The 57,430-nt window shown below is 40.9% G+C and carries 61 protein-coding genes and 1 pseudogene (2 of these 62 running past the window's edge); 50 read left to right on the forward strand and 12 right to left on the reverse strand.

All coding sequences use genetic code 11. From position 1 onward, the window contains the following. On the forward strand, positions 1-620 hold the 3' portion of the coding sequence (locus DAHG_RS02705) for a potassium channel family protein (RefSeq protein WP_022936780.1). 58 nt of this gene lie to the left of the window's left edge; the window shows 620 of its 678 coding nt (coding positions 59-678); its start codon lies beyond the left edge, outside the window; its stop codon occupies positions 618-620. Positions 621-674: 54 nt separating this feature from the next. Here DAHG_RS02705 and DAHG_RS02710 read toward each other — a convergent pair whose 3' ends face one another. Continuing rightward, a complete protein-coding gene (locus DAHG_RS02710) occupies positions 675-905 on the reverse strand; it encodes a hypothetical protein (RefSeq protein ID WP_022936781.1) in 231 nt (76 codons plus the stop codon). A 131-nt stretch (positions 906-1,036) separates the two neighbouring features. On the opposite strand from DAHG_RS02710, the gene DAHG_RS02715 reads away from it, so the two are divergent. Next, positions 1,037-2,734 carry a [FeFe] hydrogenase, group A gene (locus tag DAHG_RS02715; RefSeq protein WP_022936782.1) on the forward strand — a complete coding sequence of 566 codons (1,698 nt, stop codon included), beginning with the start codon at positions 1,037-1,039 and terminating at the stop codon, positions 2,732-2,734. Positions 2,735-2,764: 30 nt separating this feature from the next. On the opposite strand, the gene DAHG_RS02720 is transcribed toward DAHG_RS02715, so the two are convergent. From DAHG_RS02720 to DAHG_RS02730, 3 genes are read right to left on the reverse strand one after another with little or no spacing between them, the layout of a single operon-like run. Next, positions 2,765-3,532, reverse strand: coding sequence for a type III pantothenate kinase (locus DAHG_RS02720; RefSeq protein WP_022936783.1), 768 nt, complete (start codon positions 3,530-3,532; stop codon positions 2,765-2,767). A 3-nt stretch (positions 3,533-3,535) separates the two neighbouring features. Beyond that, the gene (coaBC, locus tag DAHG_RS02725; RefSeq protein WP_022936784.1) at positions 3,536-4,726 is read right to left on the reverse strand and encodes a bifunctional phosphopantothenoylcysteine decarboxylase/phosphopantothenate--cysteine ligase CoaBC; all 1,191 of its coding nucleotides are present in this window, start codon (positions 4,724-4,726) and stop codon (positions 3,536-3,538) included. Then, a complete protein-coding gene (locus DAHG_RS02730) occupies positions 4,719-5,348 on the reverse strand; it encodes an ECF transporter S component (RefSeq protein ID WP_022936785.1) in 630 nt (209 codons plus the stop codon). The genes coaBC and DAHG_RS02730 overlap by 8 nt, the downstream gene beginning before the upstream one ends. 118 nt (positions 5,349-5,466) lie before the next feature. Between DAHG_RS02730 and DAHG_RS20400 the strand changes: the two genes are divergently transcribed. The 8 genes and pseudogenes from DAHG_RS20400 to nrdD form a co-directional block, all read left to right on the forward strand. Beyond that, positions 5,467-5,937, forward strand: coding sequence for a VanZ family protein (locus DAHG_RS20400; protein WP_084744312.1), 471 nt, complete (start codon positions 5,467-5,469; stop codon positions 5,935-5,937). Continuing rightward, positions 5,897-7,426, forward strand: a complete 1,530-nt coding sequence (locus DAHG_RS02745) for an NAD(P)H-hydrate dehydratase (protein WP_084744314.1) — start codon at positions 5,897-5,899, stop codon at positions 7,424-7,426. The genes DAHG_RS20400 and DAHG_RS02745 overlap by 41 nt, the downstream gene beginning before the upstream one ends. 137 nt (positions 7,427-7,563) lie before the next feature. Beyond that, positions 7,564-7,830, forward strand: coding sequence for an autorepressor SdpR family transcription factor (locus DAHG_RS02750; RefSeq protein ID WP_022936788.1), 267 nt, complete (start codon positions 7,564-7,566; stop codon positions 7,828-7,830). A gap of 4 nt (positions 7,831-7,834) precedes the next feature. Next, positions 7,835-8,488, forward strand: a complete 654-nt coding sequence (locus tag DAHG_RS02755) for an SdpI family protein (RefSeq protein ID WP_022936789.1) — start codon at positions 7,835-7,837, stop codon at positions 8,486-8,488. After that, complete coding sequence (locus DAHG_RS02760) at positions 8,481-9,191, forward strand: ABC transporter ATP-binding protein (RefSeq protein WP_022936790.1); 711 nt, start codon at positions 8,481-8,483, stop codon at positions 9,189-9,191. Before DAHG_RS02755 ends, DAHG_RS02760 begins: the two co-directional genes overlap by 8 nt. Continuing rightward, on the forward strand, positions 9,184-10,770 hold the full coding sequence (locus tag DAHG_RS02765) for a hypothetical protein (RefSeq protein WP_022936791.1): 1,587 nt from the start codon (positions 9,184-9,186) through the stop codon (positions 10,768-10,770). Before DAHG_RS02760 ends, DAHG_RS02765 begins: the two co-directional genes overlap by 8 nt. 310 nt (positions 10,771-11,080) lie before the next feature. Beyond that, positions 11,081-12,388: a DNA recombination protein RmuC gene (locus DAHG_RS18565; protein WP_205408090.1), complete on the forward strand. Its 1,308-nt coding sequence runs from the start codon at positions 11,081-11,083 to the stop codon at positions 12,386-12,388. A 255-nt stretch (positions 12,389-12,643) separates the two neighbouring features. Next, a pseudogene (nrdD, locus tag DAHG_RS22210) lies at positions 12,644-12,748 on the forward strand (anaerobic ribonucleoside-triphosphate reductase); the annotation flags it as partial. Between the two features lie 63 nt (positions 12,749-12,811). Here nrdD and DAHG_RS18570 read toward each other — a convergent pair. After that, positions 12,812-13,477, reverse strand: a complete 666-nt coding sequence (locus tag DAHG_RS18570) for a gamma-glutamyl-gamma-aminobutyrate hydrolase family protein (protein WP_022936795.1) — start codon at positions 13,475-13,477, stop codon at positions 12,812-12,814. 101 nt (positions 13,478-13,578) lie between these two features. Here DAHG_RS18570 and DAHG_RS02790 point away from each other — a divergent pair, with 101 nt between their 5' ends. From DAHG_RS02790 to DAHG_RS18575, 12 genes are all read left to right on the forward strand, one after another. Next, positions 13,579-14,658, forward strand: a complete 1,080-nt coding sequence (locus tag DAHG_RS02790) for an Rcat domain-containing protein (protein ID WP_022936796.1) — start codon at positions 13,579-13,581, stop codon at positions 14,656-14,658. After that, on the forward strand, positions 14,651-15,835 hold the full coding sequence (locus tag DAHG_RS02795) for an NAD(P)-dependent malic enzyme (protein WP_022936797.1): 1,185 nt from the start codon (positions 14,651-14,653) through the stop codon (positions 15,833-15,835). The genes DAHG_RS02790 and DAHG_RS02795 overlap by 8 nt, the downstream gene beginning before the upstream one ends. 30 nt (positions 15,836-15,865) lie before the next feature. Further along, positions 15,866-16,858, forward strand: a complete 993-nt coding sequence (gene mutY, locus DAHG_RS02800; protein ID WP_022936798.1) for an A/G-specific adenine glycosylase — start codon at positions 15,866-15,868, stop codon at positions 16,856-16,858. Then, positions 16,855-17,910, forward strand: coding sequence for a M24 family metallopeptidase (locus DAHG_RS02805; protein ID WP_022936799.1), 1,056 nt, complete (start codon positions 16,855-16,857; stop codon positions 17,908-17,910). Before mutY ends, DAHG_RS02805 begins: the two co-directional genes overlap by 4 nt. Positions 17,911-18,107: 197 nt before the next feature. Next, entirely contained in the window at positions 18,108-18,830 is a 723-nt protein-coding gene (locus DAHG_RS02810) for a tryptophan synthase subunit alpha (protein ID WP_022936800.1), read from the forward strand. Between the two features lie 134 nt (positions 18,831-18,964). Continuing rightward, positions 18,965-19,723, forward strand: a complete 759-nt coding sequence (locus DAHG_RS02815; RefSeq protein WP_022936801.1) for a DeoR/GlpR family DNA-binding transcription regulator — start codon at positions 18,965-18,967, stop codon at positions 19,721-19,723. 11 nt (positions 19,724-19,734) lie between these two features. Further along, positions 19,735-20,223, forward strand: a complete 489-nt coding sequence (locus DAHG_RS02820) for a PTS system mannose/fructose/N-acetylgalactosamine-transporter subunit IIB (RefSeq protein ID WP_022936802.1) — start codon at positions 19,735-19,737, stop codon at positions 20,221-20,223. Positions 20,224-20,242: 19 nt separating this feature from the next. Continuing rightward, positions 20,243-20,992, forward strand: a complete 750-nt coding sequence (locus tag DAHG_RS02825) for a PTS mannose/fructose/sorbose/N-acetylgalactosamine transporter subunit IIC (RefSeq protein WP_022936803.1) — start codon at positions 20,243-20,245, stop codon at positions 20,990-20,992. 11 nt (positions 20,993-21,003) lie between these two features. After that, complete coding sequence (locus tag DAHG_RS02830; RefSeq protein WP_022936804.1) at positions 21,004-21,819, forward strand: PTS system mannose/fructose/sorbose family transporter subunit IID; 816 nt, start codon at positions 21,004-21,006, stop codon at positions 21,817-21,819. A gap of 51 nt (positions 21,820-21,870) precedes the next feature. Further along, positions 21,871-23,340 carry a serine hydrolase domain-containing protein gene (locus DAHG_RS02835; RefSeq protein WP_022936805.1) on the forward strand — a complete coding sequence of 490 codons (1,470 nt, stop codon included), beginning with the start codon at positions 21,871-21,873 and terminating at the stop codon, positions 23,338-23,340. Beyond that, on the forward strand, positions 23,337-23,744 hold the full coding sequence (locus DAHG_RS02840; RefSeq protein ID WP_022936806.1) for a PTS sugar transporter subunit IIA: 408 nt from the start codon (positions 23,337-23,339) through the stop codon (positions 23,742-23,744). The genes DAHG_RS02835 and DAHG_RS02840 overlap by 4 nt, the downstream gene beginning before the upstream one ends. Further along, complete coding sequence (locus DAHG_RS18575; protein ID WP_022936807.1) at positions 23,745-24,548, forward strand: BtpA/SgcQ family protein; 804 nt, start codon at positions 23,745-23,747, stop codon at positions 24,546-24,548. A 48-nt stretch (positions 24,549-24,596) separates the two neighbouring features. Here the strand turns inward: DAHG_RS18575 and DAHG_RS02850 are convergent, their stop codons facing one another. Beyond that, positions 24,597-25,007, reverse strand: coding sequence for a type II toxin-antitoxin system HicB family antitoxin (locus DAHG_RS02850; RefSeq protein ID WP_022936808.1), 411 nt, complete (start codon positions 25,005-25,007; stop codon positions 24,597-24,599). Positions 25,008-25,350: 343 nt separating this feature from the next. On the opposite strand from DAHG_RS02850, the gene DAHG_RS02855 reads away from it, so the two are divergent. The 3 genes from DAHG_RS02855 to DAHG_RS02865 are packed head-to-tail and all read left to right on the forward strand — an operon-like array spanning position 25,351 to position 27,928. Next, on the forward strand, positions 25,351-26,337 hold the full coding sequence (locus DAHG_RS02855) for an ABC transporter ATP-binding protein (RefSeq protein WP_022936809.1): 987 nt from the start codon (positions 25,351-25,353) through the stop codon (positions 26,335-26,337). A 9-nt stretch (positions 26,338-26,346) separates the two neighbouring features. Continuing rightward, positions 26,347-27,150, forward strand: coding sequence for an ABC transporter permease (locus tag DAHG_RS02860; protein ID WP_022936810.1), 804 nt, complete (start codon positions 26,347-26,349; stop codon positions 27,148-27,150). 1 nt (position 27,151) lies between these two features. Then, positions 27,152-27,928: an ABC transporter permease gene (locus DAHG_RS02865; protein ID WP_022936811.1), complete on the forward strand. Its 777-nt coding sequence runs from the start codon at positions 27,152-27,154 to the stop codon at positions 27,926-27,928. 85 nt (positions 27,929-28,013) lie between these two features. Here the strand turns inward: DAHG_RS02865 and DAHG_RS02870 are convergent, their stop codons facing one another. Beyond that, on the reverse strand, positions 28,014-29,921 hold the full coding sequence (locus DAHG_RS02870; protein WP_022936812.1) for an aconitate hydratase: 1,908 nt from the start codon (positions 29,919-29,921) through the stop codon (positions 28,014-28,016). Between the two features lie 111 nt (positions 29,922-30,032). On the opposite strand from DAHG_RS02870, the gene DAHG_RS02875 reads away from it, so the two are divergent. The 8 genes from DAHG_RS02875 to DAHG_RS02910 all read left to right on the forward strand — a co-directional run bounded on the left by DAHG_RS02875 (position 30,033) and on the right by DAHG_RS02910 (position 37,801). Beyond that, positions 30,033-31,367 carry a citrate synthase gene (locus tag DAHG_RS02875; RefSeq protein WP_022936813.1) on the forward strand — a complete coding sequence of 445 codons (1,335 nt, stop codon included), beginning with the start codon at positions 30,033-30,035 and terminating at the stop codon, positions 31,365-31,367. 1 nt (position 31,368) lies between these two features. After that, positions 31,369-32,373, forward strand: coding sequence for an isocitrate/isopropylmalate dehydrogenase family protein (locus tag DAHG_RS02880; RefSeq protein ID WP_022936814.1), 1,005 nt, complete (start codon positions 31,369-31,371; stop codon positions 32,371-32,373). 147 nt (positions 32,374-32,520) lie between these two features. Beyond that, a complete protein-coding gene (locus tag DAHG_RS02885; protein ID WP_022936815.1) occupies positions 32,521-33,243 on the forward strand; it encodes a GntR family transcriptional regulator in 723 nt (240 codons plus the stop codon). Positions 33,244-33,322: 79 nt separating this feature from the next. After that, entirely contained in the window at positions 33,323-33,766 is a 444-nt protein-coding gene (locus tag DAHG_RS18580; RefSeq protein ID WP_022936816.1) for a PTS sugar transporter subunit IIA, read from the forward strand. 12 nt (positions 33,767-33,778) lie between these two features. Next, complete coding sequence (locus DAHG_RS18585; protein ID WP_022936817.1) at positions 33,779-34,513, forward strand: sugar isomerase domain-containing protein; 735 nt, start codon at positions 33,779-33,781, stop codon at positions 34,511-34,513. Between the two features lie 14 nt (positions 34,514-34,527). Further along, positions 34,528-34,806: a PTS sugar transporter subunit IIB gene (locus DAHG_RS02900; RefSeq protein WP_022936818.1), complete on the forward strand. Its 279-nt coding sequence runs from the start codon at positions 34,528-34,530 to the stop codon at positions 34,804-34,806. A gap of 18 nt (positions 34,807-34,824) precedes the next feature. Next, positions 34,825-36,153, forward strand: coding sequence for a PTS ascorbate transporter subunit IIC (locus DAHG_RS18590; RefSeq protein WP_022936819.1), 1,329 nt, complete (start codon positions 34,825-34,827; stop codon positions 36,151-36,153). A 283-nt stretch (positions 36,154-36,436) separates the two neighbouring features. Then, on the forward strand, positions 36,437-37,801 hold the full coding sequence (locus DAHG_RS02910; protein ID WP_022936820.1) for a dicarboxylate/amino acid:cation symporter: 1,365 nt from the start codon (positions 36,437-36,439) through the stop codon (positions 37,799-37,801). A gap of 24 nt (positions 37,802-37,825) precedes the next feature. Here the strand turns inward: DAHG_RS02910 and DAHG_RS02915 are convergent, their stop codons facing one another. Next, on the reverse strand, positions 37,826-38,029 hold the full coding sequence (locus DAHG_RS02915; protein WP_022936821.1) for a hypothetical protein: 204 nt from the start codon (positions 38,027-38,029) through the stop codon (positions 37,826-37,828). Between the two features lie 193 nt (positions 38,030-38,222). Between DAHG_RS02915 and DAHG_RS02920 the strand changes: the two genes are divergently transcribed. The 13 genes from DAHG_RS02920 (at position 38,223) to DAHG_RS02980 (ending at position 51,103) form a co-directional block, all read left to right on the forward strand. After that, on the forward strand, positions 38,223-39,497 hold the full coding sequence (locus tag DAHG_RS02920; protein WP_022936822.1) for a hypothetical protein: 1,275 nt from the start codon (positions 38,223-38,225) through the stop codon (positions 39,495-39,497). Between the two features lie 95 nt (positions 39,498-39,592). After that, positions 39,593-39,718, forward strand: a complete 126-nt coding sequence (locus DAHG_RS21985) for a hypothetical protein (protein WP_022936823.1) — start codon at positions 39,593-39,595, stop codon at positions 39,716-39,718. A 353-nt stretch (positions 39,719-40,071) separates the two neighbouring features. After that, the gene (locus DAHG_RS02930; protein WP_022936824.1) at positions 40,072-40,974 is read left to right on the forward strand and encodes a peptidase U32 family protein; all 903 of its coding nucleotides are present in this window, start codon (positions 40,072-40,074) and stop codon (positions 40,972-40,974) included. After that, the gene (locus tag DAHG_RS02935; protein WP_022936825.1) at positions 40,971-42,200 is read left to right on the forward strand and encodes a peptidase U32 family protein; all 1,230 of its coding nucleotides are present in this window, start codon (positions 40,971-40,973) and stop codon (positions 42,198-42,200) included. Before DAHG_RS02930 ends, DAHG_RS02935 begins: the two co-directional genes overlap by 4 nt. A 14-nt stretch (positions 42,201-42,214) precedes the next feature. After that, positions 42,215-43,903: a proline--tRNA ligase gene (locus tag DAHG_RS02940; protein ID WP_022936826.1), complete on the forward strand. Its 1,689-nt coding sequence runs from the start codon at positions 42,215-42,217 to the stop codon at positions 43,901-43,903. Between the two features lie 128 nt (positions 43,904-44,031). Next, the gene (locus DAHG_RS02945) at positions 44,032-45,726 is read left to right on the forward strand and encodes a phosphoenolpyruvate carboxykinase (ATP) (protein ID WP_022936827.1); all 1,695 of its coding nucleotides are present in this window, start codon (positions 44,032-44,034) and stop codon (positions 45,724-45,726) included. Positions 45,727-46,024: 298 nt separating this feature from the next. Then, the gene (locus DAHG_RS02950; RefSeq protein ID WP_022936828.1) at positions 46,025-46,879 is read left to right on the forward strand and encodes a KilA-N domain-containing protein; all 855 of its coding nucleotides are present in this window, start codon (positions 46,025-46,027) and stop codon (positions 46,877-46,879) included. A 129-nt stretch (positions 46,880-47,008) separates the two neighbouring features. Further along, entirely contained in the window at positions 47,009-47,827 is an 819-nt protein-coding gene (locus DAHG_RS02955) for a Cof-type HAD-IIB family hydrolase (protein ID WP_022936829.1), read from the forward strand. Continuing rightward, a complete protein-coding gene (locus tag DAHG_RS02960; RefSeq protein ID WP_022936830.1) occupies positions 47,827-48,267 on the forward strand; it encodes a YaiI/YqxD family protein in 441 nt (146 codons plus the stop codon). The genes DAHG_RS02955 and DAHG_RS02960 overlap by 1 nt, the downstream gene beginning before the upstream one ends. Next, positions 48,267-49,118 carry a hypothetical protein gene (locus tag DAHG_RS18595; RefSeq protein ID WP_022936831.1) on the forward strand — a complete coding sequence of 284 codons (852 nt, stop codon included), beginning with the start codon at positions 48,267-48,269 and terminating at the stop codon, positions 49,116-49,118. The genes DAHG_RS02960 and DAHG_RS18595 overlap by 1 nt, the downstream gene beginning before the upstream one ends. Before the next feature lie 94 nt (positions 49,119-49,212). Continuing rightward, positions 49,213-49,956 (forward strand): N-acetylmuramoyl-L-alanine amidase family protein, encoded by a 744-nt coding sequence (locus tag DAHG_RS18600; protein ID WP_161650496.1) that lies wholly within the window; start codon positions 49,213-49,215, stop codon positions 49,954-49,956. Between the two features lie 23 nt (positions 49,957-49,979). After that, a complete protein-coding gene (locus DAHG_RS02975; RefSeq protein WP_022936833.1) occupies positions 49,980-50,675 on the forward strand; it encodes a DinB family protein in 696 nt (231 codons plus the stop codon). Between the two features lie 80 nt (positions 50,676-50,755). Further along, a complete protein-coding gene (locus DAHG_RS02980; RefSeq protein WP_022936834.1) occupies positions 50,756-51,103 on the forward strand; it encodes a hypothetical protein in 348 nt (115 codons plus the stop codon). Between the two features lie 29 nt (positions 51,104-51,132). Here the strand turns inward: DAHG_RS02980 and DAHG_RS02985 are convergent, their stop codons facing one another. Continuing rightward, the gene (locus DAHG_RS02985; protein ID WP_022936835.1) at positions 51,133-51,897 is read right to left on the reverse strand and encodes a DeoR/GlpR family DNA-binding transcription regulator; all 765 of its coding nucleotides are present in this window, start codon (positions 51,895-51,897) and stop codon (positions 51,133-51,135) included. 69 nt (positions 51,898-51,966) lie between these two features. After that, positions 51,967-52,782 (reverse strand): glycosyltransferase family 2 protein, encoded by an 816-nt coding sequence (locus DAHG_RS18605; RefSeq protein ID WP_022936836.1) that lies wholly within the window; start codon positions 52,780-52,782, stop codon positions 51,967-51,969. Between the two features lie 146 nt (positions 52,783-52,928). Between DAHG_RS18605 and DAHG_RS02995 the strand changes: the two genes are divergently transcribed. Further along, a complete protein-coding gene (locus DAHG_RS02995; protein WP_022936837.1) occupies positions 52,929-53,123 on the forward strand; it encodes a hypothetical protein in 195 nt (64 codons plus the stop codon). 32 nt (positions 53,124-53,155) lie between these two features. Here the strand turns inward: DAHG_RS02995 and DAHG_RS03000 are convergent, their stop codons facing one another. Beyond that, a complete protein-coding gene (locus DAHG_RS03000; protein WP_022936838.1) occupies positions 53,156-54,064 on the reverse strand; it encodes a hypothetical protein in 909 nt (302 codons plus the stop codon). Between the two features lie 100 nt (positions 54,065-54,164). Then, positions 54,165-55,022 carry a DUF4438 domain-containing protein gene (locus tag DAHG_RS03005; RefSeq protein ID WP_022936839.1) on the reverse strand — a complete coding sequence of 286 codons (858 nt, stop codon included), beginning with the start codon at positions 55,020-55,022 and terminating at the stop codon, positions 54,165-54,167. Between the two features lie 117 nt (positions 55,023-55,139). On the opposite strand from DAHG_RS03005, the gene DAHG_RS03010 reads away from it, so the two are divergent. The 3 genes from DAHG_RS03010 to DAHG_RS03020 form a co-directional block, all read left to right on the forward strand. Continuing rightward, positions 55,140-56,306: an amidohydrolase gene (locus tag DAHG_RS03010; protein WP_022936840.1), complete on the forward strand. Its 1,167-nt coding sequence runs from the start codon at positions 55,140-55,142 to the stop codon at positions 56,304-56,306. Beyond that, entirely contained in the window at positions 56,299-57,279 is a 981-nt protein-coding gene (locus DAHG_RS18610; protein WP_022936841.1) for a retropepsin-like aspartic protease, read from the forward strand. The genes DAHG_RS03010 and DAHG_RS18610 overlap by 8 nt, the downstream gene beginning before the upstream one ends. Before the next feature lie 103 nt (positions 57,280-57,382). Next, positions 57,383-57,430, forward strand: the start of a protein-coding gene (locus DAHG_RS03020; protein WP_022936842.1) for a peptidylprolyl isomerase. Its footprint extends 384 nt past the window's final position; only the first 48 of its 432 coding nucleotides appear in the window; the start codon lies at positions 57,383-57,385; its stop codon lies beyond the right edge, outside the window.

Genomic DNA, 57,430 nt, shown 5'->3' on the forward strand with positions numbered 1-57,430 from the left:
CGGTAGCTAAAACCTTAAGTGAATATAACTGTGAGGTTATCGCGGTTGATTTGGATATTAAATGCGTTGACCGCATGGCGGATATCTGTACAAGCGCTAATCAGGGAGATATTACTGATTTAGAAACGCTGAGAGCCGCCGGTATCGGTGATTGTGATGTTGCTGTCGTAGCGGTAGGGTCGCATCTTGAAGAAAGCATCATGGCAATCATGAATCTTCATGAGTTAAAGGTGCCATATATTGTTGCGAAAGCAAAAAATAAACGCTATATGGAGATTCTGAAGGCAATTGGCGCGGATAAGGTCATTCGTCCGGAGAAGGAAATGGGTGAGCGGGTTGCCAAGAGTCTGCTGAGTCAAAATATTGTGGATATGATCGATATCGATGATACTTATTCAGTTGTCGAAATGAACGCGCCTAGAAGCTGGGTCGGCAAATCGCTGATTGAACTTGATGCCCGCCGTAAATTTGGTATCAATGTTTTGGGTATCCGTAAAAGCAATGAGTCTCGTTTGAGTATTTCACCGTCTGCGGAATATGTCATTGCTGCTGAAGATCATTTGCTGGTTATTGCTGAAATGCAGACATTTGAGAAGTTTGAATTTATTAATAGTATATAAAAACAAAGCTGAGGTCTTGTGACTTCAGCTTTTAATTATAGGACTTTGCAATACTTAATTACTTTTAACCATTTTAGACATGTCTTTCACAAAGCGGCTCATCAGCGGCAAATAGGTTGCAGCCATTAAGGTTGCGGCACCGACAGCGACAGTCTTGCGATGCTCCTTTTTAACACTTAAACCAATCAAGACACCGATTGAGCCAAGACATAATTTTAACTGTCCCATTTCAGTAATGGTCATCGTCTTGATATATGCATCGGCACAGCTGAATAATTTTTTCATATGCGGTCCTCTCTTTCTGCTTTTAGTATAGCACAGTTATTTAGAGTTGGCGCATCTTTTAGGGCAAGAACGTTGACCTGGAAGGGATTGGAAAACTATAATTATTACATTATAGAGAAAGGGTACAAATTATGATAAGTAAACATGAATTTTCCGCAATTCGGATACCGATAGAAAAGGATAATCCAGCCATTGTGCGAAATGAAGAATTATGTATTAAATGCGGCCAGTGTCGTAAAGTATGCGAAGAGGAGATCGCAGTTGGCCGAATGTATGATTTAGCGGCTACTAATGATACAGCGGTATGCATCCATTGCGGTCAGTGTGCGAATGTCTGTCCGGTTAACTCAATTAGTGAGGTGGATGACACTTATAAGATCAAACAGGCAATGCAGGATCCGTCTATGCGGATCGTTGTTTCAACATCACCTTCAGTAAGAGTCGCCTTAGGTGAGGAATTTGGCATGCCAGCCGGAACATTCGTGGAGGGCTTAATGGTTGCGGCTTTGCGCAGCTTGGGCTTTCATTATGTTTTGGATACAAATTTTTCAGCTGATCTGACAATTATGGAAGAAGCAGCTGAACTTGTGAAGCGAATCAGCACGCATGGTACTTTGCCGCAGTTTACGAGCTGCTGCCCGGCGTGGGTTAAGTTTGTGGAAACCTTCTATCCGGAAATGCGCAATCATTTATCGAGCGCAAAAAGTCCAATCGGCATGCAGGGGCCGACAATTAAAACTTATTTCGCGCAGAAGCAGAAGCTTGCCGCTGATCGTATTTTTAATGTGGCGCTGACGCCATGCACCGCTAAAAAATTTGAAATTGGTCGGCCGGAGATGAATGCAGCAGCTGCTGAGCTGGATGATGTAAATCTGCGTGATATGGATGCGGTCATTACTACCCGTGAGCTAGCCCGCTGGCTGAAGGCGGAGGGCATTGATCTGAACGCACTGAAACCAAGTGAATATGATTCATTTATGGGACCGGCATCGGGAGCTGGTATTATCTTCGGCAACACCGGCGGGGTTATGGAAGCGGCAATCCGGACAGCCTATTGGATGCTTACCGATGAGAATCCTAAGGCGGATCTTGTGAAGCTGACACCGGTTCGCGGCATGGATGGAATTCGTGAAGCCGAACTTGAAATTAATGGGATACCGGTCAGGGCTGCGGTCGTTCATGGAACGGAGAATGCCCGTCAGCTGATGGAAAAGATTAAAGCTAAGGCAGTTAATTATGATTTTGTGGAAGTAATGACATGCCGCGGCGGCTGTATTGGCGGCGGCGGTCAGCCTAAGAGTGCGGTACCGATGAATGATGAAATCCGTCAGGCACGTATTGATTCACTGTATCAAAAGGATGCGGACAGCACGATTCGTTTTTCACATGAAAACCCGCAGATTCAAGCGGTTTATAAAGAATTCTATTCGAAGCCTTTAAGCGAAAAAGCAGAAAGGTTCCTGCATACTGAATATGCGGACCGCAGTGCGATATTGAATGGTGTGCATCCTAAGGTGACGGATATACTGCCAAAAGCTGAACCGGCATCAAAACCAGCGACACGCCGTTTTAAATGTATGATCTGCGGATATGTGGCGGAGATGGATGAATTGCCGGAGGATTATAAGTGTCCGATTTGCTTTCAGGGCAGAGAGATGTTTGAAGAAATCAAACCCCCAAAGCCTGAAGCTGAACCGGCATCAAAACTAGCGACACGCCGTTTTAAATGTATGATCTGCGGATATGTGGCGGAGATGGATGAGCTGCCTGAGGATTATAAGTGTCCGATTTGCTTTCAGGGCAGAGAGATGTTTGAAGAAATAGTGTAAAAAAAACAAGGCGGAAAATTCTGCCTTGTTTTAATGATTGCGGTCGTAGATCGTTTTCAGACCTTTGAATGTCAGATCAGGATCATAGGTATCAATCATAGCTGTGTTGCTGCAGATGATGCGGCCTAAACCGCCGGTCGCAATCACTTTCATATCGCTGATGCCCAGCTCCTTCTTAAACTGTGTGATGATGTACTCGCATTGGCCGATGTAGCCGTAAACTAAGCCTGCCTGCATTGATGTGATGGTATTTTTCGCAAGAATTGTATCCGGCTTCTTAATTTCAATTTCCGGCAGCTTGGCGGCCTGTGTCCATAGGGCTTTGGCACTGATTTCTATGCCGGGAGCGGTTATGCCATATTGGAAGATACCATCTTTGCTGACATAGTCATAGGTTGTGGCGGTGCCGAAATCGATGACCAGCGCGTTGCCGCCATAGTTTGCCATACATCCTGCCAGATCGACAATGCGGTCAGCTCCCACTGAGCGGGGATCGTCAGTGCGGACGGAAATGCCGGTTTTTAAACCAGGACCAATGATGATCGGTTCTTTATGGATGTATTTGCGGATACTGTTGGTAAAGGCATGCATCACCTTAGGGACTACTGAGGAAATGATTACGTCTTCAATCGTATTGGCGTGAATATCAAAGGCATGCATGAAATTAATCAGATTGCTGCCATATTCATCACTGGTACGAATGGTTTTCGTTGTCAGACGGAATGTTGCCTTGATGGTATCCTCATCAAAAAAGGCGATGGTCATATTAGTATTGCCGATGTCTACTGTCATTAACATGATTTATTTCTCCTTTAAATGGGCTGCCGCGGTTTTTAATATAACTGCTGCGCAGTCATCTTTGCTCATCAAATCATAGGTTTTCTCCTCTGTTTCAGAGAGAATGGTAATGCGGTTGGTATCGCCTTGAAAACCGGCGCCGCTTTCACTGATGGAATTTGCTACCAGTAAATCGCAGTTCTTTAGGGCGCGTTTTTTTCGTGCATTCGCCAGTACATTTTCTGTTTCCATGGCAAAGCCAATCAATAACTGATGTGTCTTATGAGCGCCGCACCATGCTAGAATGTCTTCGTTTTTTACCAATTGCAGTGTCAGTGTTTCACTGGCCTTTTTTATTTTTTGCTGCGCAGGCTGTGCACAGCGGTAATCACTGACTGCCGCGGCCTTGATTACAATATCCGCTTCATCAAATTGTGCCTTGATTGCTTCTGCCATGGCGGCGGCGTTGGGCGTGTGAATCGTTTTGATGAACTGCGGCGGCTGAACACTCATTGAGGCGTGTATCAATGTCACATCAGCACCCATGCGCTGTGCCTGACGAGCCAGTGCGCAGCCCATCTTGCCTGAGGAATGATTGGTGATAAAGCGTACCGGATCGATGGCTTCCATTGTAGCACCGGCGGTGATGATTACTTTTTTACCAGCTAATTCATCACTGCTATGCAAACATTGATTAATGGCAGCCTTCAATATCTCAAGATCTGCCAGCTTACCCATGCCCGCATCACCGCATGCCAGATGGCCGCTGATCGGCTCAATGATCTGAATGCCATAATGCTTCGCCAGCTTCAGATTATCCTGGGTGATGGGATTTTGAAACATAGCGGTATTCATTGCCGGTGCAATCAGTTTCGGACACTGGCAGGCGAGAAAGGTTGTCGTCAGCATATCGTCTGCCTGACCATGAACAATTTTCGCAATTACATTGGCGGTAGCCGGTGCGATGATGAAGCAGTCAGCTTTTTTCGCGATGCTGATATGCTGAGTTGATTTTTCAAAACGATGATCAAAAGTATCCACCATAACGGTATGATTCGTCAGCGCTTCAAAGGCCAGCGGCTGAATAAATTCACAGGCATTTTTAGTCATGATTACCTCGACATCAAGATCGAGCTTTACTAAATCACTGACCAGCTGAACAGCTTTAAATGCTGCCACACAGCCGCTGATGCCGACAACTACACATTTACGCATGAGGAACTCCTTTCAAAAGCGGTTTGATCGCTTTATATATCGCAGATACAAGTATCAGTGCCAAGACTGCTTCCAGGATGCCATTGGTTGTAATGGTGCCCCAGATCACTCCCATCAGCGTGTCATAGGCTATGCCTTTTACCGCCGCGTAAGCCGGGCCGAAGAAAATATAAATACCTGCCAGAACTAAAACCGTATTGCATAATGAACCGATGATGGCGGCGGCAGCTACCGCGATGTTTTCATTGACCTTCAGCTTTTTTAAGCCGAGCATGACTAAGCCAGAGCTGACGCCAATCAAAATTCTTGGCACAAGGGCTACAAGCAATGAATTGAAATTGCCATGTAATTCACCGAATGAATAAAAGGGAGTAAATACAAAGCTGACTGGTGTTGGTGTGAGCGTATTCATCACTACACTGGTTAAACCAAAAACAGCGCCTAAAACAGCGCCTTCTTTCCATCCGCAGGCGACGGCGATTAAGATTACTGGGATATGAAGGGTTGTCGCTTTCAGCGGGCCGATGGGAATATAACCCAGCGGCGTAAGCATAAGGACTAGCTCAAAACCAATAAAAATACCTAATAAGGCCATTCTGCGTGTCTGCATTTTATTTTTCATGATGTTCTCCTTACTGTCACTCTTATAAAAGATGCAACGTAATAATGCGCATACATTATAAAACAGACTGATTTAAGTTTCAAGAAATAGTGTATAATTATTGTAAAGGAAGTGTTTTATGCGTAAAAGATACTGTTGGGGAATTGTGACCATTGCCGTGCTTATTTTGATATGGGGGAATTCAATGCTGCCGGGCAGCATTTCAGGAACCATTTCTTCTGAGGCATCACAGGGAATCCTGAGTGTAATTTATAAGCTGATTCCTAATTTGCCTTTTGATTTTGACAGCTTTCATTCCTTTATCCGCAAAGCTGCACATTTTGGTGAATATGCCCTGCTTGGTATTTGTTTCTATCAGTTTGTATGTACTTATCGCATAAAGCATCCGCTGATTTATACTTTAATGTTATGTGCCGGCTGTGCGTGCATCGATGAATTGATTCAGGCATTTACACCGAATCGTTTATCAAAGCTGAGTGATGTGATGCTTGATAGTATTGGTGCGTATTGCGGTATGGGTTTATGTCATAGAGTGAAGAGGAGGATGAATGATGCAAGTAATGGATGGCAAAAGAATGCGGGAAGCTGATGCGATCGCTTTAGAGGAATATCAGATTCCGACGCTGCTTTTAATGGATCGCGCAGCCGATGCGCTGATGAAGGAAGTTTTGCGCTGGCAAGTAAAGCGTGTCTGTATTTTATGCGGTTTGGGCAATAATGGCAGTGATGGGCTGGCGTTAGCGACGCAGCTGCAGCGTTTTACGGATATTAGTGTCAGTGTTGTTATGCTGGGCGAGGGGAATCAGATGCCGGCGGATGGTCAAGTCTATTATCAGATCATGCGCGCCTTGAATATCCGCTCTTTTATTCAGCCGGGTTTAGAGGATCTGCGGCTTTTGCTGCATGAGTCTGAGCTGTTGGTGGACTGCTTGTTTGGCACGGGGCTGAACCGTGGGATTGATGGTTTATTTTATGATGTGATTGAAAGTGTAAATGCCAGCGGCAAGCCGGTGATCAGCTGTGATATTCCCAGCGGAATTCATGCTGATACAGGCCAGGTTTTAGGCACGGCGGTGAAGGCCAAAGTGACGGTTACTTTTCAAAATCCTAAGCTTGGTCTTTATTTAGAGCCAGGCAGCCTGTACTGCGGGGATATTGTGATCGCGGATATCGGTGTGCCGAATGTGGTGATGGAAAGGCTGAAAAGCGGCTTTGAATTATTGGATCAAGAGCTTGCGCACCGGCTCTTGCCGCCAAGAGCGCGCAATGCGAACAAGTATACATGCGGTACAGCGCTGATAATCGGCGGTTCCAAAGGGATGAGCGGCGCTTTGCAGATGTGTGTAAAGGCATGTCTTTACAGCGGCTGCGGACTGACGACTTATGCGGCGCCGGCTTGTATTATGAATGCGCTGACTTCATCGCTGCCGCAGGCCATGAGCATTGCTGTTTCTGATAAGCAGGGGCATTTTGATAATGAATTTTGTGATGAACTGTTTAAGGCGGCACAGAACGTTGATGTGATTGCCTTTGGCTGCGGAGCGGGGCGCAGTGAGGATGTGGAGCGTATACTGGAACGGCTTTTGCTGATTGATAAACCGCTGATCATTGATGCGGATGGTTTATGGGCGTTAAGCCGCCGGCTGCCGCTTTTGAAGAAGCGCCGCAGTGCGACGATACTGACACCGCATATGGGAGAAATGCAGCGGCTTTGCGCTGTCGATAAGAATGCTCTGCAAAGTGATGTTTTGCGCTATGCCTTTGATTTTGTGAACGAGTATCCGGTGACATTGGTGTTAAAGGGTATGCGTACCTTGATTTTAGAGAAGGGCCGGCTGAGAATCAATACGACGGGAAATGAGGGGTTGGCAAAGGGCGGCAGCGGCGATGTGCTCTGCGGTATGATTACCGCTTTGATGGCTCAGCAGAAACAGGCGTTTGATGCCGCTTCTTTAGGTGTTTATCTGCATGGACTTGCCGCTGATCTGCAAAGTCAGCACACAGCGTTTTATGCAATGACAGCAAATGAATTAATTCAAGGAATCTCTGATGCCTTCCTTGCCGCTATGGATGAATAACAATATTGACAGGTTTCCGCAAGGAACCTGTTTTTTCTAATTGATGACAGTTTAGTCATTCATTTAGATAATTATCTAAATGTTGTTGACAGTGACGCAGCTCTTCTCTATACTGAAGATGACATGGAGGTGAGGGCTTGAGTTTTCAGGAAACATTTAAAGCATTATCCGATCCTACCCGCCGCGAGATCTTGGAAATGCTGAAGCAGCATAAAATGAGTGCTGGGGACATTGCTTCTCATTTCAATGTGAGCAATGCAACGATTTCGCATCATTTAACGATCTTAAAAACTGCTGGTTTGATTGATGATGAAAAGGTTGGGAAATATATTTATTATGAGATTAACTTAAGTGTTGTTGAGGAAATACTCGGCTGGCTGGCCGGCTTAAGTGATACGAGGTGATAAGATGAAGATCAAATTTAACTGGCGGCTCATGCTGCTGCCGTTCATTAATTTAGCTGCAATACTTTGTCTGCTGCCATTTTTGCCTGAACAGATACCGATGCATTTTAATTATCAATGGGAAATTGATGGCTATGGGTCAAAACTTTCGTTTATTCTGATGCCGCTTTTGCTGATTGGCTTAGGCTTGCTGTTTCAGCTATTGCCGCATATAGATCCCTTAGGCAAAAACTATGCGCGATTTCAAAAAAGGGTTGATCATTCATTCATCGCTCTGTCATTGTTTATGATTGGTACTGAACTGATTATGATTCTGGCTGCCGCTTCAATTGATTTTATAAAACCAGATATTTTGTTTCAAGGTTTGTTTGGCTTATTATTTATGTTTTTGGGCAATATCTTCCCTAAAATCAAACATAATTATTTTATGGGAATAAAAACACCATGGACCATCAGCAATGAAGATAACTGGACAATGACACATCGCTTTGGCGGTAAGCTATGGTTTCTTGGCGGCTTTCTTGCCATCTTGTTCATTGTGCTGCCCAAAGAACTGCGGACCATTGCTTTAGTGATTGATCTGATTGTTATCACTTTAGCGCCGATGATTTATTCATATATTTATTTCAGAAAGACAAGAGGATATGAAAATGCTTGAAATTAAAAATTTTTCTAAAAGTTATGGTGATAAGAAGGTTGTTGATAATTTGAATCTGAGCGTTGAAAATGGTGAGATATTCGGCTTTATTGGCCATAATGGTGCCGGCAAGACCACAACGATTAAGAGTATTGTGGGCATTCTTGACTTTGAAGCCGGTGATATCTTAATTGACGGCAAATCAATTAAGAATGATGAAATGGCATGTAAGCGGATTATGGCCTATATTCCTGATAATCCGGATATTTATGAATCTTTGACCGGAATTCGTTATCTTAATTTTATCGGTGATATTTATAAGGTGGATGCAAGGCTGCGGGAAACTTTGATTCGGCAGTATGCGGACGCGTTTGAATTGACGGCCAATCTGGGTGATGTGATTGCTTCTTATTCACATGGTATGAAGCAGAAGCTGATGATTATTTCCGCATTGATTCATCAGCCGAAGCTGCTGATTCTCGATGAACCGTTTGTCGGTTTAGATCCTAAGGCTGCGCATATTTTAAAGCAGCTGATGCGTGAGCTGTGTGATCAGGGTGGTTCGATCTTTTTCTCTACCCATGTTTTAGAGGTGGTGGAGAAGCTTTGTGACCATGTCGCAATTATTAAGAATGGGTCTATTATTACTGAGGGAAGTATTGATCAGGTTATGGGTGATCAAAGTCTTGAGGAAGTATTCCTGGAGCTGACGGATCATGAGTAATTTTATAAATCTTGTAAAGCTGCAGACGAGGAATTTATTATTCAGCAGTATCCGGCATACAAGAAGCAAGGGGAAACAAGCAGCGGGGATGGGCTTTTTAGCCTTTATGGTGGTTACCTTATTGGCGGTGTCCAGCTTTTATTCAATAACGCTGCTGAATGCGCTTCAGGGTGAAGAGCGGCAGCTGGCGCTTTATACGATGGCTTTGGCGGCTTTTGTACTGCTGCTGGTTTTTGCGGCATATAACTGCGGCAATCATCTGTTTGGCAGCAAAGACTATGACCTGCTGCGTTCAATGCCGATTTCTAAAACGGCGCTGGTTGCCAGTAAGCTGCTGTCGTTTTTATCTCTGCAGTATTTCTATGCCTTGTTTTTGCTGCTGCCGGCAATCCTGCTTTATGGTTTATTTACAGGTCAATCATTATTTTACTATCTGGGCGGGGTTGGAATGTTTTTAGTCCTGCCGATGCCGGCGGTGGTTTTATCAGCGTTGTTTTCGTTAGTGATTGGTTATGTCTCCAGTCATTTTAAATATAAGAATTTAGTTAGCAATCTTTTAATGATGATCTTTATCGTGTTGGTCTTTTTCGGTTCATTTATGATACAGACACTGGTTGGCAGTGCTGTTGATGTACAAGAAGTTATCCGCAACATGCAGCTTTATCTGCCATTCTTTGGCTTAATGGTAAAAGGCATGATTGAGGGAAGCCTGCTGAGTTATCTGCTTGGTTTATTATGCAATGTCCTGCCTTTTGTATTCTTTGTGGTTTTCTTTGCCAAGCGTTTTACGTCTATTAACAGCCGATTGAGAGGCAGCTATCGCGAGAAAAATTATAAGCTGGCTAAAATTAAACAAAGCTCAAGCTTTAATGCATTGTTTATGAAGGAGGTACGGCGTTATTTTGCCTGCGGTATCTATGTGATGAATACAGCTTTTGGACCGGTTATCATGCTGGGTGCCTCTATCTTTGCTTTATTCAGTAAACAGAGCTTGATGGCGATCATGAATGAACTGCCGCCGGAATTGACTGCTCAGATCAGCGTGATATTGGCGCTTGGATTGATTTTCTTAATTGTCATGAGCTGTACAACGAATTCATCAATTTCTCTTGAGGGCAGGCATCTATGGATCATTAAGTCATTGCCCATCCGCACGGAGGAAATCTTTGCGGCTAAGATCGCGCTGAATCTGATGATTCTGATTCCGGCAGCGATGCTTTCGGTTCTGTTATTGGCACTGTTGTTTTCATTAAATATCGCAGAGCTTTTATTGCTGCTTCTGTTATGTGCAGTTACGGCATTCTTTACAGCAAGTTTTGGCTTGATTGTGAATCTTAACTTTCCGCGGTTTGATTGGGTCAGTGAGACAACGGTCGTGAAGCAGAGTATGGCATGCATGATCAGTATCTTCGGCGGTATGATTTTATCGGGTATCATTGCCTTTATATCGATTCAAGTGATCGGCAGTATGCCGGTGCTTGTTTATCTGTTGATTTTAAACTTATTTTTTATCTTATTGGGTGTAATTTGTCTGATTTATCTGAAAAAGGCCGGCATTGCGCAATTTAAGCAATTATAGCATGCAGTTCATGATGAAGTCAGCAATCAGTGATTCAAGAGATGCAAGCTGGATCACAAAATTCTAAAGCCGAATAATTGAATGATATGGGAGCTGAAACGGCTCCTTTTTGTTTTACTAACCACCCATTATGCATGTTAGAATATGAATTAAAATGCTTTCTTTGATCGTATGAATCAGCAAGTATGTTAAAATAGAAGCACTGGAGGGATTCTATGGAATTATTACTTTATATATGTTTGATTGGGATTGCAGTGCTGGCTGTTTTGCTGTTTGTGCTGCATCTTGGTGATAATAAAAAAATGCGGCGATGATGGCGGAGCTGAAGCTGATGAAGCAGGAGCTGAGCGCATCAACGCAGAATCAGGTAAGCAGCCTGTCAACGGTTTTGTCTGATTCGCAGAAGACCTTTATGGAGCTTCAAAATATGCGGCTTCAGGAGCTGAATCAATCAATGAGTTCTCGTCAGGATGTTTTAGCGGCCAATATTAATACGCTGATTAAGCAGATGGATGAGCGGATGCTGAAGGTCAATGAATTAAATACTGCCAACAATGAGATGGTACGCCGTCAGCTGTTTGAAACGAGCAGCCAGCTTGAGGAAAAGGTGAATGTGCTGACCCGTCAAAATGAAGAAAAGTTGGAACAGATGCGTACAACACTGGAACAGAAAATTACGGAAATGCAGGCGGACAACGGCAAGCGTTTGGAAGAAATGCGGGTTACGGTTGATGAAAAGCTGCAGGATACGCTTGAAAAGCGTATTTCTAAATCATTTCAGCTTGTGTCTGAGCGTTTGGAACAGGTTTATAAGGGACTTGGTGAGATGCAGACGCTGGCTGCCGGTGTCGGTGATTTGAAAAAAGTGCTTGGCAATGTGAAAACCCGTGGTATTTTAGGTGAGATTCAATTGGGAGCCATTTTGAAAGAAATCTTGGCGCCTGAACAATTTGAAGAAAATGTCGCGACCAAAAAGGGCAGCAAGAATGTTGTTGAGTTTGCGATTAAAATGCCTGCTGATAATGATCGCTTTGTTTATCTGCCAATTGATTCAAAGTTTCCAAGTGAACCTTATGTAAAGCTGCTGGATGCCTATGATACCGGCGATAAGGAACAGATTAATGCGGCGGGGAAGCTGTTGGATACAGCGATTAAACAGAATGCTAAGGATATCCGAGATAAGTATATTGATGCCCCGAATACAACAGATTTTGCAATCATGTTCCTGCCATTTGAGGGCTTGTACGCGGAGGTTGTGCGCCGTGGGCTGATTGAAGTGCTGCAGCGTGACTATAAAATCAACATTGCCGGACCTACAACGATGGCGGCCTTATTAAATTCATTGCAGATGGGCTTTAAAACACTGGCTATCCAAAAGCGTTCCAGTGAGGTTTGGGATGTACTGGGAGCCGTTAAGACAGAATTTGAAAAATTTGGCGATGTTCTGTCGAATACTCAAAGCAAGCTTGATCTGGCACAGAAGGAGCTTGATAAATTGGTGGGTGTACGCACGCGTCAAATTCAAAAACGACTCAGTTCAGTGACCTCACTGGATGAATCGGCTTCAGCGCAGATGATTGAGAATACAATGGCTTTTGCCGAGGAAAGTGAAGAATAAAAATGGGCATTGTGAATGCAAGCAATGCTTAGATAGCTTATACTTAAGGTAAGGAAAAAGGAGAAATGCGATATGGTATTTAATAAATTAATTAATGGTGTGCAGATTAGCGCCAATGAGGAAATGAGTGATCAGGATTGCCGCAATTACATTGAATGGGCCAGAAAGAAGAATCCCGGTCATGTCATTGAATCAATGAATCTTGAATTTGATGGTGAGGATGTCGGTATCGAATATAAAATTGCACCCGTGCCTTTTGAAAAGATTCGCCGCATTACCGGTTATTTGGTAGGCACACTGGATCGCTTTAATGATGCCAAGGCAGCAGAGGAGCACGACCGCGTTAAGCATACAATTTAAGGGGAAAGAAAAATGCGCAGATCAGCGATTAGGACTTGATGTGCGCATTTTTATATTCAGTTATTATTTTTGGCATTGCTTAATAAAGCTCTTAAACAGCCTTAGCTGATCAGGCTCATGCGTTAATGCTTCAGGATGCCACTGAACAGCTAGTATGTTATCGGCTTCAATAGCTTCAATGTAGCCCTCGCTGCTGAAAGCAACGGCTTTTAAGCCATCACCCAATCGATCAATCACCTGATGATGCAAAGAATTGACCTGTGTGCTTTCATTTAAGATTGAGGCTAGCTGACTGTCCTTAACAATCTTAACTTCATGAGTTAAAACATGACGGTCTGCTTTTTGGCTGTGGTTGGGAATGTCTTGAATCAGTGTACCGCCAAAAGCTACATTTAATACTTGCAGGCCCCGGCAGATTCCTAATATTGGTTTGTGCTGCTGCATAAACGCTTGAATAAGGTTTAAGTCAAGTGTGTCAATTTCATCAAAATAATCCGTCACTGTAGGATCAGGCAGCTGATGATAGAGCGCGGGGTTTAAATCAGCGCCGCCAGGCAGCAATAAGCCATCACATGTTAAAGCGGCTTGTTTGGCGTCCATTAACGGAAAGATGGGAACGCCAAGGGCATCGATCTTATCCAGCATATATAAATAATCAGTATTCGCGTAATGATAGGTATAATCCTTGTCTTTCATGCAGCGTACCGCCACAGCAATTTTTGTTTTCATTTGTTCACCTCAGATATTTGTATTTTATCATAAATTATAAGAGGATAAAAGCTTTTAACTATGTTATAATAACCTCGAAGAAATTGGAAATGAGGCGTTTTATGAAAGAGATTCAATGCCCAAAATGCAATACGCTGATTCAGCTTGATGAAGCGGGAGGCTGTACCCATTGTCATTATGAGTTAACTGCCAATGATATTGTAAGCAGTTTGTTTGATGATGAGTTTTTCAAGCGGCTGGCACTCGATGAAAAGCATCCGCTGCGTGAGGGATATGCTTATTATTTTGATGGCAATCTGAAGAAAGCAGAGCCGCTTTTCAGTTCTGTTGATAAGCGGGATAAAGCGTTTATTTATGCTTATTTCGGAGAGATGCTATGTATCAGCGATGGGTTTGAAATCAGTTTTGCGCCTTTTGAAGAGCCTTATCAAAAGATGATGCAGACCGTATTGAAGCAGACTAAAAATCAACCGGAAGCGGCATGGCTGAGTTTCATTTTAAATCGCTATCTGATGAAAAATAAAGCCCTATATGATGAACAGCTTGCGAAGATTGCATCACTTAAGCAGCAGCAGGCGGCTGAAATAAATGCGAAGGAAAATGAACTGCGTTCTTTAGAGCTGAAAAAGGCTGCCAAGATACAAAAGAAGCGTGAGCAGCTGCCGGCTCTTAAATGGGGTGTGCTGATAGGCATATGGTTGCTTTCGGCAGTATTGTTTACTTGGGGCTTTGTGGCTGGCAAAGCATCGTACTTCACTTTGATCATTGCGATACTTGTGCCTTATACATATTGTCTTGCGTTAATTCCTTTAATCAGTTATGCCAATAATGAAAAGAAGTTTTATGGCTTTTCTTTGCTTTTGTTAGTGCTGCTTTATCCGACTTATTTTGCGGCAATGCTGATTGGCATGCTGATTATCAATGATTCAACGCTGTTTTCACTGACAATATTTCAGGAGCGTTTATTGATTTATGCGGTTATTTTAGGTATATCATCCTTCATTCAGTTCATTGTTTTTATTCTGAATGAAAATAAGCTGCATAAAAAAATGGTTAAGTATACGCCGGCTAACAGCTTTGATGTCAGTTTAGATCAAAGCGCGCTGACACTTTGCGAGGCTGAGGCGTTAGTTATGGATAAATGGTTAAATTTTGATAAGAAGGAGAACAATTATGAGTAATGTATATGAAGAAGCATTAAAGAAACATGCGCAGTGGCAGGGAAAGATTGAAACTAAGGTTGTCTGTGAAGTCAATAATGCAGAAGATCTGACTTTGGCCTATACCCCGGGAGTTGCCCAGCCATGCCGAGAAATTCATCAGGATTTAAAGAATGTTTATAAATATACCGGTAAGGGTAAGACGGTAGCGGTTATTACAGACGGTACGGCGGTATTAGGCTTGGGAGATATCGGGCCGGAAGCGGCTTTACCGGTAATGGAAGGCAAATGTGTATTATTTAAACGGTTTGCAGATGTCAACGCGGTACCAATCTGTCTCGATACAAAAGACCCTAAAGAGATTATTGCCATCTGTAAGGCATTGGCACCAGCTTTCGGCGGTTTTAATCTTGAGGATATTTCAGCCCCTCGCTGTGTTGAAATTGAGAGAACATTAAAAAAGGAATTAAATATACCGGTTTTTCATGATGATCAGCATGGAACGGCGATCTGCGTGACTGCGGCTTTGATCAATGCTTTAAAGGTTGTTAATAAAAAGGCTGAAGATATTACGGTTGTTGTGAGCGGCACCGGTGCGGCAGGTTCTTCCATCATTCATATGCTGAAAGATTTTGGCGTGAAGGAAATCTATGGTTTTAATATTAATGGCATTGTATTAAAAGCGGATAAGGAGAAATATGATTTCTTAACCCAAGAGCTGTGTGAAATCACAAATTCAGAGAATAAACGGCTGAGTATGGCGGAAGCTTTAAAAGAGGCTGATGTTTTTGTAGGTGTCAGTGCGCCAAAATTGCTGAATAAAGAAATGGTTGCCGGCATGAAACGTGATCCGATCATTTTTGCGATGGCAAATCCTGAACCTGAAATAACAGTTGATGAAGCATTGGCTGGCGGTGCCCGTGTCGTTGGTACAGGCCGCAGTGATTTCCCTAATCAGGTAAATAATGTATTAGCTTTCCCAGGTTTATTTAAGGGAGCTTTATCGGTGCGGGCGACAAAGATTACAGAGGAAATGAAAATGGCGGCGGCCAGAGGAATTGCCTCTTTGATCAGTGATGAAGAGCTGAATGAAAATTATGTTATTCCTTCTGCCTTTGATCCTAGAGTTGCCGATATGGTAGCAGCTAAGGTAGCAGAGGTTGCATTGGCAAGCGGTGTTGCCCAAAAAGCAGAGTAAATCTGCTTTTCTTTTAAGAATGGAGAATTTATGGAAATTAAAGATGAATTGACAGGCTGGTATCGTCAGTATCACCGTAAGCTGATTTTCAGGGAAAGCGGTGATCCATATGCGATTTGGGTTAGTGAAATTATGGCCCAGCAGACGCGGATTGATACGATGCTGGCCTATTATGAACGGTGGATGAAAGACTATCCCACAATTGAGGCATTGGCATCAGCACCGATTGAAAAGGTGTTAAAAAGCTGGGAGGGGCTTGGTTATTACAATCGTGCCCGCAAGCTGCACGAAGGCGCACAAATGGTTGTGCGTGATTATCAGGGTCAGCTGCCTGCAAATCTTGAACAGCTGCGAGCAATACCGGGAATCGGCAATTATACAGCGGGTGCAATCGCTTCAATTGCTTTTAAAATGCGGGCGCCGGCTGTCGACGGCAATGTGTTAAGAGTAATTTCAAGATTGCTGCTGATGGCCGATGATATCAGTTCGCAGAAAACACATAAAAAGGTTTATGATCTTGTGTATGATTTAATGGCTGACAGTGATCCTTCTGATTTTACACAGGGCTTGATGGAGCTTGGTGCATTAATCTGTACGCCGCTGGCATGGAAGTGTGAACAGTGTCCGCTAAAAGCGAAATGCCAAGCGTATGCAGCTGGCAGACAGGCTGAATTTCCAGTTAAGAAAGCCAAAAAGGCACCTGCAGAGGTTGATTTAATCACTATAATCGTACCTAAAGAAAATCAGCTGCTGCTGTGCCGTGATTGGCAGGATGGTTTGATGGAAGGCTTTATGCGGCTGCCGCAGTTTACAGAGTTAAAAACTGAGCATCTTAAACATCTGATGAAGAAAAAACATGTCTTTTCACATCGGATTTGGCATATGGATGTATATCTTGCAGATGCTTCACAAATTGAATTAAAGCCAGGCTGGGAATATGTCAGCTTGGAGCAATTAGACAATCTTTCAATTGTGACCGCGCATCGCAAAATCATTGATCAATACAGGAGGAAATATCTATGAACTTAAATAAGCTTCAGGAAGCAATGCGAAATCTTGGTTTAAATCAACTGATTGTTGCTTCACCCAAACAAATTGATTATTTAATTAACCGCCGCTTTGAATGCGGTGAGCGATTGCTGGCATTGGTTGTTAAGCCTGATCGGGCAGTTTTAGTGCTGAATGAGCTGTTTCCAATCGATCCTATCAATGGTGTTGAACTGGTAAATTATAATGACTGTGATGACGGCGTTAAGGTGGTTGCCGATTTGCTTGATTCAGGTCATGTCGGTGTTGATGGTGAGTGGCCGAGTGCATTCTTACTGCGTTTGATGAAAATCCGCCCTGAGCTTGCAATCAGTGATGAAACAGATATTATTTCAGATTTGCGGGCAATAAAAAATCCGGATGAACAAGAAAAAATGCGTAAGGCATCACAGCTGAATGATCAGGTAATGCATGAAGTCAGAAAACTATTGAGGGTAGGCGTGAGTGAGGCAGAGGTTGCCGCTCAGATTCATGATTTGTTTGTCGAAATCAGCGGCGGTGATGAGAGTTTTGAGACGATTGTCGCATTTAAGGAAAATTGTGCTGATCCGCATTGTATGCCGGGGGATAAGGTATTGCAGGCAGGTGAAAGCATCGTCATCGATATGGGCTGTAAGTATCAGGGATACTGTTCAGATATGACAAGAACTTTCTTCATTAAAGAAAATACGATGAAGGAAGTGTATGACCTTGTACTTCAGGCAAACATGGCTGCGAAGCAAGTGGTGAAACCGGGTGTCAGATTCTGTGATGTCGATGAGGCAGCCCGCCGTGTAATCCGCGATGGCGGTTATGGTGAATATTTTATTCATCGCCTTGGTCATGGTATCGGTATGAGTGTGCATGAACCCTATGATGTGAGCGGCAGCAATGAGCGGATTGTTAAAGCGGGCATGTGTTTCTCAATTGAACCGGGAATCTATCTGCCTGGTGTGGGCGGTGTGCGCATTGAGGATTTGGTGCTGGTCACTGAGGATGGCTGTGAAGTGCTGAATCACTATCCATATGATATTGAAGTGATTGATTAAATGTTCTTTTAATGAATATGATATAAATGAGAATCAAAAAAATTATGGCTTTATGAAATGTTTATTCTATAAGGTCATAATTTTTTTATGCTTAATTTTGGCTAATTTAAAACCAATTAATAACGTTCGTTGACTTAATAAATGTATAAAGCTATAATAAAAGAAAGAAAAAGAAAATATAAGAAAGGATGAGATGTATGAAATTTATTGGATATATACCTTTTGGCTACCCAAATATTGAAAAAAGTATAGAAATTGTAGAAACTTATGTTGCAGCTGGCTGCAAAGCCTTAGAGATTAGTTTCCCGACGTATGATCCTGTTGATGAAAGTGAGATGATAACTGAATACATGAGGAAAGCATTGTCAAATTGTAATGATTATGAAAAATATATGACAGGTATTCAATGTGTTAGGGATAAGCATCCTAATCTTGAAATAAATTTGTTAATGTTTGTGGACATCATTGATCAAATTGGTCTGGAAAAGTTATGCAGTTTTTATACTAAAAACAGAATTGCTTGTATTATATGTCCTGATATTGACACAAATAAAGAGTTAAAGGCATATTTGGTAGGAAATGGTATTAAATTTTCATCTCCAGTTCATTACGATTTTACTGAAGCTGAAATAAAAAATTGCTTAAATAATGATGGATTTGTTTATGTGCAAGCTTTTCCTACTAAGGGTCAAAAGGTTATTGAAGGTTATGATACACCGGATAAGATAATCTCTTATTTGAAAAGAGTGGGGGTAAAGCAGCCTATTTATGCAGGTGTTGGTATAAAAACTGTGGAGGATGTTCAATTAATTAAAGCTGCTGGTGCTGATGGATTTTTTGTTGGCGGTACGCTAATGCGAATTATGGAAGATGATAGTCTTCAGTTAGCAATTAAACAATTTATTGATGCAGGTAAATAAAAAAGGAAAAATAAGGAAAAACAATAAAAAGAAAGTTAAAGGATTGACATTAACCTAATATTTTGTTAATATTTGTATGTAAAAGAAAGAAAACGAAAACAAAAGCAAGGGGATGTCATAGGTGAGGAAAGCAAATGTTTCAAGAAGAAAGATTAAAATTTATCGTAGATTATGTCACTAAAAATAAAAAGGCATCGACAAAAGAATTGAGTGAGCTGTTAAGTACATCGGTCGTGACAATTAGAGCAGATCTTAAAATTCTGCAGGAAAAAGATTTATTAGTTAAAACCCATGGTGGAGTAATGATTAATTCTTATAAAATTAACGATGTGATTCCATCCAATGTTAAATTTCAAAAGTTTAAGCGTGAAAAAGCTAAGATAGCAGAATTGGCAAATCGTTATATTTCTGATGGCGATATTCTTATCATAGACTCTGGATCAACAACCCTTGAATTAGCAAAATGTATAACTGCAGAAAATTTAACAGCTTTTACAAATGATTTGCAGATAGCTATTGAATTATCAAAGAAAAGAAACATTGATCTAACAGTTTCTGGCGGAACGCTTATTCCTGATGTTTATACATTAACCAGTTATGAAACAGTTAACTTTTACAAGCATTTACATGTAGAAAAACTGTTCCTTAGCTGTGATGCCATAGATGCTGAATTTGGTATTTCTAATCGTGATAAACGCGAGGTGGAAATAAAAAAAGCTATGTTAAAGGCAGCTAATGAAGTTATTCTAATGGCTGATCACAGTAAAATGAATAACAGTGTTTTATTGCAGGTAGCCGATTTTGAAGATATTGATAAACTAATTGCTGATGATATACCGGCCGATTTAAGAGCCGTTATTCAAAGCAAAGGAGTTGAAATAATTACTGAATAGGAGGGAAAAATATGTCAGTAACATTAGCAAGAATTGATGATCGTTTAATTCACGGACAGATTGTGCATGCATGGATTGAATACTCTAAGGCAAAACACCTTTTGATTGCAGATGATTTTGCGTCAACTGATAAAACATCTCAGCTAATGTTAAGGTTGGCAGCTCCCAAGACAATTAAATTAGTAATCCTCTCTTTAGAGGAAACGATTAATTATATAAAAGAAAATGAAAATGAACCAATCTTTCTGATTGTACGTAATCCAGAGAGTATGCTTAAATTGTTGAATCTGGGTTTAGTCCTTTCTGAAATCAACTTAGGGAATATTAGTATGACTAAGTCACAAACTGGCAGAAAAATGCTTTTAAAAAATATTCATGTTGAACAGAATGATGTTGATTGTTTGAAGGCAATAGCCGAAAAAGGCGTTTATATATATATTAAATTGGTACCAGATGAACGTCCAATTGATGCTATTGACCTGATAAATAAGAAATATTAAAGAAAGGAAAGGGGTCATTATGTCATTATTAACTCAGGCACTTATCGCTTCATTGGTAATGTTCATCGTGTGGCTGGATTATGAATGGGTTCATGTCTGGACATATCGTCCAATTGTTTTAGGTCCTTTGATGGGCATTTGCCTAGGAAATTTGCAGATTGGACTTGAAGTAGGTGCAACCGTAGAATTAATGTTTTTAGCCACTGTATGGGTAGGCTCAGCTGTACCGCCAAATGAAATATTATCGGCTGGTATTGCTACTGCTTTAGCAGTTACAACAGGGGATGCAACGGTAGCTATCGCTACAGCGCTGCCAATTGCAATATTGGGCAGTGCATTACTTACATTTAGGAATACGTTTATGAATACCTTTGCAATGCAGCATTTTGAAAAGGCTGCAGGTAAAGCAGATATAAAAGGAATGAAATTTTGGGGTATTATCATTCCTGTAGGTCTTTATCATTTAGTATTATTTGTTATACCAACATTCATTGCAGTATATTTTGGAGCAGATGTCTGCGTAAAAGTATTAGAAATGATACCTCCGGAAGTACTGGCAGCAATTAACTGCGGAGGCCGTATGATTGGTGCTGTCGGACTTGCATTATTATTAAAATCAATTAACTTTAATAGAGCTTGGCCATTCTTCTTTTTGGGCTTCATATTCTCTGCTTATCTTGGTGTAGGTAACTTAGGTATTACGATGCTGGCGGTTGTCGTTGTAGGAATCATCTACATGTATAAAGAAAAGACAGCCAGTAATAAGTAGGAGGAAAAATCATGGCTAAATTAGAAAAAAGTGATTTATGGAGGCTGTTTTGGTCAAGTCAATGGTTCACGGTTGGGTGTAATAATGAAAAGTTTGAATCTATGGGTTTTACACTATCATTAATACCAATTATTGAGAAACTTTATAGTAACGAGGAAGATCGCAAAGCTGCTTATTTACGGCATCAGGAAATATTTCTGACTGAGGCTCAATGTGCTAAGACTGTTATTGGCATAACTGCAGCAATGGAGGAACGTTATGCCAATGAAGGTGACATTCCCGTTGAGTCAATTGGAGCAATTAAAGCAGCAATGATGGGACCTTTAGCAGGTATTGGTGATACGCTGTATCATGGTACTTTACGTCCAATCTTTGCGGGCATCGCAGTTAGTTTGGTAGCAGCAAGTGGATATACTAGTCCGCTAGGCTCAATTCTCTTCTTCTTGATCATGGGCGGAATTGGTCAATTAATTAATTGGTTTGGCATCTTTAAGGGATATGAAAAAGGTGTTGAGCTAGTTGCAAATATTGAAGAAGCGGGTCTTATAGACAAAATAAGAGATTATGCTTCCGTCTTAGGCTGCATTATCATGGGTGGATTCTCAGCTGTATTTGTTACGATAAATCTAGGTATAGAATATAATGCCGGAGAATCGGTAGTGAATCTGCAAAATACTTTAGATAGTATGATTCCGCATTTGCTGCCAATGACATATACATTATTCTTGTATTATCTAATTACCAAAAAGAAGGCTAACCCTATTGTATTAATGGTAATAACCATGGTTGTAGGAGCAATTGGTTATATGCTTGGAATCTTTGCGTAAATGATAACCTGATAAGCGTATCTGGCACTGTAAGGATGTCTGGGAGGATCTATGAATAATTTAGAAAAAAGTAATTGTTTAAAGGAGCATTTAGCTCCGGATAGTGTATTAACATTTATAAAAAATATTGAAGAGATAATTGAACCGCATGGCATTGTAATGATTAAAAATGGCAAGATTATCTTAGATGCTAAGTGGGAACCTTATTCTACTGCCAGGCCTCATGCAGTTAATTCAGTAACTAAGACTTTTATAGGTATTGCTATTGGATTATTATATGATAAAGGTTTGATTCGTTTAGAGGATAAAGTTATTAGTTTCTTCCCTGAGGTTAAAATAGATTTACATAATACACAAGTCAGAGAAATGACAATCAAAAATGTGTTAACAATGTCGATGGGACAAATAACTACACCTATATTAGATGCTGATCGCAGTTGGGTAAGTGCTCTATTGAATAATCCAGTTACTTATACACCTGGAAGTATGTTTCATTATGATTCATTAGCCTCTTATTTATTGTCAGCTATTTATACAAAAGTTAAAGGTGAAAGTGTTGCCGCAGGACTTCAGCGAGAATTATTTATGCCCCTTGGTATCGAGAATGCGTATTTTTTTGATAATAAAGAGGGAATTACGATTGGCGGCTTAGGTTTATTTATTCCTACTATTGGCTTAGCTAAAACTGGATATATGTTAATGAATCATGGCGTTTATGCTGGACATAGGATTCTGTCTGAAGAATGGTGTCAGATGCAATTAGCTAAACAAATTGATAATGCTGCTGCGTTTGCACCAAGTAAGCATGAGAGTCGCCAGGGCTATGGCTTTCAATGCTGGCATTGTGTGAATGGTGGCGTTAGAATGTCAGGGTTATGGGGACAAATGTGCCTAATGATGCCAGAATATAATTTTGTGATGGCAATTAACGCGAGGGGCTCAAGTTCTCAGCCAGTTCTAGATATATTTAATAAGACGATTTTACCAGCATTACAAGATGGAGATATTGAAGGTAGTCAATGCGAACTTGATAATTATCTCAGTACTCGTAAAGTAACGATTAATAATAATGATTTCACTTCTTATATGAAAGATATAATCAATAATAAAGAAGTGACAGTCAGTGCTGATGATATTTATGATGTATCTAGATTTAAACTGACATTTGAAAATGATTTGCTTTTGTTTGAAGTTGAGAGAAAGAATAAAACATATAGTTGTATCTATCAGCAAAATTGTTTGAGAAAGGGTAAATCTAATATTGTAGATTTGTTTCCTCCTTATTATGATTCTCTGGCTAAGTCTAAAAATGAATTATTGAACTATCATGAACCAGTATGCTTTGCTCAATATATTTGGGAAGACGAAGGCACACTCTTACTGACTGCTTTATTTGATAATGAAGCCACACACTTTATAATTCGTATTCATTTTGATTATGAATATGCGGCTTTTGAATGGCAGCCTCTATCATGTTTTACCAAATATGAACAAGTAATTGTTCACGGGAGATATGTATGATTGGTATTTTATTGATAAGTCATGGTAATTTCTCGGTTGGAATTAAAAATTCAGCCGAAATGTTTTTCAGTAATTCAATTGATGCATTTGATGCAATTGTATATAACGAGAATATAAGTTTGGAACAATTTGATGAACTGCTCAAAAATAAAATTCAAGAGCTGAATGATGGTTCAGGAATTGTCATTCTTGGTGATCTCGCTGGTGGAACACCAATAAATCGTTCAATTTCTTTATTGAATGATGACGTTTATCTAATTGCTGGCTTTAATTTTAATTTATTAATTGATTTATTAATTAAGCGTAAGGTTCTCTCTCATATCAGTGAATTAAATTTACACGATATGATTGAAGAGGCAAAATCAGGGATGATTTTCATTAATGAATTACTGGAGGTGTTATAATTGAAATTTATTGATTTATTTAATAAAAAGCCCATAATTGGGATGGTTCACTTGCTGCCTTTACCTTCAAGTCCTTTATTTGATGGTGATTTAGATAAAATCGAAGCACGAGCCATAGCTGATACTGAGGCATTAATTCAAGGTGGTGTTGATGCCTTTATTATCGAAAATTTTGGGGATGTGCCTTATGATAATACAATTTCCCTAGAAGCTTATTCAGTGATGCTGTCAATAACAAATAAAATCAGACAAATGACTGAAATTCCATTTGGATTAAATATCCAATTTAATTGTATCGAACATGAATGGTCGATGGCGTATGCAGCCAAGGCGGATTTTATCAGAGTTGAATCTTTTGTGGAAAATCGAATTGGAACTCACGGCATTAGTTTTGCCAGTGCTCCCAAACTAATGAGGATGAAAAACTCATATCCTGCAAAAAGCATGATTTTCTCCGATATTAATGTTAAGCATACATATCCGATGACCGAAATAACAATGGAAGATGCCGCCCATGAAGCAATTGAATCGGGTAGTGATGCAGTAATTGTTACTGGTAAGATAACAGGTCAGAATCCTAAGCTAGAAGATGTACAGGATTTAAAGGACAAAATTAGAAATATACCAATTTTAATAGGCAGCGGTGTAAATTCAGAAAATGTTAACGAGTTTCTACAAGTGGCAGATGGTATAATTGTCGGCAGCTCTTTAAAATATAACGGTGATGTATATCAAGGAATTGATCCACTACGAGTAAAGAATTTTATGAATATTGTCAAGGGACATCAAGCATTTGCTGATTGATTAAATAAAAATAAACAGCAGAAGGTATTTAAACCATCTGCTGTTTTATTATTGATGACGTTTTGACAGTCCCATTTTTTGAAGCAGCGCTTCCTGCAAAAGCGATGAAAAGTTTATATTCTCCTTTTCGGCTAATTGATTCAGCCATGCGGGAAGCGTTACATTTTTTCTGATAGATTTTGTGCTGTAAGTCTTTGTCCATTCATCCATATCGATGCTGATAAGTGCGGTATATGTATTCTCACTGGTTTTATATTTTAAAATATCTGAGGCAGCTGGCGGCATAATACCACGTTCAAGATAGTCAGCGATACCGATTCCTAATGCTTCCTCCGCTTTCTCAAAAGCCTCCTGTAAATTCATGCCTTGAGTCACAATGAAATCAAAATCGGGATAGGTAACGGTAATACCATCATCAGCGATTGTAAAAACAGCCGGATAATAAAATTTTCCTAACATAACGTTTTTCCTTTCTCTTATACTGGCTCAATAAATGAATTATTAGTATATCATAATTATAATGCGCATTATACGCATTATAAAGAGCTAGTCAGTGTTTTTATTTTTGTTTATAGAAAAGCATTAAACAATGATTACGCTAATTTTTTTCATATTTTTAATTATCATTGACATCGGACTTGTTTAGCAGTATAGTGAAATTCCATAATAAGCAACTTATTATCATTCATGTCTGGTAATATGAATGCAAAGTATCAAGACATGGCTGTGCCGATAATCATTGCACACAGATTTATCTGACATGTCCGCTGATGGTCTAACTGTACTTAAGGAGGTAAGTATCATGATACAGGTGGAGCATCTTAGTAAATCATTTAAAGTAGTGAAGAAGCAATCGGGGATGATGGCTTCTTTTAAGTCGTTGTTTCATCATGAAACGATGACTATCAAAGCGCTGGATGATATTTCATTCAACATTAAGAAAGGGGAAATCGTAGCGTATATCGGCCCTAACGGTGCCGGTAAATCTACAACCATCAAGATTATGAGCGGTATTCTGACACCGGATGAGGGAACGGTTTCAATTAATGGCAAGGTGCCATGGCTTGATCGAGTGGATTATGTTAAGGATATCGGTGTTGTATTTGGTCAGCGAAGTCAGCTGTGGTGGGATGTTTCAATTATTGACTCTTTTAACTTATTGAAAGACATCTATTCAATTGATGAGCAAGCTTATAAACAGCGTCTTGATGAGTTAAGCGAGCAGTTAAAGCTTAAGGAGCTGCTTCACATACCTGCCCGTCAGCTTTCATTGGGGCAGCGAATGCGCTGTGAACTGGCAGCCTCTTTGCTGCATGCGCCGACTATTCTGTTTCTTGATGAGCCGACGATTGGTCTTGACGCTGTTTCTAAGCTGGCTGTGAGAGAGTTTATCCTAAAACTGAATCAGCAAAATGAAACCACGATCATTCTAACAACCCATGATATGCAGGATATTGAAGCGCTTTGTCAGCGGGTGCTTTTAATTGGTAAGGGGAGACTGCTGTATGATGGCACACTTGAAGAATTAAAGCGGCAATATGCATATGAGAAACAAATTACTATTCTCTATCAGGGTGAGCTGACAGTGCCCAAGCATTGCCGCTTAATCGAAACAAAGGACATGCTGCCGCTGATGTCAGCCGTATTAGAAATCGATACCCGGCTTACAAGCAGCGCGGCGGTAATGAAGGAGCTTACTGCGGTGATGGATATTAAAGAGTTTTCAATTGCCGAGAAAAGTATTGATGAAATTGTCGCTATGCTTTACCGGCAGTTTGAGATTCTTTAGAGGTGAGCTATGAAACAATATATTGCTTTCTTCAGAATCCGCTTTATTAATTTTCTGCAATATAAAACAGCCGCTTGGGCAGCTGTTGGTACACAGTTTATTTGGGGTACGCTTGAATTAATTGTTTTCAGTGTTTTCTATGATGAAGGAATCGGAATCTTTCCGATGGATTTTCAGGCTTTGGTTGATTATATTTGGCTTAAACAGGCATTTCTTTCCTTTTTTGCTTTATGGGTATTAGACAGTGATATTTTAGAATCAATCCGTGACGGCAGCGTTGCCTATGAACTATGCCGGCCAATTAACCTATATGAAATGTGGTTTTCTAAATGCAGTGCTTCACGGCTTTCTAAATGCAGCCTGCGCGCTATTCCAATCTTATTAGTTGCCATGCTGATACCCGGGCGATTCCGAATGAGCCTGCCTGCTGACTGGCAGCTATTTGGCTTATTTATCATTTCGATGGCAGCCGCTTTAATCATTATCAGTGCCTGCTGTATGCTGATTTATGCCATTACCTTCTACCTCTTGGCTCCCAATGGCATCACGTTAGTGATATCTTCAGTGGCAGATTTCTTATCGGGTGCGGTTATACCGCTGATGTTCTTTCCTGAACCGCTGCGCAGGATTGCGGAGCTTTTGCCCTTTGCTTCGATGCAGGATTTGCCCTTGCGCATCTATGGCGGTGAATTAGCCTATATGGAAGCTATCCATGTCATTTTGCTTCAGCTTTTCTGGGCGATTGCATTGATAGCTTTAGGGAAATGGCTGCTTAAACAGGTGCTTAAGCGGGTTGTTGTGCAGGGTGGCTAGTATGAAACTATTTTTTCGATATTTTCTGATGGAATTAAAATCAGCGATGGAATACAAGCTTTCCTTTTTATTAGTGGCACTGGGTCAGTTTATAGTATCTTTCAGTGCTTTCTTAGGCGCGGCATTTTTGCTTCAGCGCTTTACGAGCATTAAAGGATACAGTATGGAAATGATCATGCTTTGTACAGCAAGTGTTCTTTTACAGTACACTCTGGCAGAATGTCTGGGCCGTGGTTTTGATAACTTTCCCTCGTTAGTAAAAAGCGGGAAATTTGACCGCATTCTATTGAGACCGCAAAATACAATGCTTCAGGTGATGGGCAGCCGTTTTGAATTTACCAGAATCGGCCGTCTGATTCAAGCGGTTATCCTAATGGCTGTAGGCTTAAGCGGTGCGAATGTGGCATGGAGTATCGGCAGGATCATGACGCTGATTTTTATGATGATTGGCGGTATCTGTTTGTTTATTGGTATCTTCATCATTACCGCGGCTTTTTGCTTCTTTACGATTGAGGGATTGGAAATCTTTAATGTGTTTACTAACGGGGCAGTCGAATTTGGGAAATATCCTATTGCTGTTTTTGGCAAGCGCATTCTTCAATTCTGCACCTATATCATCCCTTATGCGCTGATTCAATATTATCCGCTGTTATATCTAATGGGCGAGAGCAATCAAACATTTTTGATTGGGGTGCCGTTATTGGCCTGCCTGTTTTTGATTCCGGCGGTGCTGATTTGGCAATTTGGTGTTAAGCATTATAAATCATGCGGTTCCTAAAAGATGGAAAGGGTTGAAGCTGACGGCTTCAGCCCTTTTCTATGAAATAAAAAAACTGCCGCGTTTTCGGCAGTTAATTAGCATTTTAATCTTTTAATGTATTCAGCAAGCCGCCTTTTAGAAGGAATTCAGCCTGCTGGGCGGTACATGGCAGGTAAACCATAAAGCTGCGGCCTTTGGTTTTGTTCATGACCACAAGTGTTGTGTCACCTTGAATCGTATGCAGATTTTTAAATTCTAATTCATCCATTTCATCGATCATGTCATAGTCAGCTTCATTTTTAAACAGACATGGCAGAATACCAAAATTATATAGATTGGCCTGATGAATACGGGCAAAGCTTTTCGCAATCACTGCCTTGATACCAAGATACATCGGCGCTAATGCGGCATGTTCACGGCTGGAGCCTTGTCCATAGTTACTGCCGGCAATGATAAAGCCGCCATGCTCTTTAATACAGTCATCATGGAAGGCTGCTTTTTGATTCATGAAGCAGAATTCAGAGATTTTTTCAATGTTGCTGCGGTAAGGAAGCACTTTAGCGCCGGCCGGCATGATGTCATCCGTAGTAATGTTGTCACCCACTTTTATCATAACTTTTTTACTGATATGATCGGGCAGTGCTTCATTTTTCGGCAGGGCTTTGATATTTGGACCGCGGATGATTTCCGCATTTGGATCACACTGCGGCTGAATCAGTGAGCGGTCATCAATTGTGTAATAAGGTAAATCTAAAGCAGGCTCATAATCCATGGTGCGCGGATCGGTAATAACACCCGTGATTGCACTGGCAATGGCGGTTTCACATGATACCAAAGCGACACTGGCGCTCAAAGTACCACTGCGGCCATAGAAATTGCGGTTAAACGTTCTCAGTGACCAAGCATTGCTTGCCGGTGATTGACCCATGCCGATACATGGTCCGCATGTGCTTTCTAATAGACGGATACCGCTTTTAATAATATCGGTCAGCTTATTGTTTTCCGCCAGCATGCTTAATACCTGCTTTGAACCTGGTGAGAGGGAACAGCTGACATTTGGCGCGATGGTTTTATTGCGTACAATATTGGCTACAGTGCATAAATCAAGATAAGAGGAATTAGTACAAGAGCCGATTGCGACCTGCTGGATCGGCCGGCCTGCTACCGAAGCGACGGTAACCACATTATCCGGTGAGTGCGGCAAGGCGATCATCGGTTCTAATTCATCAAGATTAAGCTCAATAATTTGATCATAGCTGGCATCCTGATCAGCTTTGATTTCTTCAAATTCATCTTCACGCTGCTGTTTCTTCAAAAATTCCAAGGTACGCTCATCACTTGGAAAAATGGAGGTTGTAGCGCCTAATTCAGCACCCATATTCGTTATAGTAGCCCGCTGCGGTACGCTTAAGGTAAGCACGCCGTCACCAAAGTATTCAATGATTTTGCCGACACCGCCCTTAACGCTTAATAGCTGCAGGACTTTTAAGATGATGTCTTTGGCAGCCACGCCGTGCTGAAGCTTACCGCTGAGGCGGATGCCGATAATTTCAGGCATAGTTAAAGCAAAGGGTCTGCCGGCCATCGCTGCCGCTACATCTAAACCGCCCGCACCAATGGCTAAGGCACCCATACCGCCGGCTGTCGGTGTATGAGAATCCGAACCCAGCAGCGTCTTGCCTGGTCTGGCAAAACGTTCAAGATGCACCTGATGGCAGATACCGTTGCCAGGTCTTGAAAATATGATGCCGTAACGATTTGCGACACTTTGCAGATACTGATGATCATCGGCGTTTTCAAAACCGCTCTGTAATGTATTATGATCAACATAGCTGACTGAAAGCTCCGTTTTAACCCGATCAATACCGATGCTTTCCAGCTGCAGATAAGCCATTGTACCAGTAGCATCCTGAGTCAGTGTCTGATCGATGCGAATCGTGATTGGGGCACCTTTTTTCATTTCTCCGGATACCAGATGTCTGGCTATGATTTTTTCACTTACTGTATTCATCTTCTCATTTCTCCTCTTTTTCAAAACTCATTATAGCATGATTGGTATTGAATTGAAACTCTAAATGTAATATAATGAAAGAAATGTGAAAACTTAGAAAGTGGTGTGGAAATGAATCGTGAACTAGCAGAAATATTTAAACAGTCAGTCAATGACAATGCCATTGAAAATGGCTTATACAAAACCTATGAAGTAAAAAAAGGGCTGCGCAATGAGGATAGTACCGGTGTATTGGTCGGTTTGACAAAGATTGCTGATGTTGTGGGCTATAAACGGGTTAACGGTGAGAAGGTCGATGATATCGGCCGTTTATATTACCGGGGTTATGAGATTAAGGATCTGATTGACGGCTTGGATTTCAGTGAGCATCATGCTTTTGAAGAAGTCGCTTTTCTGATTCTTTTTGGCAAACTGCCCAATGCTTCAGAATTAGCGCTTTTCATGAGCTATCTGCAAAGTCATTACGCACTGCCGAAGGACTTTTTAGAACTGAATATCTTACGGATGCCGGGCAAGAATCTGATGAATAAGGTTCAGCAGGCGATTTTAATGCTGTATGGTTATGATGAAAACAGTGATGATACAACGGCGATGAATACGCTGTTCCAGGGCTTAAATATTATAGCCAAAATGCCGGCTATCATTTCTTATTCCTATCAGGCAAAACGGCATAATTTTGATGATGAAAGTCTGATCATCCATCAAATTGATCCGCATTGTACGATTTCAGAAAGCATTCTGCGGCTGATCCGCAGTGATATGCAGTATACGGATACCGAGGTGCGGGTGCTTGACTGCATGCTGATCCTGCATACCGATCATGGCGGCGGCAATAACTCAACCTTTACCAATGTCGTTATCTCATCAACCGGCACAGATATCTATTCAGCAATCAGCGGCAGTATTGGTTCATTAAAGGGGCCGCGTCACGGCGGTGCCAGTTTGGCGGTCTGCCAGATGATGAGTGCGGTCATTGATGAGATTGGCTATCAAGCAGATGATGCCGCAATCAGAGGTATTGTTGAGCGGCTGCTGGATAAAGATTTCTTTGATCACAGCGGCTTGATCTACGGTATCGGTCATGCTGTTTATACATTGAGTGATCCGCGTTCTGAAATCTTGAAAGAAAAGGCTTATATGCTTGCTGAAGAAAAACAGATGATTGAACAGTTTGATTTCTATAAGCGGTTTGAAGAAATTGCGAAACAGTGTATTAAAGAGCGCAAGGGCAAGAGTGTTTCCAGCAATATTGATTTTTACAGCGGCTTTGTTTACAGTATGCTGAATATTCCCCAGGAGCTTGTCAGTCTGCTGTTTGTGACCGCCCGGATCGTCGGCTGGCTGGCACATAATATTGAGGATAAATGTTATTGTGATAAGATTGTCCGGCCGGCAACGAAATATGTTGGGGATACAAAAAAATTTGTTAAAATTGAGGAGCGATAGAATGAAAAAAGTAACATTGTTTAAGGGTGACGGCATCGGTCCGGAAATCTGTGATCAGGTAGTAAGGATTATTAACACATTAAATCTGCCGCTTGAATTTGAACCTTTTGAGGTTGGTGCAGCAGAATATGAGCGTCATGGCGCATTGATACCGGCGGCCGCTTTTGAATCCATTGAACGCAACAAGGTGATTTTAAAGGCACCGATAACAACCCCGATCGGCAAGGGGTTTCGAAGCTGTAATGTGCAGCTGCGTGAGAAATATGATCTTTATGCCAATATTCGTCCGGCAAAAAGTCTGCCTAATGTTAAGACGCCGTTTGCTAATGTAGACATGGTTATTTTCAGAGAGAATACGGAAGATTTATATGTCGGTGTAGAAAAGCAAATTGATGAAAACACCGTTCACGCAACTAAAATCATCACTCGCCGCTGCAGTGAGCGAATTATCCGCTCGGCTTTTGAGTATGCCAAAGAGCATCACCGCCAGCGCGTCAGCTGTGTGCATAAGGCTAATATTTTAAAGCTAAGCGACGGTTTGTTCCTAAAGGTGTTTAATGAAATCAAAGAAGAATTTCCGGATGTAGAGGCAAACAGCTACATCGTTGATAATGTCTGCATGCAGATGGTCATGCATCCTGAGAAGTTTGATGTATTGGTTATGCCGAATCTTTATGGAGATATCACTTCAGATTTAGCAAGCGGTTTAATCGGCGGGCTGGGCCTCTTGCCAAGCGCAAATTTAGGTGATGAATACGCGATGTTTGAAGCTGTTCACGGATCAGCACCGGACATTGCCGGTAAGAATCTGGCCAATCCAACCGCACTCTTATTATCCGCCTGCATGATGTTGGATTATTTGGGCTATCATGATGAGGGGGAAAAGGTACGCGCAGCCATCAACCGCGTATTGATTCAGGGTGATGTTTTAACTCAGGATCTTGGCGGCAGCGCGTCAACAAGTGAATTCACAGATGCTATCCTTCAGGCACTTCAAAACGCATAAGAGAGTCAATGGCTCTCTTTTTCTATACAATTTATTGATAATGCGTAGGGCATGAGAATCATTCATCATTAAATTAATGGAATCGTTTACAAAAAAGTTGTTGACAAACTGGTCATAACCAGTTAAACTGAATTTAGGAGGAAAGTCATGAACAGCAACTATAACAAAATCCCCTTGTACTGTCAGTTGGCTGAAAGTATTGAGGAACAGATTAATGACGGTACTTTAAAAAAAGGACAGCCGATTCCTTCTGAAAGAGATTTATGTAAGCAGTACAACGTTTCAAGAATAACGGTCCGTTCAGCAATTGATGAATTGGTAAGACAGGGTAAATTAGAAAAAATTCAAGGCAAAGGTACGTTTATTCTCGGTAAGAGTATCGTACAGAATTTAGGAAATGTTTACAGCTTTTCAAAAGAAATGGAAAAGCAGGGTAAAATATCCTCAACCAAGATCGTAACCCGGGAAAAAATCAAAGCTGAACCGAAGATTGCCTATCATCTTGGTATTAATGAAAATGATGATGTAATTTATATCGAGCGTCTGCGCTGTGCCGAGAATGTCGCAATCATGGTTGAAAAAGCCTATTTTCCTTATCAGGGATTTGAATTCCTGCTTGATTTGGATTTTGCGAAGCGAGGGTTATATAAAACCTTAGAAGAGGACTATCATATTGTATTTAATAAAGCAATAGAAACCTTTAAGGCATGTGAGTTAAATACGCGTGAATGCAAACTGCTGAGCTGTCCGAAGAAGCAGTATGGTCTGCTGGTTAAGCGTACCAGCTATTCCAATGATAAAATAGCCTGTTATTCTACGATTGTTTCAAAGGGAGATTCGTTTGAATTTACAATTAAATTAGTATCTTAATTTCTGAGATGTCTGATTGATATCTCAGAAAAAAAATAATGTAACTGGTAATGATGTCATAACCAATAGGAGGACACTTATGATAAAAGATATACTTACTGAAGATTTAATTTTGACAGATGCGGATGCAAAGGATTGGCGGGATGCAGTGCGGCTCTGCGGTGAATTGCTGGCCAATCAGGGCAAGGTGAATGAAGCATTTATACAGACGATGATTGATGTTATTGAGACATATGGTCCCTATATGATTCTGGTGGAAGGAGTTGCTTTCTTTCATGGCAAGCCAGGTTCAGATGTAAAGGAGGCATGTCTGTCACTGGTAACATTCAAGCATAAAATCGTATTTGATGATTTTGAGAATCAAGAGATAGATTGTGCGTTCGGTTTTGGGGCTGTTGACTCAGATTCACATATGGCAATGATTATGAGTCTTGCTTCACTGCTTCAGGATACGGAATTTATCAATTTGATCAGAAATCATGGATTGAAAGCAGAAATTGCGGCAATGTTGAAAAAATACTAGGAGGAAACAAAAATGAAGCATGAGGAATTCTATGACATTGTAATGGATCAGATGAAGCATCAATTTTATGATGAAAGGGAACAGATTGAACAGGCAGCCCGTTATGGCGCGGCTTCAGTGATGAAAAAACGTCTGATTCATGTATTTGGCTGCGGTCATTCCCAAATGTTTGCCATGGAGGTATTTTATCGGGCTGGCGGACTTGTTCCGGTAAATGCCTTGCTGATACCGCATCTCGCATTATTTCCCAAAGCGAAGCTAAGTACGATTCAGGAGCGGGTCGAGGGCTTCGCGGGCGAGTATTTGAAGCTGGAAAATGTCAGCGGTGACGATACGATGATTATCGTTTCCATCTCTGGCCGCAATGCCGGTGTCATTGATATGGCGCTTACCGCTAAGGAAATCGGCATGAAGGTTATCGCGCTGACATCAAAGGCATTTTCTGATCAGGTCAGTTCCCGTCATTCATCAGGCAAGAATCTGAAGGATATCGCGGATGTGGTAATTGATTTGAAATGTGAGCTTGGCGACGCGTGTCTTTCCATGCCGAACGTGCCTGATAAATTCACGGGTACGTCAACGATACTTGGTATGCTGGTGATGGATTGTATAACGGCGCGGGTCATTGAATTATGTGCTGAACAAGGGTATGTACCGCCAACCTATGTCAGCTCGAATCTGGATCGGGGTGATGCTATCAATGCTGAGCATATTAAGCATTATCATGATTTAATTGATTGCTTATAGAAGGGAGCAAGAAAATGTTAAAAATTATTACCGTATGCGGTTTAGGTGTAGGTTCAAGCTTGATTTTGAAAATGACTGCAGATACTGCTATGAATCAGCTTGGCGTTAAGTGTAAGATTGAACATTGGGATATGGGAACCGTAAAGGGTAAGCCCTGTGATTTAATCATAACCACGGAAAGCTTCCGTAAGCATTTTGCGGATCAAGATAATGTTGTGTATGTCAATAACATTATGGATGTTGAAGAGGTTAAGGGGAAGCTTAAAGCATATCTTGACAGTCATGAACATTAAAGAAAGGGGTTTTGACTTATGTTAGATTTTATTCTCAATATTTTTCAGACACCGGCAATAATCCTTGGATTAGTTGCGCTGATTGGTTTGCTGCTGCAGAAGAAAAGCGCTGGTGAAGTATTCTCCGGTTCAGTAAAAACAGCCATCGGTATGCTGGTTTTATCCGCTGGCTCAAGTTTGATTGTTACGGAAATTCTGCCGTTTGTTGATTTATTCTCGGCCGTATTCAATCTTCAGGGCTTCGCAACTTCATCAGAAGCCGTAGTGGGTGCGATGCAAAGCGCAGTTCCGATTATTGCGACTACAAGCGCCTTGATTATGGGCATCGGCTTTGTGGTCAATGTCTTAATTGCCCGTTTCAGCCCGTTAAAATATATCTTCCTGACTGGCCATATGATGTGGATCTTATCTGTGGCAGTCGCTGGCAGTCTGTATATCGGTGGTTTCAATGAGACGATGATTGTTGTGATAGGCAGTATTCTGCAGGGAATGCTGATGGTTATCTTCCCGGCAATCGGACAGCCGATGGTGCGTAAGGTTACCGGTAATGATAATTTTGCGATTGCCCATCTGACAACGCTTGGTACTGTGCCAGCTGGTTATATCGGCGGTCTGCTGGGTGATAAATCAAAAAATGCTGAAGATATTAAATTACCTGAATCACTGGAATTCTTTAAAGATACTTCTATGTCGGTATCCATCGTTATGGGTGTATTCTATCTGTTAGTCGTTATTATGGCCGGCCCGGAAGCGGTTGCTCCTTATGCTGGTGAAACAAATTATATTATTTATGGCATTTTGAAAGCTCTCGGGTTCACTGCCGGCATCATGGTTCTGCTGCAAGGTGTGCGGATGTTCTTAGGTGAGCTGGTACCTGCCTTTAAGGGTATTTCTGATAAAATTGTACCAGGTGCTATACCAGCACTTGATGTTCCCGCATTGTTCGCATTTGCGCCAAACAGCTTAATGATTGGCTTTGTCACAGCGGTTATCGGCATGATACTCGGTATGGTTGTAAGTTCTGCCCTCTTTGGCGTAGTACCTTTGGTATCTATTATCGGCGCGTTCTTTACCGGTGGAGTTGCTGGTATTTATGGCAACGCACAAGGCGGCAGCCGCGGAGCTGTCATTGCAGGTTTGATTTATGGCTTCTTGTTAATCGTCGGCTCTGCCTTCCTGTTTACGATTTTTGACTACGCGGCTTATGGCGCGGCAGGAGTTGGCCATGATTGCCTAGATGTCATGGTATTGATGACTATTCTGAAACAGCCGTATATCGGTATAGCAATCATTGCGGCAGGCTTTGCTGCCTTATGCATCTTCCACAAAAAACAGCAAAATCATTAAGTAATATGAGGAGTGAAGCAATTCACCCCTCTTTATCTATTATTTAAGTATTATTTATAAATTTATGGTTATTTAGAAACTGTAATAGCTTACATAAAAGAAATCGTGAATAATCGTTGACAGCACCTGCTTTCATGATTTATACTAAATCAGGTTTAAAAAGAACCTTTAAAATAATCCAGAGAGGTTATGAAGGGGATTGAAATTCATTGTTTTTTTCGTATGAGGCTCAAGATCCTGCTAACTTTAATGGTAGGATCTTTTTTATACGAGGAGGACACATATGACAAAGAATCAAGGATCAAAATTAGCCATGAAGATGGCCATTGCATTAGCGATTGGACTGCTTTGCGGCGCTGGCTGCATCTTCCTGCGTGAATCATTAATAAGCTCCGGACAGGCATCTACCTGGACATTCATTAATAATCTGCTGTTTCAGGATATCACAGCGGAAGGCGCAACAAATGCAATTGGTATTTTCTATATCTTAGGGCAGATTTTCATCAATGCTTTGCAGCTGATCATTATCCCGATGGTATTTACTTCCATCACGCTGGCAATCTGCGATATGTCAGACGCGAAGAAATTAGGCAGAATCTCATTTAAAACAATCAAATGGTTCTTGATTACTTCATTCATCGCGCTGCTGTTCGCAGGAGCGGTAGGCTTTGCTGTTTATCATTTAGGCGGCTTCAGTGTAGGTGAAGTTGGCGAATTAACGGCGGCTGCCGGTAAGGCGGGAAGCAATCCGCTGCTGATTTTCATTCAGGCAGTTCCTAATAATATCTTCGATGTATTCTCAAATAACGGCCGTGTCTTATCAATTGTTGTTCTGGCAGTTGTGTTTGGTCTGGCAATCCTTAAGCTAGGTGACAAGGTTACCGTGTTTAAAAAGCTGTGTCAGGAAATCAATGACATCGTTGTAGTATTCCTGAGTTATGTTGTTAATAATTTTGGACCGGCAGCAATCTTCGTGCTGATTACCAGAACCTTTGCGATTTACGGCATCGATCACTTAAAACCGGCTTTAACTTACGTCGTAACAACGATTATTTGTCTCCTACTGTTCTTGTTTGTAGCTTATGGTATTATTGTAAGACTGACAACTGGTTTAAGTGCTAAAAAATTTATCGGCAAGATTTCAAAAGTAGCGCTGTTTGGTTTCTCAACCTCATCAAGTGCAGCAACTCTGCCATTAAATACTAAGACGACAACTGAAGAATTAGGTGTTAATGAAGAAATTGCATCATTTGTACTGCCATTAGGCATGACTGTTAATATGAACGGTACTGCCATCATGCAGGTAATTGCTGCTATCTTCATTGCCGCAAGCGCTGGTTATCAAGTAACTTTCGGCAATATTGCTTTAATCGCTGTACTGGCTTTAATTGCATCTGTGGGCACACCGGCTGCACCGGGAGCAGGTGCTGTAATCCTATTCACGATCCTGACTGCCATGGGCTATACAAACGATCCGGCATTATTGGCTTATAGTTTAATACTGGCAATTAACCGACCGATTGAAATGTTGGTTACCTCATTAAATGTTGTTGGTGATTCAGCAACCAGTGTGATTGTCGCCAAGAGCGAAAATATGCTAGATACAGATAAATATAACACAAAGGATAACCACTATAATAAAAAGTAAAGCAGAGGCTAAACAGCTTCTGCTTTATTGCTTTCTGGCAATCAGATAATCAAGTTCATCCGCATAACGGCCATCAAATTCAAAGGTATGACCACAAGCTGAACAGGTAAAAACATAATCAAGATCAGCAACCCGAACTAATGCCTTGCGCCCGCAATGAGGACAAACCTCGTTCATCGATATTCCTTCACATTCCTTTAAAAAATTATTATACCAATCATCTTGCACGACGTATTCCTCCTTTTTTTGTATTATATATCAGAAACGCATTGGGAAGCAAACCCCATCATTCAACAAGACGTTGTATATGAAGCTATACTAGCAGAATAGTATTGATTATTGATATAATTATTGTGTGATTAAATGTTTACAAATCTGATTTTAATGGTTGATTTAAACCCCTGAAGAAAGGTGATGTCGAATGGCTGAGGAAATAGTTATCAGTAACAAGAATAAGATCAGAGTAGGAAGATTGATCAGAATCTATCAAAAGGAAATGGGGATTACTTTATTTGATCTGATCGAAAATGTTTGTTCAAGGCAGGTAGCGACTAATTTTAATAAGGATATTCCCGCTAAGAATGATGAATTTTATTTAGGTGCGTTGGCTAAATTAGGTTTTAATTATAATTACCGGCATGATATGGATGACTATATTTTAAACCAATGCAGGCTGTTAAGAGATGCAGTTGAATGGTATGATACGAAAATGATGGAGAAAATCTGTTATGAGACGATTAAAAGGTTAGAGCCATATCGGAAATATATCATTGAGTATGAGTACATCAGAGCGTTTGAAATGATTTATAGGTATCACTTTATAAGTATCAATGTCGAGAAAGAAATCGATCATTTTGTTAATACGATGAAATATTTGAGTCAAGATATAGTTGATGTTTTGACAGATATCATTTTTAAGTATTGCTTCAAATTTTATGGCTTTTTTGAAGGTTCAAAATACTTCGATAAATCAAATGAAATTTTTAAACTTTTGGATTTATCACATTCTAATTATAGTGTAAATCAGTTGAACTATGCCGTATATTTATTATGCTTAAAGTATCATTTTGATTGCTTAGAAATATTGAGTAAAATTGAACACGAATATTCCAGTAAACATAATTATAACGGACTTCTTAATGTTTACATCAGAATATTTTGGCTAATAGGGAATATACAAGAAAAATCAATTGTAAAATATGAAGAAAAATTTAATCGCCTTGTTGAAACATGTGAAGGACCAATTAACTCTAATTTGGTCATGAAATGTATGTTTAATTTAGCAATAAGATATTTTGAAGGTGGGGATTATATAACATCTAAAAAGTATTTTCTAAAAACTTTACATGATGAAAATTTTTATGTTCAAAGTGCAATATGTTTAAAATATATAATTTTCAATGAAAATGATTTTAGTTTTGATTTTAAACTTAAACCTTTAGATGAATGTGCTGTCATCACTGATAGAGAAAAAGTGTTTTATAGTTATTATAATCTAAAGAGTAGTGTAGTTAATATAAAAGAATTGGTCAATTATATTGATTCATTTGTTTTTCCTGCTTTAGGTTCACATGATTCCTTTTATTACATTGTTTTTATAAATGAAATCAAAAGTTTGATGGAGAAAGTAGAGAAAAACAACAAAAGTTGCAGAAGAAAGTTAATGAGAGTTTTAGATAAATTTAGGAATATGTAATAAAAAGAACTTGAAATGTACAAATTCGGACTAATATTCCTAAAATTCACAAAAATTTTTAAGTTGTGTTATTCTATTCCACGAGAGGTGATAGAATGAAATTATTAAAGGTACTTTTAGTTGCAGGTATTATGTTCTCTGGAATCGTTACTCCGCCAACTCCAGGTGATGATGACCCTATTCCATATTGTTATGGTAGTGATTGCGTTAGTCTAAATTAATAATGTGTTTTTAATAGGGAATGAGTTTTATTAAATATTAACAGCTGAATGTCTATATCAGTAAACCCCCAATGACTATTATATTCTATTCAGCATCTATCTAAAAATCAAAAGAATGAGGGCAATCGCCCTTTTCTTTTACGCGCATGTCATAATTATCTAAGCATGCACGCATTTCACGCTTAAGAGCACTAAATCATTTCATCATTCCCCGCAATTCTCTATTTTATCATCAATTTCACCTAATACAGCCGCAAAATCCCATCTTTAATCCACTTTTATTCATTTGTTTTGCTATACAGAAAGCCGTAAAAACAGTATAATAATACAGGTAGTTGATAGGAGAGTGGCAAATGTTCGAGTTAAGTGCTGCTAGTTATGAATTGGCAGATATTAAAAAGTACCATGATGCAGGAATTAATACGGTTCTCTTCGCGTTGCCGTTTTTTAGTGCGCGACCCGCTGGGGTATTCACTAATCAACAAATCGAAGAAGGAACAAAACTGCTCCATGAATTAAATATGAAAAGCGCCGTTCAGCTGACACGTTTTTTTACTGAAAGTGAATGTGAAGCGTGCCGTGATGAACTGCAATTATTAAAAGCTATGAATGTAGACCAGATTTATTTCACTGACTGCGCGGTTTTACAGTTAGCCGATGAATTAGCAATGAAAGATAAATTGATTTACAATCCGGATACACTGATTACCAATGCGGCTGACGCACAGTTTTATCTTGATCAGGGTATCAATGGTGTTACATTATCAAAGGAAATCACCAAGGAAGAAATGATTGGCATTGCCGCTCAGGTCAAGGGTAATTTAGAAGTGCTGATTCATGGCCGGTTGAATATGATGCATTCCAAGCGTCGTTTATTAACCAGCTATTATGAATTTCTGGGCCGTGAATTTGATCTTGAAAACAATCATGATTTATATTTAATGGAAGAAAATCGTGATGAGCATATGCCGATTATCGAAGATGAGCTTGGTACGCATGTGTTTACCGGCTTTACTTTATGTTCATTTAATGAAGTGAATGACTTAGTCAAGGCAGGGATACAGTCTTTGCGTATTGAAAGTCTGTTTATGAGCAGTGATGAGGTTGCTCAGACTGCCCGTGATTATCGTGATGTGCTTGAAGGCAGAAAGTCCGGGTTAGAAATGTTTGAAGCATATCAGAAGCAATATCCAAATCAGAATATCAGTACCGGTTTTATGTATAAGAAAACAAGTACAGTGAAGGTGAATGTATGAGACAGAGAATTGAATTATTATCACCAGCCGGTGATCTTGAACGTTTGAAAATAGCAATCTTGTATGGTGCTGATGCTGTTTATATCGGCGGCAAAAAATTCTCTCTGCGTTCCCGGGCAAGCAATTTTGATATTGAGGATATCCAAGAGGCAGTTAAGTTTGCTGATGCTCATGGTGCGCGTATTCATGTGACCGTGAATATGCTGCCGCATGAAGAAGATATGCATGATTTAAAGGAATATTTAAAACAGTTGGAGGATGCCGGGGTAACGGCTGTTATTTGTGCCAGCGCAACAATCGCGATGACTGCCAAAGCGGTAGCACCTAAGCTTGAGGTGCATTTGAGTACCCAGCATTCCACATGCAATTCATTGGCCGCTAAATTTTGGCAAAGCAAGGGTGTTGATCGGGTGGTTTTGGCTCGGGAATGCACGCTTGAAGATATTAAGGCAACAACGGCTGCTTCGCCGCTGCCCATCGAAGCCTTTATTCATGGCGGTATGTGTATTTCCTATTCCGGCCGCTGTACGTTATCTAACAATATGACCAATCGTGATGCGAACCGCGGTGGCTGTGCACAAAGCTGCCGTTGGAAATACCGGCTGTATAAGGGCGATGAAAAGCTGAATGATGATCAGGAGCTGTTCTCAATGAGCAGCAAGGATCTGATGGCAGCCCGTTATATTCCGGATCTGATTCATGCCGGTGTTGCTTCATTAAAAATTGAAGGCCGGATGAAATCGACGTATTACATAGCCACGGTTGTGAAAGCATACCGTATGCTGATCGATGAGGTATATGAAAAGGGTGAAATCAGCGAAGCGCGGATGGCGTTCTTCCTGTCTGAATTAAGCAAAGCGGAAAACCGTCCGGCTGATGTTGGTTTCTACGCCGGCCTGCCGAAATTCAGCGCTCATCTGTATGGTGTTAATGGCGCCGGTGTTACACAGGAATTTATTGCCAGTGTGCTGTCGTATGATGCATCGACCCAAATGGCAACGATTCTGGTGAGAAATAATTTCAAACCGGGCTGTCAGGCTGAGGTATTTGGCCCGCATATAACCAATGAACCATTGATTATCGGTGACTGCTTTGATGAAATGAATGAGAAAATTGAAGTAGCGAATAAGCCGATGCAGATACTAACCACCAGGATACCATTTCCGGTGGAGAAAAATGATATGATCCGTAAAGTGATGATTAAGGATCGCAGTACAATTTATTAAGGGAGAAAAGAAAAATGAAATTGAGTGAGAGCTTCTTTTATACATTAAGAGAAAATGCTAAGGATGAAGAATCAACAAGCGGCAACCTGCTAGTCAGAAGCGGAATGATCAAGAAAACCAGCAATGGCGTATATATGATTATGCCGATGGGACATCGGGTATTAAAAAAGGTAGAAAATATTGTTCGTGAGGAAATGGATCGTACCGGTGCTCAGGAATTATTGATGCCAGCCCTGATTCTTGAAGAGGTTTATGAAAAGTCTGGCCGCCGTGAAGCGTTTGGCAGCAATATGTTTGCGTTAAAGGACCGTTATCAGAAAAATTATGTATTAGGACCAACCCATGAAGAATTATTTGCGGTAGCTGCCAGTATGAATGGTGCTTCTTATAAGAGCTTTCCGTATAATCTTTATCAGATTCAAACAAAATACCGTGATGAAACGCGTCCTCGTTATGGCTTGATCCGTGTCCGTGAGTTTATTATGAAGGATGCTTATTCTTTTGATACTGATCTTGAGGGCCTGCATACATCTTATATGAAAATGTTTAACGCTTATAAGGCTTGCTTTGACCGCATGGGTTTAAATTATAAGATCGTTAAGGCGGATACCGGTGCTATGGGCGGCTTGCTTTCTGAGGAATTCCAGGCAATCTGTGAAATTGGTGAGGATACAGTCGTTCAATGTGAGGGCTGTGACTTCTCAAGTAATTTAGAAATTACTGAGGTTATCGATACAAGTGAGGTCAGCGATGAGGCTGAATTAGCGATGAATGAAGTGGAAACACCACATGCGAAAACCATCGATGAGGTAGCTGCTTTCTTTAATAAAACGGCTGATTCTTTTGTAAAGACATTAATCTATAAGGTAGATGGTGAATTTGTAGCCTTCCTGCTTAAGGGAAATCGTGAATTAAATGAAACTAAGGCATTGAAATTGCTGCAGGCAAATGAGATTGAATTAGCGGCTTTTGATGATGTAGAACGGATTACAAAAGCGGCTGTCGGTTTTGCCGGTCCAGTCGGTTTAGGGATTAAGATTGTCATGGACCGTGAGGTTGCTAAGATGAAAAACTTCATTGTTGGTGCCAACAAGACGAATTATCATATTGAAAATGTTAACTTAAAGGATTTTAAAGCGGATCTTGTTGCTGATGTGGCCTGTGTTCAAGCGGGTGATGTTTGTCCATGCTGCGGCAAAAAGCTAGTATTTACAAAGGGTATTGAGGTTGGCAATACGTTTAAGCTGGGTACTAAGTATGCTCAGACTATGGGACTGAATTATCTTGATGCCAATAATAAGCTGAATCCAGTTGTGATGGGCAGTTACGGTATTGGTCTGGAACGCTGCATGGCGGCGATTGCGGAACAGCATAATGATGAACACGGTTTGATCTGGCCTAAATCAGTTGCGCCGTTCCAAGTGGCTTTAGTGATTGTTTCAATGAAGGATGAAGCTCAGAAAAAGGCAGCGGCAGAATTATATGAACAGCTGAGCGCGGCAGGCTTTGAGGTACTGCTTGATGATCGTGATGAACGTCCGGGTGTTAAATTCAAGGATATGGATTTAGTAGGTATTCCATGCCGTATCACTTTGGGCCGTAAACTTGGTGAAGGTCTTGTTGAGTTTAAGATGCGTGATGAAGCTGAAGGCTTTGATGTTGAATTATCAAAGGTTATTGATGAAGTAAAGAATCGTTTTTAAAAGATGTAAGAGTTTTCATTAAAGAATGAAAAAGAACTAACTTTACACTGAAAATTTTTGTGTGTATAATTAGAAAGGCTAAGCGTACGATAGAATGTAGGCTTATAGAAAGATACGAGGGATAAAAGATGAAAGAAACATTGTATATGAATGAACAGATGGCAATACTGAATTTCAGCGCATCGTATGCACGTACACCGGCAGAGCTGTTGAATTCACCAACGTTTAAAAATCTTGTGGAATCTTTTATTGATGATTTGGAAACTACAGACCCTGAATTATATGCATGGGCTGTTAATGGTAAATCAACCCGTCAGGCTAAGGTTGAAATTACAAAGCTTTTCAGAGAACTGACAATTTTAGAATGTGATGAAGTAGAGAGCTATTATCTGAATGATAAGACTTTGCTGCTTGATTTCATTGAAGAACTGTATAATTTCTGGAAACGTCATCAGCGTTTTTCAGTAACTAATATCGGATCGGGGAATGCCCTTCAGGAATCTAGCTATGTAACGGCGGATTCTAATTTTAACCGTTTGATTCGTGATATTTATCGTAATCTTGAACAAAAGGTTCAGGGCAGAAAGAATAAGGTATACCGTCAGCTGCAGGCAGGAACAAATGCGGCAGCAGCAGTGCGGATTAATAAGAGTAAATTATCCGCAAGATATGACCGGCTTAAAGAAATCCCAATGTTTGATTCAGTCATGCTGCGTACACCTTTACTGCTGACAACACGTTCTAATAAACGTACAGGGATGTTTGTGGAAAGAGCGGATAATCCGGTTGATACGTTCAGCGGCAATGCGGATGAATGGTTCTGTTTCCCGGCTAAGATCGGCAGTATGTTAGCGTTCATTTATTTCCATCGTGATTTTATGTGTTCAGGTATTTCACTGGCAAACTTATTTGAAATTGCAACAGCTGATGAATGTGCGAAAAAACCGGATCTGATCTGTCTTTTTGGTAATCAGGACGGTAAGAATGAAACAACTTTCTATCATGATACCGAAGAAGATATTTGGGTTGGTTCTGTATCTTATGGTCAGCAGATTGAGTATTTTGGCTATATTAAGAAAATGTCTCTGACTTTGCATAATCTGGCAATGATGCAGAAGGGCTGGCTGCCAATTCACGGCGCGTTTGTAAATATTACATTGAAGGATGGTAAGCGCAAGGGAATCATGCTGATGGGTGATTCCGGAGCCGGTAAGTCTGAATCAATTGAAGCGCTGCGTGCCTTAGGCAATGAAGTGATTTCGGATATTGAAGTTGTCTTTGATGATATGGGTACGATTCATATCGAAGACGGCATCCCTTATGGTCAGGGTACAGAAATCGGTGCCTTTATCCGTTTGGATGACCTTGATAAGGGTACGCCATATCGTGATATGGACCGTTCAGTATTCTTAAATCCAGACAGTGCGAATGCACGTGTTATTACACCGGCAGCGCCTTATGATGTAGTAGCAACAAATCATCGCATTGATCTGTTCGCCTATGCCAATAACTATGGTGAAGCTATCGGTTTAAGAAGAATTGACGATAAGGAAGAAGTAAAGAATATTTGTATTCAGGGTCAGCGTATGGCATTGGGTACAACGCAGGAAGTTGGTTTATCAAAGACTTATTTTGCGAATCCTTTCGGACCGATGCAGAAGCAAGATGTCTGCGCGCCGCTGATTGATAAGGTATTTGATTGTCTGTATGCCAATAATGTCTTTGTTGGTGAAATCTTTACGCATTTGGGCTTTAGTAAAGAAGACCGCACAGGCTTAAATGAGGCCGCTCAGCAGTTGCTTGATTTTATTCAAAATGCATAGAAAATAGCGAAATTTCGCTGTCTTGTCAAATGTTATATTTTATTGAAAATCTACTTGTGAAATGCTGCACTCTAGCAAAAACATAGTGTTTATGCGGAAGTGCAGCATTTCTTTTTTTCTCCTGTTCAAACTGTGTAAAATAAGCCAATGATGCCAAAATGGTGCCCATGTTCTGCGCGGAGTTAGAATACAATTAAAAGTAGTATCATATAATGTCGAAGTTTTCCAAACTGATGGGTTAAAAGGAAGACATTTAGTATAGGATTTGATATAATGAAAAAAATGGTGGAGGTTAGAAATGAAGGAAGAAAAGGTCTTAAAAGCAAAATTAAGTGCTAAGGGGATGCAAATTTCTGTTGTGTCGGATGGAAGTTATGATGACTATATTTCTTTAACTGATATTGCGAAATATAAAAGTGAAGATCCGGCTGCAACAATCCAAAATTGGATGCGTAGCCGTGATGTTATTGAATTTTTGGGGTTATGGGAGACTTTACATAATTCGGATTTTAAACCCCTCGAATTCGAGGGGTTTAAGGCACGGGCTGGTTCTAATGCATTTACTTTATCCCCGAAACGCTGGTTGGAAGCAACAGCCGCAATTGGTATGTATTCTAAAGCTGGACGTAATGGAGGGACTTTTGCACATCGGGATATTGCATTTGAATTTGCTTCGTGGATTTCGCCGGAATTCAAACTATACATTATCACGGATTATCAACGGTTAAAGGCGGATGAAAACAGCAGGCTTTCTCTTAATTGGAATATGAACCGTGAGATTTCAAAAATCAATTACCGAATTCATACGGACGCTATCAAAGAACACCTGATTGTACCGGAACTGCCAAAACAATATCAGAGCTTTACATATGCAACAGAAGCCGATGTCTTAAATGTAGCAATGTTTGGTAAAACGGCAAAACAATGGCGAGATGCAAATCCGAGATTAGATGGGAATATTCGTGATCATGCAACCTTGCAGCAACTTATTATACTTTCTAATATGGAAAGTTTTAATGCCGAGTTGATTAAACGCGGTTTGGATCGCGAGGATCGATTGATAGAATTGAATCGGATGGCAAGGGAACAAATGCAGTCTTTGATTGATTCGGCAGGGATTAAACGGCTAACGGATATAAGTAAAGAAAAATGAAGCGGGCCATTGTTATGGTGCAGTGTGGTTTATAAAGAACCTAAATTTTTGCGGGTTCTTTTTCTTTGGCTTGATAGACAGCAAGAGCTTTATCTTTTATAATAGTAGGGGAAAGAATGAGGAATAGCTATGGAACAGAAAATCATATTCATTGATGTGGATGGCACGTTAGTCGGCAATGACGTCGTTTTGGCAAAGAGTACACTATGGGCATGTGAACAATTGAAGAAGAAGGGCCATAAGCTTTATCTATCCACCGGCCGCAGCAAGGCAGAATTACACGCAAATATTATGGCTATCGGGTTTGACGGCTTTATCTGTGCGGGTGGCAGTTATCTTGAGGATCATGGCGAGGTGTTGATGCATTTAGTGATGGAACAAGCGGACATCAGAGCAATTGTAGATGCATTAGACAGCTATCAGATGGATTACTTTGTGGAGTGCAGCGGTGGTCTATATGCCAGTGAAAACTGTATTCCTCATTTGATGAAGCTGATGCAGATTGAAAAGGTGAAGGATCACCCTTTTACTGCCTGTCTCATAAATAGTCGTGATTATTATGATAAAGATGTCAGTAAGATATGTTTCCTTGAAGGCAGTCAGCCGTATCACAGGATCGCGGATCAATTCAAGGACCGTTTTGAAATCATTCCATGTACGGTGCCGGTTTTTGGCAAGGAAAGCGGCGAAATTGCCATCAAGGGTGTATCTAAGTCAAAAACAATCTTGAAGCTGCTTGAGCATCTGAATGCTGATCTTAGTCAAACGATTGCGATTGGTGATGGCGGCAATGATATTGATATGATAAAGCTATGCAATCTGGGAATTGCCATGGGAAATGCGAAGGAAAGCCTGAAACAAGTCGCTGATTTTGTTACGGATGATTTAGAGCATGATGGCTTTGCGAAGGCATTTATTAAAGCTGGTCTGCTGAGTGGTGAGGAATAATGCGTCTGTTTATTGATGGTGATGGCTGTCCGGTCATTGATGAATGCTTATGGATCACTCAGCAAAGGGATATACCGGTTACTCTGGTATGTGATACGGCTCATCAGTATGCGATTGACGGCATAGAAATCATTATTGTTGATCAGGGCCATGATCATGCTGATTTTGAGATTTTAAAACGTATCAGAAAGGGAGATTTGCTGGTTACTCAGGATACCGGTCTGGCTGCTCTCGCCTTGGGTAAAGGGGCAGTCTGTCTGCATCCCTCAGGCATGGAATTTGATGATGGAAGCATTCTTCAGCTTTTAAATCAACGCAGTGACGGGATTAAAATCCGCAAACAGACCAAGCGCTGCGGGCATATAAAAAAACGAAGTGAGGCTGATGATGAGCGATTTATTAAGGCATTAATCAGCTGTATAGAAAGAGAGCGTAAATAATGATGATTGATGAAAAGCAATTAGCTGAAAAAATGGATAAAATGTATGCTGATCTTGAAACAATGGATCAGTCATTGATGATGGAAAATCTAAAGGCAATGGGCTGCACATGGAGCTATGAACAGATCGTTGATGAATTGACAAAGAATTGGAATGATTTAAAGGTTTCAGATAAAATTTTTGAAACATGTACGATTGATGATACATGCAGCATTTATCCGCGTGATTTCATTGATGAGGCAATATATCTCATTCTCAGCAAGTTTCATCAGTTTAAATTTGAACATTACGGCTTAATTTCTAAACGGCTTGATGACTTACGTGAGGCTGAGCTTGATGATTGCGAAAAAATTGCGCAGCTGGAGAGTTGTTTTCAGCGTTTCTTTAAGATGTGTAAATGTTTTGATTTAGATAATTTTGACCGCATCACTTATGAGGTCAATGACGGCATTGATCTGCACAGCATCATCGTTGATTATCTGGATGAATGCATGGAACAGGGGAGAATGAATGATCCGCGCTATTACCAAAAAATCATTGATTTTGTGCTCCGCTTCAATAAGCAGTTCAGCTATGTGAATGATTTTCTGGCTTATGCGCTTGAAGTTGAATTGGCAACTGCCTATGTGGCTTTGAAGAATCCCAAAGGTGAAAAGATGCTGCTGGCAGCCATTGATAAGCGTAATGATAAAACAGAAGCGATTCTTTATTATGGATTAGCTTATCTTGATGAGTATCCGCAGAAAACGTTAAAGATTTTTGATCGCTATAAAGCTCTGTTAAATAAAGAAAGTGATTCCTATGAGATCATTATGGAAATCATTAATGACATGAAGCAGGAGCAGGCTTAACGCGGCTTTTAATTATGGGAAATTGTCGGATTATTCATAATTAGTAGCAATCAGGCAGCAAATAAGGTTTAATAATAGCTGGATGGTGATAAATATGAAACGCCGCAGACGTTTAAATATAAAGCATTGTATTATTTTCGCAGGTGGATGTTTAACGATAATCGTTCTCTTGGTGATGAGTATTCAATTTTTGATTGGTCTGTTTACGCATGAGGATGTAAACGCGAATATAGAACCGCCGATTGTGGAACAGCAGGCAAAACCGACTGTTGTTATTGACCCGGGACATGGCGGTTATGATAATGGAGCGGTGTCTTATAACGGTATCTTGGAGAAGGATATTGATTTGACCGTAGCCAAGAAGATTAAAAGCGCGCTTGAGTATTATGGGGTGAATGTCATTATGACCCGTGAGGATGATAATGTACCTTGGCCTGATGATAATGTGGCAGATCTGCGCGGACGCAGTGCGATTGCCAATGCATCTAATGCCAGTTATTTTGTATCCCTGCATTGTAATTCAACCGATCTGGCCGGTGAGGTTAAGGGCAGTGAGATTTATGTGTATTTTGATGATGCGAAGGCCATGGCGCTGAGTGATGCTGTCAATGCGCAGTTACAGAAGATTGACGGCTTGCCTAACCGGGAACCCAAGGATGCGTCAGTGAATCTTCTGCAGCTGCTGATGGAGAATGAAATACCGAGCATCATTGTGGAAATGGGCTTTTTAACTGACAATGAAGAGGCTGATTTTCTGATGAGTGATGATGGCCAGAATCAGCTAAGTATGGCAATTGTCAAGGGGCTGCTTCATGAGTTAGGCATCGCTATGGAATAATGCAGGGACATGGAGGATAATTCATGAAGTATTTTGGTGAAGGCTTAAGTGAACAGCATAAAGCATTACAAAAGATAATTCGTAAGCCAGACCAGCTTGAAATCGCCAAAGAATTATTTTTAGCCATTCATGCGTCACTGCATCCTTCAGACAATATGATGACAGCTTTGAATGCGGTTGATGCGCTTTTAAATGATCTGACAGTTCAGGAATATACCGCTATGGCTGCCGGCAGCGATGAGACGATAGCATGGGTGCTGTGGCATACGGCTCGCATTGAAGATTTAACGATGAATTATCTTGTCGCCAGACAGGAACAGCTTTTTGATTCTATGTGGCAGCAGGCTATGGGGATTGAGTTTACTGATACTGGCAATGCTTGGTCAGATGATGAAATTCTTCGATTCAGTCATCAGGTGGATATCAATGCTTTGTTGAATTATTGCAGGCAAGTATCACTGCGTACCCGAACCATTGTGAGCGAGCTTCAGGCGGGGGATATGCGGCGTCAGGTACAGGCAGAAGATTTAGATAAAATACGGGCTGTCAAGGGTGTAAGTGAGCATGAAGATTCAATCTGGCTGCTTGATTATTGGGGCAAAAAGGATGTTGCGGGTTTATTGCTGATGCCGCCCACCCGTCATGTTATGCTGCACTTGAATGACTGCTGCAAATGGAAGCTGCATTTTCGTACCCATAAACGCATCTATCGTGAATAGCCTGGAAGCTGTCCATTTAATTCTTGCCTGATTTTATGTGTTGAATTAAGCTTGTAATTTAGAGCCGCGGAGGAACTATAATGTTTAATGAAATATGTATTTATGAAGCTAAAATTGATAAGCAGGATGAAATTGAGGCGTTAATGAAAGAGGTTGCGGAATTTTATCTTTCACAACCTGGTGTTATAGATGTAAAATACATCAAGCGCACTCATCGGCAAGAAGATTTCAATGCTGTAAAAGAAGGCAAGGCGCCGCTTCGTTTAACCAGATATATCGGAAAAGTAACATATATTTTGCATTGGACAGTTGAAAATGAAGAGGTTCATGCGCAGGTATCTAAGCGAGGCTTGGAAAAGTTTTATAAACGCTGGAACCGCTGTCTGATAACGATGCCTAAGATCTTGCTGGGTGAGAATATCGTATAGTTTTTAATAGAAAAAAAAGCCATTGCGGCTTAATCTTTAGCCAGAATCAATGGCAGTTTTAATGCTTCAGCTTCAGCTCGCAAAGCAGCGTCAAGCTGGTTGTCAGTAATAATAACATCAAATTCACTGGCAGCTGCGTGCCGGCATAAATAATGAGTGTTGAATTTCTCATGGTCAATCATGAGAAATTTTTTACGTCCGCTTTTAATCAGCGCCCGCTTAACCTGACAATCCTCCATGTCCGGTACTGTGGCACCCTCTTTTAAATCAAAGCCCTGACTGCCGACAAATACCTTGTCAGCTTGAAACTGATGGAAAAAATCAATCGTCATGGCAGAGATTACGCCATTGCTGGTGCTTGAATAAATGCCGGGCGCCAGAATCAGCTTAATCTTGGGGTTCGCCTGCAGATAGCTGACCGCCGGCCACGAATTTGTAATAACCGTTATCCGCTTGTCCTGAATGAAACGGCAAAGCTGCAGGGTGGTTGTACCGCAGTCGATAAGAATACTGTCGCCATCCTGTACAAAACGGGCCGCTTCCTTAGCAATCGCACTCTTACAATTCATTTGGGTTTTCTGTTTTAAGGTGAAGCTTGGTTCAATCGCAGCCCCCTGATTCAGCTGCGCGCCGCCATAATTCTTTGTTACTAAGCCCTGCTTTTCAAGCATTTCTAAATCACGCCGAATCGTCATTGTCGATACATTAAACAAACGGGCCAGCTCGCTGACTTCCACCGCCTTATTCTTTTGTAGTAGATTAAATATATCCATTCTTCTTGATGAAGTACCCATACTCATTCCTCATTTCGTCAGTTTCAATTTAGCATAATCAGCGGATGAAGTAAAGAAAAAAAGCCAGTGTTAAACCGGCTTAATCATCATCAGCTTATCACGGGCAGCAGTATAAAGAATTAGAAAATTGGCTTTAAATAGATTCATATCGGTACAGCTGATCAGCTCAGGATAAAACTTCGCAATCTCATGACGCTGTTCCTGATAGGCTTTTTTCATTTCAGCGGCATTCATCGCAGGCAGTGAATAGGTAATGCTTCCCTGACGCATCCGGTAATAATAAAGCGGCTCATTCAGCAGCGAAAAGCGGGATGCCTGAAGAAATACTTTATAGACTGAACGCACATCCTCATAGATCTGATCGACAGGGAATTGCAGTGCGGGCAGCAGACTTCGGCGGATCATTTTTCCCCATGCATAATTCTTAATGACCTTATCCTGAAGAATCATTTTCACAGCCTGCTTCTGATCAAGAACCCATGACTTGCGGCTTCTGACCTTCAATTTATAATGACTGCCGGCAATCCAGTGTCCGCAGATCGCGATATCGCTTTGATCAGTTTCCAAGGCATTTACCAGCTTTTCAATCAGGGTCAGCTCTGCCCAGTCATCACTGTCCATAAACGTTATGTATTCACCATGACACATCGACAAGCCCAAATTACGAGCTGCTGACGGGCCGCTGTTTGCTTGTGAGATTACACGCAGACGCTGATCCATTGCCGCGTAAGCATTTAAAATAGCCAATGAGTTATCGGTTGAACCATCATCCACAGCAATTACCTCAAGATCTTCATAAGTCTGATTCAGCAGCGAATCAAGACAGAAAGTGAGGTAATCCTCAACATTATATACGGGAATAATAATACTTACTAATTTTTTCATCGTATCACCTAATCTTATTATTACATGGCGATGTGAAGAAAAAGTGAAAACTTTGTTAAGATTTAGCAAAGATTATAAAAATCAAGTCTTGTATGTGATTTTTATTCAGGTAAAATAATACATGCTAGTTAAAGGGATGAGAAATAATGACAAAAAGAGAATGTGAAATGCTTGAGATGGAGAAGAAACTGGAATCCTTAATGGATGAGGTTTGGAAAGATTATTATTCAGAAATTGGCAATGCTCAGCTTGAAGAGACAAACAATATGTTTGATCATTTATGCAAAGAAGAGGAATGGCAGAGCAATAACCGACGGCTGAAAACAGCAGTCAGCTATTAAGCATATGAAAACGGCACAATCATGCCGTTTTTTTAAATCATGGATTTTAAAAATTTTATGTTTTTGATGATAATATCGCTCTTCCACCAATTTTCACTGATTGACCATTCTCTTGGATATTCACCCCAATCCCATGTTACATTCCATGTACCATCATCATTTTGAGTCTGTTTGATGAATTTACATTCATAGGCGCACAGCTCTGCCAATTCAGGATAGAAATCACTCTTCTTATTCTTGATGAATAAAGAGGGCTTGCAGCTGTAAGTGGTATCCCATAATGAAGTTTCAAAAGTTAGCAGTGCTTTCATTGACTGCATACATAAAGCTTTAAATTCGTTTAAATCGATGATGTTAAGAGGCTCAGCTGTTAAATAATCATACAGTTCGACAAAGCATGCCGTTTCATGCATTGAAGCAAGCGGTGTATTCGCTTTTAAATAATCATAAGCTTCAATCAGCAGGCGGGTGCCTAAGTTGTAAATCGATGATGTTTTGTCTGCGTATTTCAGGATAAAGCCGATTAAGCTTGAGGTTGGATTATAGCCTGAGCCAGCTTCAGCATCGTAAGACCACCAAGGTGCATGCGGATATTCGTTATTTGAGGAAACGTTATTTAAGCCATGCCAGCAATGACCATCAAAGGCAGTGGTTGTTTCCAGATAATTTAAAAGGTTGGTGATGAGTGGATGCTGCTTATCGTTTAATTCAATTTCATCAATGATTCTGGTGGCTACCCATGTCTGAATTGGCAATGAATTAGGATTCCAGCAATCAGGCTCTAGGGCATTCGCAAACCCGCCGTCTGGATTTTGATAGCTGCTTAAGGCGTCTATCACCGGTTGTTTGCTGCCATTTTCAAACAGGTAATGCCAGCGTGCTAGATCAAGCGGCCGGGCATTGCGATATATAAATTTTCTTGATGCTTCAATGATTTCCATAAGGCTCCTTTATTGTGTGGTATCACTTTTTATTGTAAAACGACAGTTATTAAATCTAAAAATGTCCGCATTGCCGAAACCGCTTTGCGCAGCTAAATAACTATTTTAAAAGATAATTGGCAAGATTGGCATCTTTGCAGATTTTTGGTTTCAATGTATCCTTTTTACATGTCAGCATGACACAGACACCAGGACCATGACCTGAAGTAAAGGAATCTGAATGGACAATGACACCGACACTGCCGCTGCCTTTCAGATAATGCGCGCCATTATGACCATCATTATCTTGGATATAAACGATATCGCCAAAGCGCAGCGTATCTAATCCCAGCTCTTTAACGGCTTCTTTATCTTGGGTTGTAATATCATAATCACCGCTCATTAAGGTTGCCGAACCAAGACCGCTGCCCATCAGATAAGCAGGTATGATGTGGGTTACCGGGACGATCAGCTTGCCGTCTTTTTCCTCAATTCCCAGCTTATCAAAGAGTTCAGGATCAGTATTCATAACCATGACCTCTTCATAATCCAGCAGCTTCATGCCTTGACCATGCGCCTTAATCAGCACCTTGTCATCTACAGCCATTTTTTCAAGTGTTTCACTCGGGAAGTAAATCATGACATGATCAATGCCGCCATGCTTGCCGGTCACAAAGCCCAGCTCACCCTTGGCATCACCAGTTAATACTTTTGCGGTATTGCCGACACAGGCAAAAGCATTCATTGCGTCATTTTCACTGGCATCCGCGTTCTTTAAGCTGACCCCCGGTTCAATATGATCACCGGCAATTCCCATGCAGCAATCACCAATCGCGTAATTATAGGTAATACCGCCGGTAGCCATTAGGATTCGTCCCCAGCCGTCAAAGCCGACCCGATATCCAGCCCCGCGCATGGTCGGATGATGGACGCGTCCTTGTACAGATTGTATTACTAAATGTTCTTTATTTGTTTTCATTGCAGAATCCTCCTGAAACTATTATACATGTTTGCAGTCTGACGCTCAATGATCGAGATCGAAATAGTGTAATTTTTAGTTTTGGTGTATAATACTGATAAGCGAGGAGGTTGATTTATGCTTCTAATTAAAAATGGAATGATTTATACTATGGGTAAAGCGGGTATTCTGCAAGGTGATATCCTGATTGATAACGGCAAGATTAAAGCAGTCGGCAAGGATTTGGCAGTTGATGCGAAACAGGTAATTGATGCTTCTGGATTTAACATTTATCCAGGTCTTATTGAGGCTCACTGCCATCTAGGTCTTCATGAATCAAGTATTCAGTTTGAAGGCAATGATGTCAATGAGAGCACTGATCCTATCACCCCGCAGCTGCGCGCCATTGACGGTATCAACCCAATGGATGAAACGGTGCGTCTGGCATGCAGTCATGGTGTTACAAGCGTCTGCGCGGGGCCGGGCAGCGCAAATGTAATCGGCGGTACCTTTACTACTTATAAAACAAACGGTACTTGTATCGATAAAATGATTATAAAAGATAATGTCGCAATGAAGGTTGCCTTTGGTGAAAATCCGAAACGCGTTTATCAAAACAGCAAGATTAAGACACGCATGCAGACTGCGGCTTATCTGCGTGAAACGCTATTGAAAACTAAGGAATATCTGGCTAAAAAAGAAGCGGCCGGTGATGATATCAGCAAACGTCCGGCTTTAGATATGAAACTGGAAGCGATGATTCCGGTAATTCAAAAAAAGATGCCGCTGAAAATTCATGCTCATCGCGCTGATGATATCTTAACCGCCCTGCGGATCGTGAAGGAGTTTGATCTGAACTGTACTCTCGATCACTGTACGGAAGGCCATCTGATTTTAGATGAAGTAAAAGCCAGTGGCTTTCCGGCTTTGGTAGGACCAAGCTTGGGAAATAAATCTAAATTTGAGTTAAAGGAAAAAAGCTTTAATACACCGGGCATTTTAAATAAAGCAGGTGTTAAAATTGCTATTATCACGGATTCTCCGGTTATTCCTCAAGAATACCTGAGTCTGTGCGCGGCCTTGGCGGTAAAGCATGGTCTTGATGAAATGGAAGCGTTAAAGGCTATTACAATCAATCCTGCGGAAATCCTGGGCATTGCTGATCGGGTCGGCAGCCTTGAGAGCGGCAAGGATGCGGATCTCGTATTTGTGAAAGGCAATTTATTATCTTATGAAGCAGAGGTAATGAAAACGATGATCAATGGTGAGATCGTTTATGAAAGTGAGGAAACAAGCAATGTTTAATTCACATAAATGCTATGTTGTTGATACAAAACCGGCAATGATACAGAATACACCCCAATATCAGCGCTTATTGAATCGGGTTATGGCTTCTTCGATGCATCATGCTAAGCTGGAAGAGGTTTATCAGAATCTCGCGAACGGCGGCCCGGCTCAGGAAAAACGGCTGTATCTGCCGGAATTCAGTGTGCCGCTGCGTAAAAATCTGTTTGGTTTATATCTGATCAATGTTTCAGTTAATGACATTGAAAAAAGCTTTTTGCTTGATACCGGGGCTCAGGTTTCCGCAATCACAGAGAAATGCGCTAAAGAATGCGGCTGTGAAAGCAATCAGGGTGTCATGCAGATTGAAAGCTTTGCCGGCAGTGCTAAGGAATTATCCGCAGCAGTTGTGAAAAAGCTTCGCGTTGGTGCCTTGGAATTAGTCAATCAGCCGATGGTGCTTTCCTCTTTGCAGGATATCAGTCCAACCTTGTTTGGTATCTCATTGACGGGAATTGAAGGGATCTTAGGCTGGGATATTCTCAGTCAGCTGGATTTTGAAATTGATGACGCCAACCGCACATTTAATGTCATTCAATATCAGGGCGAAGTCAGCAGCTGCAATATGATCAGCGGTATGTTTCCGACGCTGGTTGTCCTTAACGGCAAAAAGGAATACGCATTGGCAGGTTTTGACAGCGGTGCGAAAACTAGCTGGATCTCAGAGCATATTATCGATGATGATAAAATTAAAAAGGTGGATGATGGTGAGGCCATCGTGCTTGGTGTGCATGGTTTAGAGACAACCCATCTATCGCTTGTTAATGAAGTGCGCTTCAAATTTCATCAGTCTAATTTAGTATTTGAAAATATTATAACCGGCCGTACTAATATTTTTAAGGATCTTGAATTTGACGCTGTCTTTGGCAATGAAATCATCCGTAAGCGTAAGATTCGCTTTATCAATTCACAAAATTTTGCGCAAATCATATAATCACTGCCGTACCTCATGGAAAGGTACGGTTTTCTTTTGATTGATACTTTAAAAAGCCGCTGAAAAATGATATATTTATATACAGGATTTAAGGAGGAAACAAATGTTAACTGGTAAAATTACAATGGCAAACGGGGCAGTGATCCCATTT

This window comes from Dielma fastidiosa (assembly GCF_000313565.1).
Lineage (GTDB): Bacteria > Bacillota_I > Bacilli_A > Erysipelotrichales > Erysipelotrichaceae > Dielma > Dielma fastidiosa.

Bases quoted from the DNA above. Each gene is read 5' to 3' on its own strand.
- DAHG_RS18610 (WP_022936841.1), top strand. From the start codon at position 56,299: ATGTTTAATTCACATAAATGCTATGTTGTTGATACAAAACCGGCAATG.
- DAHG_RS02765 (WP_022936791.1), top strand. From the start codon at position 9,184: ATGAGTAATTTTATAAATCTTGTAAAGCTGCAGACGAGGAATTTATTA.
- DAHG_RS18605 (WP_022936836.1), bottom strand. From the start codon at position 52,782: ATGAAAAAATTAGTAAGTATTATTATTCCCGTATATAATGTTGAGGAT.
- DAHG_RS02755 (WP_022936789.1), top strand. From the start codon at position 7,835: ATGAAGATCAAATTTAACTGGCGGCTCATGCTGCTGCCGTTCATTAAT.
- DAHG_RS02850 (WP_022936808.1), bottom strand. From the start codon at position 25,007: ATGTTAGGAAAATTTTATTATCCGGCTGTTTTTACAATCGCTGATGAT.
- DAHG_RS02855 (WP_022936809.1), top strand. From the start codon at position 25,351: ATGATACAGGTGGAGCATCTTAGTAAATCATTTAAAGTAGTGAAGAAG.
- DAHG_RS02840 (WP_022936806.1), top strand. From the start codon at position 23,337: ATGATTGGTATTTTATTGATAAGTCATGGTAATTTCTCGGTTGGAATT.
- DAHG_RS02945 (WP_022936827.1), top strand. From the start codon at position 44,032: ATGAAAGAAACATTGTATATGAATGAACAGATGGCAATACTGAATTTC.
- DAHG_RS02760 (WP_022936790.1), top strand. From the start codon at position 8,481: ATGCTTGAAATTAAAAATTTTTCTAAAAGTTATGGTGATAAGAAGGTT.
- DAHG_RS02810 (WP_022936800.1), top strand. From the start codon at position 18,108: ATGAAATTTATTGGATATATACCTTTTGGCTACCCAAATATTGAAAAA.
- DAHG_RS02955 (WP_022936829.1), top strand. From the start codon at position 47,009: ATGGAACAGAAAATCATATTCATTGATGTGGATGGCACGTTAGTCGGC.
- DAHG_RS18580 (WP_022936816.1), top strand. From the start codon at position 33,323: ATGATAAAAGATATACTTACTGAAGATTTAATTTTGACAGATGCGGAT.
- DAHG_RS02930 (WP_022936824.1), top strand. From the start codon at position 40,072: ATGTTCGAGTTAAGTGCTGCTAGTTATGAATTGGCAGATATTAAAAAG.
- DAHG_RS02790 (WP_022936796.1), top strand. From the start codon at position 13,579: ATGAAAGAGATTCAATGCCCAAAATGCAATACGCTGATTCAGCTTGAT.
- DAHG_RS02820 (WP_022936802.1), top strand. From the start codon at position 19,735: ATGTCAGTAACATTAGCAAGAATTGATGATCGTTTAATTCACGGACAG.
- coaBC (WP_022936784.1), bottom strand. From the start codon at position 4,726: ATGCGTAAATGTGTAGTTGTCGGCATCAGCGGCTGTGTGGCAGCATTT.
- DAHG_RS02830 (WP_022936804.1), top strand. From the start codon at position 21,004: ATGGCTAAATTAGAAAAAAGTGATTTATGGAGGCTGTTTTGGTCAAGT.
- DAHG_RS02960 (WP_022936830.1), top strand. From the start codon at position 47,827: ATGCGTCTGTTTATTGATGGTGATGGCTGTCCGGTCATTGATGAATGC.
- DAHG_RS02860 (WP_022936810.1), top strand. From the start codon at position 26,347: ATGAAACAATATATTGCTTTCTTCAGAATCCGCTTTATTAATTTTCTG.
- DAHG_RS02920 (WP_022936822.1), top strand. From the start codon at position 38,223: ATGGCTGAGGAAATAGTTATCAGTAACAAGAATAAGATCAGAGTAGGA.
- DAHG_RS02950 (WP_022936828.1), top strand. From the start codon at position 46,025: ATGAAGGAAGAAAAGGTCTTAAAAGCAAAATTAAGTGCTAAGGGGATG.
- DAHG_RS21985 (WP_022936823.1), top strand. From the start codon at position 39,593: ATGAAATTATTAAAGGTACTTTTAGTTGCAGGTATTATGTTCTCTGGA.
- DAHG_RS18595 (WP_022936831.1), top strand. From the start codon at position 48,267: ATGATGATTGATGAAAAGCAATTAGCTGAAAAAATGGATAAAATGTAT.
- DAHG_RS18565 (WP_205408090.1), top strand. From the start codon at position 11,081: ATGATGGCGGAGCTGAAGCTGATGAAGCAGGAGCTGAGCGCATCAACG.
- DAHG_RS18590 (WP_022936819.1), top strand. From the start codon at position 34,825: ATGTTAGATTTTATTCTCAATATTTTTCAGACACCGGCAATAATCCTT.
- DAHG_RS02865 (WP_022936811.1), top strand. From the start codon at position 27,152: ATGAAACTATTTTTTCGATATTTTCTGATGGAATTAAAATCAGCGATG.
- DAHG_RS18570 (WP_022936795.1), bottom strand. From the start codon at position 13,477: ATGAAAACAAAAATTGCTGTGGCGGTACGCTGCATGAAAGACAAGGAT.
- DAHG_RS02885 (WP_022936815.1), top strand. From the start codon at position 32,521: ATGAACAGCAACTATAACAAAATCCCCTTGTACTGTCAGTTGGCTGAA.
- DAHG_RS02835 (WP_022936805.1), top strand. From the start codon at position 21,871: ATGAATAATTTAGAAAAAAGTAATTGTTTAAAGGAGCATTTAGCTCCG.
- DAHG_RS02870 (WP_022936812.1), bottom strand. From the start codon at position 29,921: ATGAATACAGTAAGTGAAAAAATCATAGCCAGACATCTGGTATCCGGA.
- DAHG_RS02940 (WP_022936826.1), top strand. From the start codon at position 42,215: ATGAAATTGAGTGAGAGCTTCTTTTATACATTAAGAGAAAATGCTAAG.
- DAHG_RS02720 (WP_022936783.1), bottom strand. From the start codon at position 3,532: ATGTTAATGACAGTAGACATCGGCAATACTAATATGACCATCGCCTTT.
- DAHG_RS02715 (WP_022936782.1), top strand. From the start codon at position 1,037: ATGATAAGTAAACATGAATTTTCCGCAATTCGGATACCGATAGAAAAG.
- DAHG_RS20400 (WP_084744312.1), top strand. From the start codon at position 5,467: ATGCGTAAAAGATACTGTTGGGGAATTGTGACCATTGCCGTGCTTATT.
- DAHG_RS02710 (WP_022936781.1), bottom strand. From the start codon at position 905: ATGAAAAAATTATTCAGCTGTGCCGATGCATATATCAAGACGATGACC.
- DAHG_RS02745 (WP_084744314.1), top strand. From the start codon at position 5,897: ATGATGCAAGTAATGGATGGCAAAAGAATGCGGGAAGCTGATGCGATC.
- DAHG_RS02805 (WP_022936799.1), top strand. From the start codon at position 16,855: ATGAACTTAAATAAGCTTCAGGAAGCAATGCGAAATCTTGGTTTAAAT.
- DAHG_RS02815 (WP_022936801.1), top strand. From the start codon at position 18,965: ATGTTTCAAGAAGAAAGATTAAAATTTATCGTAGATTATGTCACTAAA.
- DAHG_RS02825 (WP_022936803.1), top strand. From the start codon at position 20,243: ATGTCATTATTAACTCAGGCACTTATCGCTTCATTGGTAATGTTCATC.
- DAHG_RS02980 (WP_022936834.1), top strand. From the start codon at position 50,756: ATGTTTAATGAAATATGTATTTATGAAGCTAAAATTGATAAGCAGGAT.
- DAHG_RS18585 (WP_022936817.1), top strand. From the start codon at position 33,779: ATGAAGCATGAGGAATTCTATGACATTGTAATGGATCAGATGAAGCAT.
- mutY (WP_022936798.1), top strand. From the start codon at position 15,866: ATGGAAATTAAAGATGAATTGACAGGCTGGTATCGTCAGTATCACCGT.
- DAHG_RS02900 (WP_022936818.1), top strand. From the start codon at position 34,528: ATGTTAAAAATTATTACCGTATGCGGTTTAGGTGTAGGTTCAAGCTTG.
- DAHG_RS03005 (WP_022936839.1), bottom strand. From the start codon at position 55,022: ATGAAAACAAATAAAGAACATTTAGTAATACAATCTGTACAAGGACGC.
- DAHG_RS02910 (WP_022936820.1), top strand. From the start codon at position 36,437: ATGACAAAGAATCAAGGATCAAAATTAGCCATGAAGATGGCCATTGCA.
- DAHG_RS02880 (WP_022936814.1), top strand. From the start codon at position 31,369: ATGAAAAAAGTAACATTGTTTAAGGGTGACGGCATCGGTCCGGAAATC.
- DAHG_RS02730 (WP_022936785.1), bottom strand. From the start codon at position 5,348: ATGAAAAATAAAATGCAGACACGCAGAATGGCCTTATTAGGTATTTTT.
- DAHG_RS03010 (WP_022936840.1), top strand. From the start codon at position 55,140: ATGCTTCTAATTAAAAATGGAATGATTTATACTATGGGTAAAGCGGGT.
- DAHG_RS18600 (WP_161650496.1), top strand. From the start codon at position 49,213: ATGAAACGCCGCAGACGTTTAAATATAAAGCATTGTATTATTTTCGCA.
- DAHG_RS02995 (WP_022936837.1), top strand. From the start codon at position 52,929: ATGACAAAAAGAGAATGTGAAATGCTTGAGATGGAGAAGAAACTGGAA.
- DAHG_RS02795 (WP_022936797.1), top strand. From the start codon at position 14,651: ATGAGTAATGTATATGAAGAAGCATTAAAGAAACATGCGCAGTGGCAG.
- DAHG_RS02875 (WP_022936813.1), top strand. From the start codon at position 30,033: ATGAATCGTGAACTAGCAGAAATATTTAAACAGTCAGTCAATGACAAT.
- DAHG_RS02985 (WP_022936835.1), bottom strand. From the start codon at position 51,897: ATGGGTACTTCATCAAGAAGAATGGATATATTTAATCTACTACAAAAG.
- DAHG_RS02975 (WP_022936833.1), top strand. From the start codon at position 49,980: ATGAAGTATTTTGGTGAAGGCTTAAGTGAACAGCATAAAGCATTACAA.
- DAHG_RS03000 (WP_022936838.1), bottom strand. From the start codon at position 54,064: ATGGAAATCATTGAAGCATCAAGAAAATTTATATATCGCAATGCCCGG.
- DAHG_RS02935 (WP_022936825.1), top strand. From the start codon at position 40,971: ATGAGACAGAGAATTGAATTATTATCACCAGCCGGTGATCTTGAACGT.